This window comes from Terrisporobacter othiniensis, from assembly GCF_000808015.1.
Taxonomy (GTDB): domain Bacteria; phylum Bacillota; class Clostridia; order Peptostreptococcales; family Peptostreptococcaceae; genus Terrisporobacter; species Terrisporobacter muris.
Genome location: NZ_JWHR01000031.1, coordinates 1 through 57,671 on the forward strand (window position 1 = coordinate 1; position 57,671 = coordinate 57,671).

Consider the following 57,671-nt stretch of genomic DNA (forward strand, 5'->3'; position numbering starts at 1 on the left):
CCTATTATATTTTTATATTTCATATAAAAATTTTTCATATTAATCCTCTTTTTCATTTGAATTTTTATATATCTATAATAGAAAATTATAGAATATAAGTCAATATGAATTTAAGAAATAGTATATTAAAATGATAAATATAAATTACTTTTTACATAATTTAAAATGAGAGTATTTTTATTCACTGTCTTTAACTTGTTTTATAAAGTCTTTTTTAGATGATGCAGTTATTAGATCATCAGCAACATAAGCAGTAAACTCACTACCACATTCGCCAATACAGTCATCTTCAATTTTACCACCAATCATCATTTCTCTTAAGTCATCTATAGTTAATCCACAGCACATTGAACAAAATTTTATCATGAGCCTATACCTCCAAAATTAAATTTTTTATGTTTTTTATATACACCTTAATTATTTATTTTAAACATAACACAGTCTTTTATAATATACTATATTAATATTGACATAAATAGAAATAGAAGTTAATATAGTTTAGTACAAAACAAGATTATGTGGAGGTGATTTCTTGATAAACAAAAATAAGCTTAAGTTAGGTCTTCATATTAGCAAAATTAATCATATAGTTTCAAGGAAAATGGATAGTGCTGTAATTAGCGCCATTGATGATAATTTAACTGTATCACAAGCTTATGTTATAGACTTTATTATTATGAAAGGTGAAAATCAAGAAATATTCCAAAAAGACTTGGAAAAAGAGTTTGATTTGAAACGTTCATCTATTAGTTTAATGTTAAATAACATGGAAAAAAATAATCTGATAAAAAGGATGGCTGTATCAGAAGATGCACGTCTAAAACAAATAATCTTAACGGATAAGTCTAGAAAGCTTTATGAGGAAATTTCTAAAGCAATAGATTCTATAGAAAATAAGTTATGTCAAAATATAACACCAGAAGAAATAAAAGTATTTCAAATAGTACTTGATAAAATAAGAAACAATTTAGAATGACCCTTTAGGATTTGCAAAGGGTTATATTTACACAAATATTGTTTTGTACAAAACATAAATAAATTGAGGAGAATTGAATATGTCAAAAGTATCTAATTTTACAGAAGGGAAAATATTCTTACCTTTATTAAAATTTGCAATACCAATATTACTTGCATTATTTTTACAAACTATGTATGGTGCAGTAGATTTACTTATAGTAGGACAATTTGGTCATGCAGCTGATGTGTCTGCTGTTTCAACAGGTAGTCAGGTAATGATGACTATAACTGTTATGATTACTGGTTTGACTATGGGTCTTACCATATTAATTGGTCAAAAGCTGGGAGAAGGAAAGTCAAAAGAAGCTGGAAATGTTGTTGGAACTGGTATTTGTATATTTGCTGTTATGGCTATTATTATTACTGTTTTAGTTGTTAGCTTTGCCTCACCTATTTCAAACTTTATGCATGCTCCAAAAGAAGCATTCGATGGAACTGTAGCATACATAAGAATTTGTGCAGCAGGTGCAGTTTTTATAGTTGCTTATAATATTATAGGAGGTGTGTTTAGAGGTCTTGGTGACTCAAAAACTCCCCTTATAACAGTGGGAATTGCCTGTGTTACAAATATTATAGGAGATTTAATATTTGTTGGAGTATTTAAAATGGCTGCCGCTGGTGCTGCCCTGGCTACAATCATGGCTCAAGGAGTCAGTGTTGTATTATCTTTAATAATTATTAGAAAACGTGGGCTTCCTTTTGAATTTTCTAAACAAAGTATAAAGTTTCATAAAAGCTTAACATCAAATATAATTAAATATGGAGCTCCAATAGCTTTGCAAGATGGACTTGTGCATTTGTCTTTCCTTGTAATTATGATTATAGGTAATTCTATGGGAGTGATTCCATCGGCAGGTATTGGTGTTGCAGAAAAACTTGTTGGATTTATAATGCTTATACCATCATCTTTCTCTCAAGCTGTATCTGCATTTGTTGCACAAAACTATGGAGCTAGAAAATACCATAGAGCTAAAAAGGTTCTTATTTACTCTATTTTAGCTTCCTTATGTTGTGGAGTTGTAATGTTTTATATCACCTTCTTCCATGGTAATTTACTTGCAGGAATGTTCTCTAAGGATAAGGATGTAGTTTTAGCAGCATGGGAATATATGAAAGCTTATGGAATCGACTGTCTTTTAACTGCAATAATGTTCTCTATGGTGGGCTATTTCAACGGATGTGGAAAGACAACTTTTGTAATGATACAAGGAATAGTTGGTGCTTTTTGTGTGAGAATACCAGTATCATATCTTATGAGTAAAATATTACCAGTATCTTTATTTAAAGTAGGTTTAGCTACACCTATGTCTACTTTTGTACAAATTATATTATGTGTAATTTACTTTATAATTTTATCAAAAAAATTAAATAAAGAAAGTATGTCTTCGAATGTTGCTGTATTGGAAAATATATAAATATTAAAAATAAATAAAGTATAAATTTCAACTGCTTTGCTTGAAGGAGCAACAGCGTTGCCTGAAATTTCATATCGCCCACACAGTGGTTTAAAGTGGTAATGAAGGCATCTCGTTGGCGACATGAGCAAAGCAAATTTTTTATTTACTGTTACATAAAATCTCTTTTAATGGCAAATTTAATATAAATAGCAAAAGTCATTAAAGGAGAAATGTAAAATGAGCACAAATGAAAAAAAGAAAAGATCATTTAAGTTGCCAACAGCTTATACGGTATTATTAGCTATAACGGCTATTATAGCAATTGCAACATATTTCATACCTGGAGTTAAGAAAGCAAGTTTGGCAGACTTTGTTATGGCTCCAATAACTGGATTACAAGAGGCCATTGATATAGCCATATTTGTTTTATTAATAGGAGGTTTTTTAGGAGTAACTACAAAAACAGGAGCACTAGATGCAGGAATTGGAAATGTAGTTGCCAAGTTAAAGGGAAAAGAATTAATTTTAATACCTGTTTTAATGTTTATATTTTCCCTTGGTGGAACTAGTTTTGGTATGGCTGAAGAAACAATAGCTTTTACAGCATTAGTTACAACTACTATGATAATAGCAGGATTTGACCCTTTAGTATCTGTAGCATCAATTATTCTTGGAGCTGGATGTGGAGTTTTAGGTTCTACAGTTAATCCATTTTTAGTTTCAGTAAGTATAGGAGCACTAAAAGGAGTAGATATAGCAGCTAATCAAGTAATAGTAATTGGTACAGGTGTGGCACTATGGTTAATATCACTGCTTATATCCATATTTTTTGTTATGAATTATGCTAAAAAAGTTCATGCTGATAAATCTAAAACATTGCTTTCAGATTCAGAAATAAGACAAGCAAATGAAGCTTTTATAGGAAATAAAAGTGGAGAAGAAGAAGTAATAGAATTCACAGGAAAAAGAAAAGTAGTTTTATCACTATTTGCCTTTACATTTATAGTTATGGTATTAGGTATAATTCCATGGGAACAATTTGGAATTAATTTGTTTAAAGGTACAGGATTTTTAACAGGGAACTCTTTGGGAAACTGGTGGTTCTCAGACTTAGGAATGTGGTTTGTAATTATGGCAGTAGTTATAGGTCTAGTTTATAGAATGAAAGAAGTTGAAATTGTAAATGCCTTCTTAGATGGTGCTGCAGAAATGGTTGGAGTTGCACTAGTTATAGGAGTTTCAAAAGGTATATCAGTTATTATGAGTACTACTGGACTAGATGCATATGTACTTTCTTCTGCATCATCAGTATTAGTTGGAATGTCACCTATAATATTCACAATAGTTGCTTTCTTAATTTATATGGCATTATCATTTTTCATACCTTCCACATCAGGTTTAGCAGGTTTATCAATGCCAATATTTGGGCCTTTAGCAGTTAGCTTAGGATTTCCACCAGAAGTTATAATATCCATATTTAGTGCTGGTAGTGGTCTTATAAACTTAGTTACACCAACAAGCGGAGTTATAATGGGAACACTTGCTATAGCAAAAGTGGATTACTCATCATGGGTAAAATTTGTAACTAAAGTTTTATTAGCTATCTTTGTAGCATGTGCAATTATACTATGCATTGCCATGATGTTTGTATAAAATTAGTTAAGTTCATGCGCCAACGTGTGCCTTTGCGCTGCTGCAGGTAAATACGTTGCTTAAAATTCGTGATGAACTCATGACGCCAAAATTGAGAAGCATTTCGCTTTGCTATCGCGTCAGATATATACATTGCTTAAAACTTACTTTGAAGGAGAAGATAAATGACAGTAAATATAGAAAATCCAAAACTACAATTAGTTTTTAAATATTTTTCGGAGATATCTAAGATACCTAGATGCTCTGGTAATGAAAAAGCAATAAGTGATTATTTGGTAAGTGAAGCCAAAAGACTGGGACTAGAAGTTATTCAAGATGAAACTTTAAATGTAATAATTAAAAAGCCAGGAACTAGCGGATATGAAAATAGTCCAGGAGTAATACTTCAAGGTCATATGGATATGGTTTGTGAAAAAAATAAAGACACAGTTCATGATTTTACTAAAGATGAAATAAAACTAAGAGTAGATGGTGATTATTTATATGCTACAGGAACAACTTTAGGAGCTGATAATGGTATAGCAGTTGCTATGGGGCTTGCACTACTAGCATGTGATGATATACCTCATCCACCACTTGAAGTAGTTTACACAGTAAATGAAGAAGTTAGTATGATAGGTGCAATGGAATTAGATGGAAGTTTATTTAAGGGAAAATATATAATAAATGTGGATTCAGAAGAAGAAGGAAAAATAACTGTAAGTTGTGCTGGTGGTGTTACAGCAGTAGTCACTATAAGTAAAGAATACAAAGAAATTACCTCATCCAAAACTGCTTATAATATAAGTATAAAAGGTCTTCAAGGTGGACATTCAGGAATGGAAATTGATAAAAAGAGAGGTAATTCTAATGTACTAATGGGTAGAGTTTTAAATCATCTTTGTAAAGATGGAAAGATTGATTATGATTTAGTTTCTATCCATGGTGGACTTAAAAATAATGCAATACCTCGTGAAGCAGAATGTGTAATTCTTGTAGATAATAAAAATGAAGAGATTTTACAAAAAGAAATATCTAATATTTTAGGTATATTTAAAAATGAATATAAGACTTCAGATCCAGGAGTTAATTTAGAATGTACGAAATCTGAAGAAACTTACAATAAAGCCTTATGTGATGATGTTAAAGAGAAGATAGTTGGTGTTTTAAACTTAATGCCTAGAGGGATTCAAACTATGAGCGCAGATATAGAAGGTTTAGTAGAAAGTTCTACTAACTTAGGAGTTGTAGTTACAAATGACAATGAGATTAAGTTTGAGTTTGCAACTAGAAGTTCTGTGAAAAGTTTAAAAGAAGATTTGAATAATAGAATGGAATTACTTAGCAAGTTTTTAGGTATTAATTTATTTTTAGAAGATGATTATCCTGAATGGGAATATGCGAAAAATTCTGAGTTAGAAAAGATTTGTGTAGACACTTATGAAGAACTAACTGGTAAAAAGCCGGAGATAGTAGCTCTTCATGCGGGCTTAGAGTGCGGATTGCTAATTGATGCTATTAAAGGTGCAGAAGCTATTTCCATAGGTCCAGACTTATTTGATGTTCATACTCCTAATGAACACTTAAGTATTAGCTCTACAAATAGAACATGGGATTACTTAGTGGCAATTTTAAAGAATATCAAGTAAGGGATGAAAAACTAGATATAGAAATTATAAAAGGGCTATGGTTTTTAACCATAGTCTTTGTATTATAAAAAAATTAAATTAGTGTGTTGAGAAAAAATAAAAAAAGTTGATAAAATTAATATCAATTGAACTAATTGATAAAATTGCTAATTCAATGTTTTATAAAATGACATATGATATTATACCTCAATACAAAGTGTATTTGTAAAAAGGAGTTAGAGTATAATGACAGAAATGGAATTTGGCAAAACAATAGAAAAATTAATATACTTTTTAGGTGAAAAAAATTACTCATTAGCAAGAGAACTGGGGTATGACGTTTCTTATTTGAGTAAATGGATAAGTGGGACTATGTTTCCTACTTTTAAGAATATAAAAATCAACGGGCGTGTTAAGCTTCTTTAATATTAAAGTAAATTTAACCTTGGAGCAAATTCAAAGGAATATAGAATACATGGTAAAAATATTTTATGAAAATAAAGATATAGAATTTAAGTTAATAACAGATACATTGGTAGATGATTTTAAAAAATATGGCAAACCCATCTGTATTTATATCAAAAAGCCTTAGTTTTATAACTGTGAACTGTGAGGAGGAGATAAGTGATAAGAATAGGTATATGATAATAAAGGATTTTAGATTAGATAATATATTTAAAAGGTTCTTTGAGAAAATATGGAATAGTGACAAAGAGAATGTAACAATGAACAGGGAAGAGGTTGTTAGTAGATTTTTAGATTTGCTGGGATATATAAAAATACTAAAAAATAATAGAAATTAAAATATAATATGAAATTATTTAAGTAAAATAAAAAGAAGCTGTATTGTAGAGTATTAAAAACTCTTTTGATACAGCCTTTTTCTTATGTGTATTTTATATATAGTAATAAAAAAAGAGTGCAGACAAAGTCTACACTCTGAGCCTCATGGGCTCTATAAAAGTTATGAAAAAACTATTGTAACAAAATATATTAACTATGAATTATTTAAACAGCTTCTGAAACTATAATACCACGGAGGAGATAGATAATTTAAATAAATAAAAGTCATAAAAGTTGATAATTTTGATAAATATAAAAAATCAATAAAATAGAATTGCAATAGTTATAAAATAAGTTACTATAATAAGATTTTAAGCAATAAAAATGACACCTCAAGATAGGTGTCATTTTTTGGCAAATAAGTATTACAAAATTTATATTAACCTATTTCTAGGGTAATAACATAATATTAAGTAGATTAATCTACTTTAGAAATTCCTCGTAATCTTTTTTATTTGATGGAACTTTTATTTCTCCATTTTTTATTTTTTGTGCATGTTCTTCTACAAGAGCTAATATTTCCTTATCTACATTTTTTGAAGTAGTTTCAGATATACCAACACCATCTTCTTTTAAGCCAAATACATTAACTTGACCACCTTTGAAGTTCCCTTCTAGTAAATCTTTTACAGTGTTGAAAACAGCCACGTCAACTCTTTTAATTGCAGAAGTTATTACATTTTCTGGAGCTAGAGAATTTTGGTCTTTATCAACTCCAACAGCCATTTTATTGTTTTCTTTAGCAGCTTCTATTGGTCCTAAACCAGCACTTCCCGCTGCTGTAAATATTACGTCTACATCTTTTGAGTGCATTAAGTTAGCAATTGATTTTGCTTTTGATGCATCTGTGTATGTATCAGCATATTGTCTTAAAACTTCAATATTACTGTCCACAGCTTTTGCTCCTGCCATAAATCCATATTCAAAAGTTTCTATTACAGCTTCTTTTGTACCACCTATAAATCCTACTTTATTAGTTTCACTTTTCTTAGCCGCTATTATTCCAGTTAAATATGAAGCTTCTTGTGCATTAAACATTAAAGAAGATACATTTTCTGGTTGATTCTCAAAAGAAGCATCTATTATTGCAAAGTTAGTTTCTGGATAGCTCTTTGCAGCATTTTCTATGGCTGTATTCATTTGGAAGCCAACACCTATTACTAAGTCTGAGTCATTGTCTACTGCTGTTTCCACATTTGGTACATAATCTGAACTTTGCTTAGATTCTAGTACGTTTACATCTACACCTAATTCATCTTTAGCTCTTTGTAAACCTTCCCAAGCACTTTGGTTGAATGATTCATCGTTGATACCACCAACGTCTGCAACTAAAGTTATTTTTAAAGATTCACCTGATGATTTAGAGTTATCTTTGTTTGAAGAACATCCTACTAATACTGAAGATGTCATTGATAAAATAATTCCTAGTGATAATAATTTCTTAAATCTCATGTTGTCTTATTGCCCTCCAAAAAAAATGTGTTTTTTACATTTTATAGTATATATACGAAAAATACAATATTTATTTTAAAAAATATAAATAATATTACGAATGTTTTAAACTTTATACCAAGTGTATAGTTGGTAAATGTTTTATTGTTTTTTTGCAATGTAGGAATATTTTCTTTTTATGTATTTAAATATTTTAGAGGCAGAGTCAATATTAGGTTATAAAATAGGAATATCAGTATTTAAGGAAAAGTCAGGAAGAGAAATAATCAGATTCGCTGATTTGATACAGATGATATATATGTTATCTTTTACATTTTTAATAGGAGCATTAATTTGGTGTTTATATTATGGACTGGTAATTTGGTACAAAGATTTTTTTAATAAAACTAAACCAATATATACCTTATTTATGTTACCAGAAAATAAATTTATCATATTTATATAAAAATTAATTACTATGATAACACTAATTTATGGAGTTATATTTTTACAATTTTTATGTCGGATAATAATGGGAACAATAATAAAATCCATATCAGGAGTTTCATTTGTATATATGATAAATGCCATAAATAGATCGAGGCTAGAGATATTTATCTTTAATATACCACAATTAAGTAGGATAGAATTTATATGAAGTCACCTACGTTTATTCCTAAATTAAGTACATCTTCTTTAGAGTTAACTTTTTCATCAAGTCTAATCATCATAGTATCATTATTTCTTTCATTGGTAGCTAGAGCTTGTCCATATGTATGAGTAGATGAATATTTAAAAACAACAGTACCTCTTATTTCACCATTCTTTCTAGTGATTATAGTACAGTTTTAAGATTCAATAGATCACAGCAACCACCACCAATCTTGTGATATTTTCGTTTTCCATCAGAAGTTATTTCTTTAACCATGGCACCTAAGGTATCCATATGAGCTGAGACTGTCACTTGATTTTCATCATCTTCACCTTGAAGAGTTGCTATTAAGCATCCCTTTTTTGTAAGATTGCATTCTAAGCCTAATTTTTCAAAGTCTTTCTTACACTCCAAAACAGCAATATCTGTATACCCTGTTGGACTTGGTATATCTAGATATTTTCTCATTACAAAAATCGTGCTGTTCAAATCAAATTTCATATCAATAATTCTCCCCTTGTATTTGATAAGCATATTATATCATAAAAATTTTTGAAGCTTTATTTAATTTATTATGTTTATATAAATTATTAGATTTGCTACTTTAATTATTAGATTTAATGTTTTTTATAATTATTTAAAAAACTATTAATACAAGGGAATTGTTTTTGATTAATAAAGAGAGGATGGTGACATGAGCAAAGCGAATTTTATGCTAATCAGTTGGGAGGAAATGTAAGATATATAGGGAAATAGTGCTATAATATTCTTAATATATAGCTTATATTTGAATTATATGTGGAGGGTGATTATGTACAAGAAATTTTCTCATGTGGCAATGAATGAAGATAGCAATTGCCAAAAAGCAACTTTTAGGCAAAATGAGTTATACACTAGAAATAATGATATGAGAACTGAGTTTGAAAGAGATTATACTAGAATTTTGCACAGCTTAGCATATAGAAGATTAAAACATAAGACGCAAGTATTTTTTAACACACAAAACGACCATATTTGTACTAGGATGGAGCATGTATCACATGTGGAGTCTGTTAGTTATATCATAGCTAAATCACTTGGGTTAAATTATGAACTAACAAGAGCAATAGCCACAGGTCATGATTTAGGCCATGCACCCTTTGGACATGAAGGTGAAAATGTAATTAAAAAAATATTAAAAGACAATCTAGATTATTCTTTTTGGCATGAAAAAAATGGCCTGAGGGTAGTTGATAAGTTGGAATTATTGCAAGATAATAAGGGAAATATGAGTAATTTGAATCTTACTTATGCAGTGAGAGATGGGATTATATGTCATTGTGGTGAGGTGGATGAAAATGGGATTTTTCCAAGAAAAGAATATATAGATTTGAATACCATAACAAATCCTGGTCAAGTACAGCCTTATACTTGGGAAGGTTGTGTTGTGAAAATTTCAGACAAAATAGCATACCTGGGCAGAGATATAGAAGACGCACTTCTTCTAAAAATAATTAGTCGTGACGATTTAAAAGATGTGTACGAACTAGGGCTTAAGTACGGTCAAAAAACAGTAAACACTTCAGTAATAATGCACGAACTAATGGGTGATCTTATTGAAAACAGCTCTATTGAAAATGGGATTTGCTTTTCTCATGAAAAACAGAATTTCATTGACTCTATAAAAAAATTCAATTATGAAAAAATATATGATAATAAGAAGTTTAGTTACTATAAAAAATATGCAAACCTAGTAATTAACAGTATATTTGAAGAACTATTTAAGTACTATGACAAAGAAAATACCATTAATAATTTACAAGCTAATATAGATAAGAAGTATAGGTTTGTTATAAGTGATTTTAAAGGATGGATAATAAAATACTGTGATGAGAGTATTTTTGATAGTAAGGATTTGAAGAGTAGTCTTAATAATGAAAAGATTTATGGCACTTTAAACAATGAAAATGTTTATAAGGAAGCCATTGTTGACTATATTTCTTGTATGACAGATGCTTATGCTATTAAGTGTTTTAATGAATTAATATCTTTTTAGTATTGTAAAAAAATAGTAAAATAAATATAGTAGAAAAATAATATAAGGGGAATGCAATAAATGAAGAAAAAAATTATAGGAAGTTGTATATTAATTGTGGGAATTTTGCTTTCAGGTTCTGTAGTATATAACGAAACAACTGAAAAACTGAGAAATGTGACTAGAAAAGAACAATTGGAAGTATTTGAAGAAGCTAAAAAGCAAGCAGATATAGGTAATAACTATATTGAACATATTACTGAGATTCAATCAGATGGATATACTATAGATACATATGTTGATAGAGAAAATGGCTTAGAACAAATGGATACATATGAAAATAATGAATTAGTTAATAGAATGATATTTTATGATAAGGGAAGTAAATACCTATCTATAGGAGAAGATGATCAGGAATTCGAAGGGGTAATGACCAAATTGGATGAGAGTATAGCTAAAGAAAATGAAAAGAATTTTGAAAACTATTCTCAATTTGAAGATGATATATTAAGTACTTTAGAACAGGGTAAAGGCACTTTTTTTAGAGAAGAAAAGACTTCAGATACTTCGGTAATAAAATATATTAGTAGAAACTTAAATCTTTATTTTGATAAAGAAAGTAAGTTTTTAGTGAAAAAAGAAGAGATTGTTGGAGATAAAATAAGTACAACTACAAAATTTGAGAAAATAGAAAGAACTTCTAATCGTGGTAAGTATTTATTTAAACAAGAATCGCCATTAATATTAGGTGAAAATATTGATTTAAGTAATATAAAAATTAAGTATGTAAAAGATGAATTAGAAGCACTCTTAAAAGATGATAGAGGATAATTTATTTTTTATAAATGAAATTAAAAATAGACAAGAAGATTTAATGATTTTATTTTAATAAAAATAGATATTTATAAAAAAGTATGATAATATAGAAGACTAACACTTCTTAGGTTGTGTATGAAGCACAAATGAGAAGTGTTTATTTTTTAGTGAGATAATTAAATTAATATAAAAGCAATAATTGAAGGAGACATCATGTTATTTAAAGATTTAGATATAATAGAGCCCATACAAAGGGCACTAGAAGAGGAGGGATATAAAAGTCCAACTCCTATACAAGAAAAATCAATTCCACATTTATTGGAAGGTAGGGATTTACTAGGATGTGCACAAACAGGAACTGGTAAAACAGCATCTTTTGCTATTCCTATATTACAAAATATATATAATGAGGGAAAAAGTAAAAAGAATATAAAAGCTATAATACTGGCACCTACTAGAGAACTTGCCATACAAATAGGTGAGAACTTTAAGACTTATTCAAAACATACAAATATAAAGAGTTTAGTAATATTTGGTGGAGTTTCACAAAATCCTCAAACAGAGGCATTGAAGAAAGGTGTAGATGTATTAATAGCCACACCAGGTAGAATGATTGATTTATATAATCAAAAATTCATCAATCTAGATAATGTTAAGTATTTTGTTTTAGATGAAGCTGATAGTATGCTAGATATGGGAATGATTCATGATGTGAAAAGAATCATAAAATACCTGCCAAAAGTTCGTCAAAATATTTTCTTCTCAGCTACAATGCCAAAGGAAATATTAAAGCTTGCTGATTCAATATTTAACAATCCTGTTAAAGTGGAAGTTGCACCAGTGTCATCTACAACAGAAACTATAAAGCAAAGTATTTATTTTGTAAGTAGTAGAAAAAAGAAATCTTTATTAATCGATTTATTAAAAGATAAATCTATGGAATCTGTTCTTGTATTTTCTAGAACAAAACATGGAGCAAATAAGATAACAAAAGATCTTGTGAATGCATCAATTACTGCTGAAGCTATTCATGGAAATAAGTCGCAAAATGCAAGACAGCTTGCTTTAAACAATTTTAAAGAGAAGAAAACAAGAGTACTAGTGGCAACAGATATAGCAGCAAGAGGTATAGATATAGATGAATTATCTCATGTAATTAACTTTGACTTGCCAGAAGTTGCTGAGACTTATGTTCATAGAATTGGACGTACAGGAAGAGCAGGGAAGAGTGGAACAGCCATAGCCTTTTGTTCTATAGAAGAAAGAAATCTTTATAATTCAATAGAAAAATTAATAAATAAGAAAATTGAAGTTGTAAATGATCATGCATATGTAAATAGTGCAAATGATCCTAAAGAATCAAGAAATAATAAGGTTAATAAAAATGATAATAGACCAAAGAGAAGCAACAATAGAAATAGAAATAAAAACAATGTTAGAGTTACTAATAAAAAATAAATAAAAAATACCTAAGTTATTAGTTTTCAACTTAGGTATTTTTTATATAATATAATAGTAAAGTTATAAGATAAGGGGAAGACAGATGAAATTTAAATACGATTTACATATACACACAAAAGAAATCAGTCCTTGCGGGCGCTTAAGTATAGAAGAAATAATAGACAAATACATAGAAGAAGGTTACTCGGGATTAGTCCTTACAGACCATTTGAGAAAAGGTTACTTCAGAAAGTGTAGAAGAGAAGATTGGAAAGAAAAAACAAAGGAATTCTTTTATAGCTATGATAGAGGTATAGAATATTGTAAGGATAAAGATTTTTACATAGGCCTAGGGATGGAAATTAGTTTTAACAATGATACAAATGACTTTTTAGTATTTGGATTTGAAAAAGAAGATTATCTAGAAAATGAATGGATGATAGAGATGGGCCTAAAAGATTTTTATAATAAATTCAAAGATAAAGCAATCATTATCCAAGCTCACCCTCATAGACAAAAAGGCAGTAAATTAGAGGACATAAATTATTTACATGGTATTGAGGTAAATAACCAAAACCCAAGACACAACAATAATAATGATTTGACAAAAGTTGTTTATGAAGAAAATCCAAGACTTATAGCTACAGGTGGGAGTGATGTACACCAAAAGGAAGATTTATGTAGAACAGGTATTTGTACAAAGAATAAAATTACATCAGATGAACAGTTACTTAACATATTAAGAAATAAAGAATTTCAAATTATAGGAATGGATTAAAAAATTTGTATTGATCAATACAAAATTAAGAAAATAAATTTTTAAGATTATAAATTAAGTAGTGAAATTATGTACTTTTATGGAGGAGAGATGAACAAAAAACATTCAGTAAATTCTTTAATAAATATGTTATATATACTATTTGTAATATATCTTATGGAAACAATAGAAGTTGCAGAAAACTTAGGCATATTTAGTAATGGAAACTCAATTAACTCAAATATAATGCAAAGCAACTTATCAATAGAACAAATACTATTTAATATGTTATTTATAGGTTTTGTATGTGGTGGAGTGATAATTGAAGGAAGAGATTTAGAAATAAGTGAAGATGAAAATAAGCTAAAAGTTGTAAATAGGAAGTTATTAAAATATAAAATATTTATAGGAATAACCATTTTATTTTCAATATATCTAATAATAAAAAGTTACAACAGTCAGATTATATATAATTGTTTATTATTAAATATATTAGTTTTATTTATTTTTTATGGTAAAATGATTTATTTTAAATCTTACATATGTAATAGAAAGATTGAGTGGTTGAAAAAAATATCTGCCATTGATGTTGATGATTATGTAGATACAAGATGGTGGAGAAGAAAAATATGGTTTAATGGTAGAGAGAGAGTTTCATTTAAATACAGAATTTACAATATAATTATTTCTTCATTTACACTATTCATATCAACACTAGCTTTTGTTTTATTATTTATGGGTAAATCCTTATTTAATATTTTCTTTTTATACTTTATAATAAAGCATTTTACTATAATCATAGAGTCAGTATTTGGATTATATACAGTAATTACAGGAAAATGTACAGGTGTAATAGAAAAAACTAAGCACAGAAATAGAAGGGGAAGTATAGATTTATCAGATATTCCATCAAGCTATACAAGAAAAAGAATATATTATGAACTAACTTTAACTGATTTTAATCACAAAAGAGAAATCAAAATTATATCAGAGGATAGTTGCGGACTTTCTGAAATGGACACAATGGAAGTAGTTCATGGTATTTTTTCAAAAAGCCCTATTACTGTAAATATGATATCTGCACGAAGAATAAATAATAAGAAGATTTTATTTAGTTTTATCACAAGATTTGCGGTTGTAGCTTTGATATTTTATAGGGGATATATTTTAGTTAAAGATTATGCAGAATATAATAGTAGTTATGTTTTCAACGAAGATTATAACTACGAAGAAGACGACCCTTATTTAAATGATCAAAAGGAAAATAATATTGTAGAAACTCTTCCTAAAGATGAAAAATATTATGAGAAAGTAATTAATATTAACGAAGAAAAAAGCAGTGACAATGTGAATATTAAAATAGAAAAACTATATTTAGATAAAAATAATTCAAAGTTACAATTTGAAATGGAAAATAAAAGTGATGTGCCTCTAGTTTTAAATGTACCTTATGAAACACATATATTTGATACAAATAATAATAAAAACTCCAATATACTTATGCCAGGAGAATCTTATTATATAGAAATGGATATTTTTCAAAAATATGAGGATTTCAAAACTTTGAATGTAAAACTTGAGTACACTTTATCTCATTATGTATTCCAAGAATACGGAGATTTTTTCTACTATCTATATTATCCTCTAAATGTGGTGGACTGCAGTAGTAATATAACTTTAGACTTACAAAACGGTAAATGCAATATAGACATAAGTGAGTATGGAGAGTTTTATGGGGTTTCACAAAATATTACACAGTTTACTCAATAATTAAAGTGAAAAATCCATCTTAATGAAAAGATGGATTTTTTAGTATATTAAATTAAAAATAAATAAGCTAAAGGTGTTATTATAAGAAGTCCTAAAACATTATAGAAAGTAAATGCTTTTAAATATTTATCATTAACTCCTTCAAACTCACTACTATAAATTTTGTAAGAAATAACACTGGCAAGAGAAGCGATTAAAGTCCCCATACCACCAATATTTGCGCCTAGGAGTAAAGCTTTTACATGATCTGTAAATCCAGATAAAAGCATAGTAGCAGGAACATTACTAATAACTTGACTTGATAAAATAGAAGTTATAAAAGTGGATTTTCCACTTTTAAGTAGGCTTTCCATAAAAGTTTCAACACTATCTAAAGTAGAAATATTTCCCACAAATATGAAAAAACCTATAAAAGTAATTAACAAAGAAAAATCTACCTGAGAAAATAACTTCTTATTTAAAACTAAAACAGTTAAAACTGTTACTACAAAAGTAAGCTTATAATCAATTAAATGAAACACAGATAATAAAATTATTAAAAATAATACTGTAAATATAAATATATGATTTTTATTATCTATTTTAACATCTTTCAAATCAATGCTTAAATCCATTTTTTTATCTCTATTTATTAATAATAGTAAAAAGGCAATAGATAATAGTAAAATAGGTCCAGTTATTACAAAGAAATCCACTGGTTTTAAATTATAAAAAGAATATATAAATAAGTTCTGAGGATTACCCATAGGAGTAAAACTACTTCCTAAATTTGCAGCTAGAGTTTGAAATATTACTATTTTTAAAACATTAATATTAGCTTTTCTAGCGACAACTATACTTAGTGGTACAAAAGTTAAAAGTGCCACATCGTTAGTGACTATCATGGCAGATATAAAAGTAATAAATACTAAAATGGTAGATATTGCCCTATATGATTTACATTTTTTCAATAAGCTAATTGCTATACTATCTAAGACAGAAAGCTCCTTAAAAGCAGCTACTACAATCATAAGATTAAATAATAATATAAGCACTTTAAAATCAATATATGATAATTTTGGAGTTGCAATAAAGCAACTTATTGTAGCTAATGATAGAGCTATAACTAAAACAGATTCCTTTTTTAGAAATTCTATAAAAGCATTTTTCTTTTTTGAGTCTTTTATTATCTCAATTTGTGAATAGATATTTTCGCTCATCTTTCCTCCCAATATGAATTTTGTCTTATTAATTTTACATTATAAAAGTATATATATCAATATGAGAAATTTTATTATTGAAAAATAGGTTATTAGAAGGCGTGATTAAAATAAATACTACAATACTAGATAAAAATTTGACTTATAACATAAATGATAAAAGATATTTATTAACTAAAATAGCAGTAAGGTAGGGCATAACATAGTTGTTAACAAATTATGTAAAACCATGGTATAATTATTACATTGTTTTCAATTAACATAACAAAATTAATTTCAATTAAGAAATTTTATAGTGACAACTAGTAATACAAAATAGAAAAGAGGTTTTAAATGAAAAATAAGTATTTTAGTACATTTATTTTAACTATTTTATTAGTAATATGCACATCTTTAAACAGTGTATCAAATGCATTAACAAGTACAGGTGATATACCTGGCATAATTGCACAATCAGCAATTGTTATGGATATGGATACAGGAGAAATTATTGCATCAAAAAATGCCAAGACTCAAAGACCAGTAGCGAGCACAATAAAACTATTAACTTCCTTAATTTATGCAGAAAATATTTCTAGAGGAGAAATGATTTCATTTACAGAAGATGCACTTAAAACTACACAAACGGCACTTAATAATTTGAAAAAAATCAATGTGGGTGACAAAATTCCAAGTGATGACCTTATGAAAGCTGTTATGATTTATTCTGCCAATGATGCTGCATATCTAATGGCAGATGCTGTATCAGGAAACTACAAGGATTTTGTAAAACTAATGAACAATAAAGTAAAATCCCTAGGTCTAAAAGATACATATGTAGTAAATCCATGTGGTTTAGAAAGTAATGCCATAGATCCAGAGAATAAAGAAATTAATATATCAACAGCTTACGATATGGCAATAATAGCAAAAGAAGCTTACGAAAACCAATGGATTAGAGAAATTATATCAGAGCAAAATCAAGATATAATTATTAATATAGGAGGAGAAGCTGTACCAATTACATTAAGAAATAAAATCCTTGGTCAATATGGCAATGTAGGTGGAAAAACAGGTAATGAAGTTCAAGCTGGTCATTGTTTTGTTGGTTTCTTCCAAAGAGAAGGAAGAAATTTAGTTACTGTAGCCCTAAGCTCTGAATATGGCATAGATGGCACAAATGTATTTAATGATACAAAAATCATAGCCGACTATGGTTATTCATCCAAAAAGCAAATATTTAAAAAAGCAGGAGAAGAAGTTGCCAAAATTGAGCTTGGGTACAGAAAATACGGAATTATTGGACCTAAAAAGAGCATGACAGTTCCAGTTATAGCAACAGAAGATGTCATGTATTATAAAAATGATATTAACAATGAAAATGCAAGAATAGAATACAATAATGAAAATAAAAATGCCTGGAAGCTTGCAAATAAAGAGATAGAATTGAACTTTACTTTACCTAATTATTCATCAAAAATAAGTGGAAAAGTTGATTTAAGTAAATTTGATTTACTTAAAATTTACTCAGGATCATTTATTATATTTATATTAATAGCTTTAATAGTGCTTTTTATAATAGCATATTGTATTAGGTTAAGAAATTTAAGAAGAAAAAGAATGAGGAGAAGAAATAAGAATAGACACAAACATAATAAGAATAGAAGATAATTATATTATTATAAAATTTAATGACTACACAAAAAAGGAGTGCTTAAGCATTCCTTTTTTATTTGGAGGGAATTTTTATCATAATATACTTATACGAGTACTATTATTTTTTAGGGGGGAGAACTTATGGATGATATATTTGGATATAAAATTTCAGATTCAATATATTCTCAGATGAAAATTATAGAAACTCCTAGATTTATATTTAGACCTTTTAATATTTCTGATGCAGAGGATGTATATGAATATCTTTCTCAGGAAATTGTAGTTAAATATTTACCTTTCAATGCTCATAAAGATATAAATAGTAGTAAAAAGTTTATACAGTCATATTTTATCAATAATTATAAAAAGGGAAAAATAGGAAATTATGCTGTTTATTATAAAAAAGATAATAGAGTAATAGGAAATGTGGGATTTAATAATGTTAATCCTAAATCAAAAGAGGGTGAGCTAGGTATTTGTATAAATCCTAAATATTGGGGAAATGATTTTTCTACGGAGTTGGCTTTGGTTGCCATAATATCAAGTTTTGAGTTTTCTAAAGTGGATAAATTGGTTGGGCTTATATATGAAGAAAATAAATATAGCACTAGTTGTGTTGAAAAGTTAAATTTTACATTGATAAAGACTTATAAGCCAAATAAGGTTCTTCCAGTGTGCCACAGATATGAACTAAATAGGGATGAATATTCGAATATGAAAAAAACTTTTTTACCTAATTTTATAAATAATTTATATAAAAGTAAAAGTGAAGAAAGTGAAAAAATTAAAAAAAACAGTAAGAAAAATAAAAGTAAAAAGAGAAGGAAAAATAAATTATAATATGAAGTTTGATAATTAATTATTTAATCTTGACGAGGTGCATATCATTTATTATCCTAGTCTCTAGGGAGTAGAAAATAAATTAAGTGAGGGATAAAAATGGGCAAGATAATGGATAAAAGTAAAGTTACAGATTTAGGCTATATAATAATAGGATGTTTATTAAATGCCTACGCCTTAGCAGGCATACTTGAACCTGCAGGCCTTGCAACCAGTGGATATCAAGGGATAGCTATAGTTTTAGAGAAACTTATTAATGTAAGGTATACATATATATATTATTTATTTTCAATTATAACTTTAATTTTAGCTTATAAATTTTTAGGAAAGAAAGATGTAGTAAGAATAATAGTAGTTACTTTAATTTATCCTAATTTAATATTAGTATTTGACAAAATTAATTTGATTTTTCCTAGTAATAATGTAATGTTGGCTACAATATATTTTGGTGTTATATCTGGAGTAGGTTCTGGAATGTTGTATAGAAAAGGATATACTTTTGGAGGAACAGATACACTATCAAAAATTCTTCAAAAAACAGTTTTTAAATATGCAACTCTAGCAGAGCTGTTAATGGTTATAAATGGATTAACCATTGTTGCTTCTTACTTTGTATTAGGGGGAGAAGTGGTATTATACGCAATAATAAATCATGTTATATGTACAAAACTACTTGATTATGTAGCTTGTGAATGGGGAACCAAACTTTATAGATTGGAAGTAATAACACCAAAATATGAAGGAATAAGAGACTATATATTAAGTTTAGGCAGAGGAGTTACCTTATATGAGGTAGTTGGAGGATACACAGGAGAAGTAAAAATTAAAATATCATCTACCGTTTCACCTAAGCAATTAGTACAGATAAAGAGTAAAATTGCTGAGATTGACACAGAGGCATTTGTGGAAATTACTCATATAACATCGGTGTACTCTACTAGTGGATCTAGATTCCAAAATATTAGTGAATGTAAGATTAATTAAATAATATATTTTTGAGATAAGAAGATACTTAAAAATGCTTAAAAAATCATTTTTAAGTATCTTTATTTTTTTATCTAACATATGATATTTGAAAATAGCTAATGTATGAATTAAAAAGTTGAGGATATGGAATATTACTAGAAACCTATTTTAAAGATATTTTAGTGATTTTCAAAGTTAGATACCATATGATTTTTTATGTTTACAAAATATTGTTTAATAAAAAAATAATGGAATATTTAGAATATAGTATACAACTATGGAAAAAAATGTTAGAAAGTATTATTATTATAGTAGAGCATTTGAATTTATATCATATTATATTACTTTTGTGATAAAAAACATAGGTTAGAGGGGGAAAATAAATGTTAGAAGAGTCTTACTACAAAAAGACTGATGGAATTATTGAACACCATGGCAATAAACCTAGTTCATTAATTCCTATAATGCAGGATATTCAAGATGAATATCGTTATTTACCAGGGGAATTGTTAATATACGTTGCAGACAAACTACAAATACCTTTGTCTAAGGCATACAGTGTAGCAACATTCTATGAAAACTTTTCTTTTGAAGAAAAAGGAAAATATGTTATAAAAATATGTGATGGAACAGCTTGTCACGTACGTAAATCAATACCAGTCAAAGATGCAATTACAAAAATCCTAGATTTAAATGAAGAAAAACACACTTCTGATGACAGATTATTTACTTTAGAAACAGTATCATGCTTAGGTGCTTGTGGTCTTGCACCAGTTATGACTATTAATGATAAAGTATATCCAAGTATGACCCCAGCAAAAGCAGAAGAAATAATTGAATTAATAAAAGAAGAAGAAAAACAACAACAATTAGAACCAGAAGAAGATTTAATATAAGAGTAAGGGGAGATTACAAATGTCATTAGAATTTTTGAAAGATAGAATAAGTTCAAAAGAAGCATTGCAAGATCTTAGAAAAAGAGCAAAAGATAGAATTAACTCAATTCCTATACGAGTATTAATATGTGCTGGTACTGGATGTATAGCTGGTGGAGCACAAGATATATATGATAACTTGAGTGAATTAGTTAAAAATGATGAAAATATAGAAATTAAATTTGAAGAAGAGGTACCTCATCCAGAAATTAAGAAAAGTGGTTGTCATGGATTCTGCGAAATGGGACCTTTAATGAGAATAGAGCCTCTAGATATATTATATGTAAAAGTTAAGCCTGAAGATTGTGATGAAATTTATAACAAAACTATATGCAACAAAGAGGTAATAGAAAGATTACTATATACACAAAACGGAAAAATTTATCAAAGTCAAGAATCTATTCCTTTTTATGAAAAACAAACTCGTTTAGTTCTTAAAAACTGTGGTCATATAGATGCAGAAAATATAGAAGAATACATAGCTGTGGGAGGATACGAAGCGTTAGAAAAAGTGCTATTCGAAATGGATAAAGAAACAGCCATTGAAGAAATTAAAAAATCAAACTTAAGAGGACGTGGTGGAGCAGGATTCCCAACAGGCAAGAAATGGGAGCAAGTTGCAAGACAGCCTGAAAAAGTTAAATACGTAGTATGTAATGGTGATGAGGGTGATCCAGGTGCTTTCATGGATAGAAGTATTATGGAAGGTGACCCAAACAAGATGCTTGAAGGTATGATAATAGCAGCTTACTTAGTAGGTGCCGAAGATGCATATATTTATGTTCGTGCAGAATATCCTTTAGCAGTAAGACGTTTGGAAATAGCTATAGCTCAAGCAGAAGAACTTGGAGTATTAGGTAAAAATATTTTAGGTACTGACTTTAATTTACGTATGCATATAAACAAAGGTGCAGGAGCATTTGTATGTGGTGAAGGTAGTGCACTTACTGCATCAATAGAAGGTAACCGTGGTATGCCAAGAGTAAAACCACCTCGTACAGTAGAAAAAGGTTTATTTGATAAACCAACAGTATTAAATAATGTTGAGACTTATGCCAATATACCAATGATAATAGCTAATGGTGGTGAGTGGTTTACACAAATAGGAACTGAAGGTAGTCCTGGCACAAAAGCGTTTGCCCTTACTGGAAGTGTAAAGAATACAGGATTAATAGAGGTACCAATGGGAACTACTCTTCGTGAAATTATATATGATATAGGCGGAGGAATGAAGAATGATGTTCCATTTAAAGGTGTTCAAATAGGGGGACCATCTGGTGGATGTCTAGTTGAAAAACACTTAGATCAAAAGCTGGATTTCGATTCAGTTAAGAAATTTGATGCAATAGTTGGTTCTGGTGGTCTAGTAGTTATGGATGAAAATACTTGTATGGTTGAAGTTGCTCGTTTCTTTATGAGTTTCACTCAGAGAGAAAGTTGTGGTAAATGTACACCTTGTAGAGTTGGGACAAAACGTATGCTAGAAATATTAGAAAAAATTATAGCGGGAAAAGGAACATTAGAAGATTTAGATAAGTTAGAAGAAGTTGCAAATACAGTTAAAAACATGTCCTTATGTGGATTAGGAAAAAGTGCTCCATTACCAGTTATAAGTACATTAAAAATATTCCGTAAAGAGTATGAAGAACATATTGTAGATAAAAAATGTAAGTCTCATACTTGTGAAGCATTAAAATTATTTAAGATTGATTCAAGTAAATGTGTTGGTTGTACAAAATGTGCTAGAAATTGTCCAGTAGATGCCATAAAAGGGGCTAAAAAAGAAGCTCATGTTATTGATTTAGAAAAATGTATAAAATGTGGTACTTGCGTAGATGGATGTAAATTTGATGCAATATATGTAGATTAGGAGGGGAGCATAATTATGGTACGTTTAACGATAGATAATAAAGTAGTAGAAGTTGCAAAAGGAACTACAATATTAAATGCAGCTGAGCAAGCGGGTATAGAAATTCCTACTTTATGTTATATAAAAGATTTATTACCAGATGGTTCTTGTAGAATGTGTATGGTAGAGATGGAAAGTAACGGTAGAACAAAGATGGATACAGCATGTACTGCACAAGTTTCAGAAAATTTAGTAGTATCTACTAAAAGTGAAAAGGTAATAAAAGCTAGAAGAAATGTTTTAGATATGCTTTTATCTAATCATAAAACAGATTGTTTTTCATGTGCATCAAATGGAGATTGTAAATTACAAGACTTATGTTATGAATATGGTGTAGAAAAAACTACTTTTGAAGGTGAAAGTGTTGATTTACCAATAGATGACACAAATCCATTTTTTACATATAACCCAAATCTTTGTGTTTTATGTCATAGATGTGTAAATACTTGCCATAAAATAGTTGGTCGTGGTGCTATAGATACTATGCAAAGAGGATTCACTTCAGTAATAGGAACTCCATTTGATGAAGATTGGAGAAAAACAAATTGTGAATCATGTGGTAACTGTGTTGAAGCATGTCCAACAGGTGCGTTAACTATGAAAAGAAGAAAAAATTATCGCCCTTACCAAATAGATAAAGAAGTTTTAACAACTTGTCCTCACTGTGGAACAGGATGCCAATACAAGCTACTAGTTAAAGATAATAAAATAGTTGATGTAAAAGCAGCTGATGGAAGATCAAATAAAGGTTTATTATGTGTTAAAGGACGTAGTGGAAGTTTTGACTTTGTTCATTCAGAAGATAGAATAAAATATCCTTTAATAAAAAATCATGAAACAGGAGAATTTGAAAGAGCTACTTGGGATGAAGCACTAGATTTAGTGGCAAGTAAATTTACAGAAATAAAGAAAGAATATGGACCGGAATCATTAGCAGGATTTGCATGTTCTCGTTCAACAAATGAAGATATTTATATGATGCAAAAAATGGTACGTTGTGTTTTTGGAACAAATAGCATAGACAACTGCGCCCGTGTTTGACATTCCCCATCTGTCGCAGGTCTTGCGATAACAGTAGGCTCAGGAGCAATGACAAACACAATAGAAGATATAACTAAAGAACCAGATGTAATAATGTTAGTTGGTTCTAACCCAGAAGAAGCACATCCAGTTATAGGAATGCAAATAAGACAAGCAGTTCAAAGAGGATGTAAATTAATAGTAGTTGACCCTCGTGACATAGATTTAGCTAAGAAAGCTGATATACATATAAAAATTAAGCCAGGTACAAACGTTGCTTTTGCAAACGGTATCATGAACGTAATAATTGAAGAAGGACTTCAAGATATGGACTTTATCAATTCTCGTACAGAAGGTTATGATGAAATAAAAGAATTAGTTAAAGAATATACTCCTAAAAAAGTATCTGAAATATGTAACATTAGTGAAGAAGACTTAAGAGACGCAGCTATAATGTATGCAAAAGCTGATAAGGCACCTATCATATATTGCTTAGGAGTTACTGAACATACAAGTGGAACAGAAGGTGTTATGTCTATGTCTAATATGGCCATGTTAGTTGGTAAATTAGGTAGACCAGGTTGCGGAGTTAATCCACTTCGTGGGCAAAATAACGTTCAAGGTGCTTGTGATATGGGTGCTTTACCAGGAGATTTCCCAGGATATCAAAAAGTTACTGACCCAAAAGTATTAGCTAAATTTGAGAAAGCATGGAATACTAAATTAAATCCAAATGTAGGTAGAATGGCTACAGAAGTATTCCCAGCTGCAATCAAAAAAGAAGTAAGAGGTCTTTACATATTTGGAGAAGATCCAGTAGTAACTGATGCAGATACTACTCATATAATAAAAGCATTAGAAAGCTTAGATTTCTTTGTTATGAGTGAATTATTTATGACTGAAACTGCTAAATATGCAGATGTTATATTACCTGGAGTTAGTTATGCAGAAAAAGAAGGTACATTCTCTAATACAGAAAGACGTGTACAAAGAGTTCGTAAAGCAGTTGAATTAGAAGGTGAAATGAGATTAGATACTGATATATTTACAGATTTAATGAATCGTATGGGATATGATCAACCTTATTTAACTTCAGCTGAGATAATGGATGAAATAGCATCACTTACTCCAAGTTTTGCAGGTATAAGTCATGATAGATTAGATAAAGAAGGAAGCTTACAATGGCCATGTACAGATAAAAATCATCCAGGAACACCTATATTACATGTGGACAAATTTGTTAGAGGGTTAGGATATTTCTATCCAGCTAAGTACACTCCATCTGTAGAATTACCAGATGATGAATATCCAATAATATTAATGACTGGTCGTATATTATATCACTATACAACTAGAGCAATGACTGGTAGAACAGAAGGATTGAATGAAATAGCATCATCTTCATTTATAGAAATGAATATAAAAGATGCAGTAAGTTTAGGAATAAAAGATGGAGAAAAAGTAAAAGTATCATCAAGACGTGGCCAAATAGAAACTACAGCACGTGTTGGAACAAAAGTATCTCCAGGAGAAACTTGGATGCCATTCCACTTCCAAGATGGAAATGCTAACTGGCTGACTAATGCAGCTCTTGATAAGTTTGCAAAAGCACCAGAATATAAAGTTTGTGCAATAAAAATTGAAAAAGTAAAAGAAACTGAAGCAGTTTTATAGAATTAGGATTATAAATAATAGATTTAGAAAAGCCGTGTCACAAATAAGTGATACGGTTTTTTACTTTACCCCTAAATTTTATAAAAATTATTGAAAAACAATAATTTCGCTGATACTATTATATTAAAATTATTGTTTCACAATAATTACCAATATGGAGGGGCTTATGAATATATTAAAAATAAAAAGAACACTAATAATATCAGCTATATCATCACTGATACTTAGCATAATCATGTTATTTGTTTTAAATGCAAAGAGTAGCTTGGAAATTATGTACTATCCATTTAACATAATTGGAGATAACCTAAGAAAACTATCACTTTCATCAAGTGTAGGGAATTTAGTAGCGATATTAATCTACATAATGATTTCTGCCATACCAGGGAGCATTTGTTTTTACAAATACAAAAAGGGCAAGAATACAAATGTGGATTCTATATTAATAGGATTAAGCGTTTATTTATTATACGCAATCTATCAATTTATAAATCCAATGGAGCTGTACTCCTTATTACCAGAGGAATTCTATGGAACTTCAGAATTTATAACTATGGGGAAATTATCAATATCCATGATGTTTTACATCATAATAATCAGTTATTTTGTCCTACTTTCTTTGACTTCTCTATCATGCGAAGAAGAAAACAACAAGAAGAAATCTTTAAAAAGTCTTCAAATAATTTTAACTTTATTTTTAGTTTCAGACATTATAATGATTTTTTATTTTGGAACTTTTAATGTTTTAAGTGAAATGAACAAACCTCAATTTGTATTTTACATTATAAAATATACCTTAACTGTGGCACCACTAATAATGTCCATGACAGTTATTTTTACAGGAATAAAGCTTATCAATGACTTTAGGGAGAATCAATATGGAGAAAATGTAATAGAAAACATAAGAAAAATATATGAATATGGTAAAACAACTGTCTATTTATCAGTTATATCATCTTTGCTTATAAATGGTTTACAGCTAATTTTAACTTCAAGTATAAGTGAAATCAACATGTTTTTAAGTATACCTTTTGTACCTTTGATAGTTGCTTTTGTGGGGATAATTTTGTGCAAATACTTTCAGGAAAACAAAGACTTGTACGAAGATAACAATACAATTATTTAAAAATAGGAGGATGAAATGGGCATAGAAGTTCATTTAGAAGAAATACTTAAAAAGAAGCAAATCACATCTAAGGAGCTTGCAAAAATAATAGGTATCACAGAAGCTAACCTTTCCATACTGAGAAGTGGAAAGGCAAAGGGTGTAAGATTTGAAACTATAAACAAGATTTGTTTTTATTTGGAATGTGATGTGGGAGATATATTAAAATTTGATGGAAAATTGGGGGAAGATGATGAGGAAAATAAATAAGAAAATATTGAGTTTAATTATAATAATAAGTGGAGCATTTAGTTTATCTGCATGCCAATTAGCAAAAGAAGATAGTCAGTATAAAGAAATGGAAAATTTACGTGGAGCTTTTATTACTTATAAATTAGATGGTAAAGAAGATGATTCCAATGGTGAAGAGTATAATTATGATGATGAAAATAAAAAATATTATGGTACTTTTGATGAGAATATATTTAAAAAAGATATTAGAAAATATAACTTTGGAGATCTAGAGGGATATGCAATTTTCTTACATGAAGAGGGAGAAGGAGATGATAGAGTAAAGGGAGGTGCCTGTGATAGTGTATTTCAAAATATGAATCTTGCTCTTAATATTAATACAGAAGAGAGTGGTAAAGAAATTATTAGTACTTCTGAAGATACTGTGTCAGAACCGGATATGAACGTAACTTCTGAAGAAAGCAAAATCTCTGCAACCATATATGTTACAAGTAAGTTTAAAGGTATAATTTCAGCTAATCCCATAATTAAAGAAGGAAAAAAATATTATACTATTTTAGATGGTAATAATATTTATGCTGATGGTGAAAATGAAGGAGCTTACTCAGTATCAGCAAGTAGTGATAGCAAAACTGCCAATAATTCAAAGAGCAAAAGTGAAAAATTCACTTATACAATAAGCATTGAGTCAGTAGATGAAGTAAAAAGTATAAGAATTAAAGAAATGAGTAGCAATGATACTCTTATAAATACTAAAGCGATTGTTCACAAAGATAATGACTACAAATTTAAAATAAGTAAAAATACAGCTTATATAATAGTAGAAGAAACTTGTGTTGATAAGGATGGAAAAGAAATAGTTAAACGTAGGGTTTATGATAGAGATAAGATAGATAGTGATACTAACCACCTTTGTAACTATGCCAATGAGGATGGAATAGTAATTCCTAAGAATTTATATATTAAAAAATAAGTTATATATTAAAATATAAGCCACTTTATACCTTCTGGCAATTGAAGTAATAATTATCATAGGGTATAACTATTTTAAATATGAAAAAAATTTAAAAATTTCTATAGAAAATTAGGAAAAAATCTGTAAAATAGTATTGAGGTGATAATATGAGTTTAAATAAATCTTTAAATAATTTAAAAGATGAGTTAGGTAATTTATTAAAAATGATACTAGTTTCAGAGAGAGTAAATAGTCAAAGATGTTTAAATCAAGATTTAGATACTTCAAAAACAATATTAGATCATAAAGAATAAGGTAGGAGCTATAAATTATAGATATAAGTAATCTATTTTTTATAGCTTTTTTATTTATAGTATATATTTTTATAAAAATTACAAAGTAAAATTTAACTACAAAAACAGAATAATAATTAGAAAAAGTTAGTCAATCAAATGACTAGCTTTTATTTTGTGGATAATAAAATTTCAATCATATATTTAAGTAAATAGTAGAAAATAAATATATTAAGAATTGAGGTGATTAATATTAAATTAACTAAAAACGTAAATCAAAACTATACCAATATATTATCAAAACTTAAAGTTAAAAAAAGTTTTGACTTAGTTTCAAGAGAAATAAATATTGGCGGTAGGAAAGCTTACCTATTCTTTGTTGATGGGTTTATGAAAGATGAAGTTGCAGAGCGAATATTAAATAAATTCATTTCTATAACAAAAGAAGAAATGGATAAAGTAAATAACATCACAGATTTCATAAATTCCTACATAGCTCATATTGAAGCAGACAAAGAGAATGAAATTGATAAAATAGTATCTGGTGTACTATCTGGACCTATGGCTATAATTATAGATGGATTAGACGAAGCAGTTATGTTAGATGTACGTACTTATCCATCTAGGGGACCTGAAGAACCACAAAAAGAGCAAACCTTAAAAGGTGCAAAAGACGGATTTGTTGAGACTTTAGTAATGAATACAGCACTTATAAGAAGAAGAGTAAGAGATGAAAATTTAGTTTTTGAGATGATGAATGTAGGTAACAAATCTAAAACCGATGTGTGTATAGGTTACATAGAAGGACTTGCAAAAACAGATAATGTTGAATTAATAAAGAAAAAAATAGAAAGCATTGATGTAAGAGCATTAGTAATGGGAGACCAAAGCTTAGTTGAAACTCTAACAAAATCAAAATGGTATAACCCATTTCCTAAAATAAAAACTACACAAAGACCAGACGTAGCATCAGCTCACGTATTAGAAGGTAAGATACTTATATTAATAGATACGTCGCCAAATATTATAGTAGTTCCAGTAAGCATTCTTGATTTTATGCAAGAAGCTGATGATTATTACCAACCTATAATAACTGGAAATTACTTAAGACTTGTTAGAAATTTTACTTTATTAACTACATTGATTTTGACTCCCGTATATTTATTGCTAATAGAATACATTGATAGACTTCCATTATGGCTAAAATTTATTGAACCAGAAAAAGGTTATGCAGTACCATTAATAATACAGTTTTTATTATTAGAGTTAGCTGTAGATGCCTTAAAACTTGCTTCATTAAACACTCCAGGAGCCCTAGGAATGTCACTATCTGTTGTTGGAGCATTAATACTTGGAGATTTTGCTATTAAAACAGAATGGTTTGTTCCTGATACCATATTATATACAGCGATTGTATCTTTAGGAGGATTTGCTCAAACAAGTATTGAGTTGGGATTTGCAATAAAACTATGTAGGATACTTTTATTAGTTTTAACCTCATTATTTAAAGTATGGGGACTTATAATAGGATTAATAATTGTATTAATACTACTTGCTACAAACAAGACTATAATGGGACAATCGTATATTTACCCATTATATCCATTTGATAGTAATGCATTAAAACATTTATTATTTAGAACACCAATAAAATCTAAGGAAAAAAATAGGATTGTAAAATAGAAGAAATTTTGTAAGATTTAAGCTAGTCACAAGACTAGCTTTTATTTTGCAAAAAATATATGTATAATCAACTTATAAACTATATTAGGGGGACAAAAAATTGAATTCAGATAATTTTAAAGTCAAATTATCTCTTAGAGATGCAATATCAAAGCTAGACGATAACATAATCAGACAAAGTGTAACAGGTGAGAAAATAGACTACCATGTAATCACAGGAAACGAAGATAATGGGGCTATATTAATAGTCTATGAAAAATACTTCCAACGAGTAGGCAATAGAATTACATTAACTGTAGTGATGGATAATTTAGATGGCCAAACGAAAGTCCATTCTATTGGTGGAGGCGCTGCACAAGGTATGTTTTTCAAATTTGATTGGGGTGCTAGTGAAAGTTTTACATCTTTACCTAGAGAAATTTTTAGAATGGATATAATATAAAAATATGAAAGTTATTAAAAATAGAAAAAGAGCAGTTATTATTACTTTAGTTTTACTGATAGGAAGTTGTTTATTTTTATATTATGAAAATAACAGCATAGTAATTTCAAAATACAGTTACACAAATGAGAAAATTCCATCAAGTTTCAAAAACTTAAAAATACTCCAAATCTCAGATTTTCATAATGCTCAGTTTGGTAAAAATCAAAGTTTGGTAGTAAAGAAGATAAAACAATGTGAACCAGACATAATAGTTATAACTGGTGATTTAATTGATAGAAGAAGATACGATTTAGAAAAATCCATGGATTTAGTTAAACAAATAGTAGATATTGCACCAGTTTATTATGTATCTGGGAATCATGAAGCATGGTCAGGTCATTATGATGAAATAAAAAAAGCTTTATTAAGTGAAAATGTTAAAGTTTTAGATAATGATAGCGTAGACATACAAAAAGGTGAGGACTCTATTACTTTAATTGGTGTAAAAGATCCTGATTTTTTAACATCTAATTATATTGAGGGTACTGATTATAGTGAATTAGAGAAATATTTGGAGTCTGTAAGTAAGGACAATGATTTTGAAATTTTACTTAGTCATAGACCGGAACTTATGTGGCTTTATAAGAAATGCAAGGTAGACTTAGTTTTCACTGGTCATGTTCATGGTGGGCAAATTAGACTTCCTTTTGTTGGTGGTATTATTGGACCAGATCAAGGATTTTTCCCTAAATATGATTCAGGAGAGTTTGTAGAGGAAGATACTACTATGATTTTAAGTTGTGGACTGGGAAACAGTGTATTTCCTTTTAGAATTTTCAATAGACCAGAACTTGTCTTAGTGGAGCTTGGTAAGTAGACAATGAGTGTCAGCTGGAAATAGTGGAAGATGTTATGGAGTAGTCTACACTTAAATTTATATGTTTTTACATCCAGAAACTTAACTAAACATTATAAAATAGAGTAATAAGGGAAAACTATTAAAATAATGATTTAAAATATTTTTTATTAAAATAATGAAGGAGTAAACTATGGAGAAAAAATTACTATATATAAGTGTTAACTCAAAGCCAGAACACTTATCATCATGTAAAACTGTCGCTAGAACGTTTATCAATAAGTTTTTAGAAAAAAATAAAGATTTTAAAGTTGAAGAAGTTGATTTATACAAAAATCATATTCCGAGACTAGAATATCAATATTTTGAGGATAGAAATTGTGTAATAAAAGAAGAAGATGCAAAGAAATTACCACAAAAAGACCAAGATGAAATAAAAATAATAAGAGACTTATGTGAACAATTCAAAAGTGCTGACATGTATGTAATAGCTGCACCTATGTGGAGTTTATCTTTTCCGGCACCATTAAAAGAGTACATTGACTGCGTAGTACAAGTTGGAAAGACAATTACTTTTGAAAAGGGTAAAAAGCCACAAGGGTTGCTAAATGATAAGTATAGAGCTTTAGTTTATGTTGAATCTGCTGGAGGAAATATACCTTTACTGCTAGATCCTATAATGGACAAGGGTGAAAATTATATATCAAGCATAATGAAAACACTGGGAATAAAAAAAGTTCACGAAATTAAAGTAGATAATACTGGAACAACAGAAGAAGAAAGAAAAGCTGCTATAAATAAAGCTGAGAATGAAATAGACCATATGATTAATAGTTTAGAATTTTAATCCATATAAGTAAATTTATAAAAGATAAATAGGTTTACAAAAACAAAATAATTATAAGTAAGGGCGTTACATTTTTGTAACGCCCTTTTAAAATATGTTAAAACTTCTACAAAAATTGGTATAATATACATATACAAAAAAACAGGAGGAATACTATGATCTCAAAACAAATAGCAATTAAAGTGCTAGAACAATGTTTAATCACAGGTGGAGATTTTGCAGAAATATTTGAAGAAGACTGCATAAATAACAACCTAAGTCTTATAGATAGCAAAATAGAAAACGTCCTAGGGGGAAGAACTTACGGAATAGGAATAAGAATTTTCAAAGGGTTCAACAGTGTTTACGCTTATACTAATGACAACTCGCTTGAATCCATGTTAGACACTGCCTATAAAGCAGCACTAGCTTTAGGTCGTGCAGGGGAAGAAAAAGTCATAGTACTAAACAACTGTAAAAGAACTACTGACATAAACCCAATAAAACTAAATCCAAACAGTGTGGATTACCAACATAAAATAAACGTAATGAAAACAGCTTATAAAAGTGCAAAAGATTACAGCAGTGATATATCACAAGTAAGTGTAAACTATTTAGACAAAGAACAAAATGTGCTAATTGCCAATACAGAAGGATTATACACAGAAGATAAAAGAGTAAGAACTAGACTTTCCATAACTTCAGTAGCATCAAGAGGAAATGAAAATCAAACTGGTCATGAAGGACCTGGAGCTTGCAAAGGGTTTGAACTATTTGAAAATATAGATCCAGAGTATTATGGAAGAGAAGCGTCAAGAGTTGCATACACAATGCTAAATGCGAAAAACTGTCCAGCAGGTAAAATGACTGTTGCCATAGACAACGGTTTTGGGGGAGTTATATTCCATGAGGCTTGTGGTCACTCACTTGAAGCAACATCAGTAGCAAAAGGAAACTCGGTATTTACTGATAAAATAGGTCAGCAAATAGCATCAACTAAGGTAACTGCCATAGATGATGGAACACTACCTAATCACTGGGGTTCAGCAAATATAGATGATGAAGGAACTCCAACTCAGAGAAATGTACTCATAGAAAATGGAATACTAAAAGCATATATGGTAGACAAATTAAATGGAAGAAGAATGAACACAGCGCCTACTGGAAGTTCTCGTAGACAAAGTTATAAATTTGCCCCAACTTCTAGGATGACAAACACATTTATAGCGCCAGGAACTGATAAGGTAGAGGATATTATTAAATCAATAGATAACGGACTTTATGCTAAGAAAATGGGCGGAGGATCTGTTAACCCTGTAACTGGAGAATTTAACTTTGCTGTGGCTGAAGGATACTTGGTAAAAAACGGAGAGATAAAAGAAGCAGTAAGAGGTGCCAGTCTTATAGGAAAAGGTAGTGAAGTTCTTATGAATATAGACATGGTAGGAGACAATTTAGCTCAGGCTCAAGGAATGTGTGGTTCATCATCTGGCTCAATTCCAACTAACGTAGGTCAGCCTATGATAAGAGTTAAAGAGATAACAGTTGGTGGAAGGAGTGAAGAATAAATGAACTTTTTGGAATTTAAGAATTTATTATTTGAAAAAGCAGAAATGGCTGGATTTAATGAGTGTGAAATTTATTTTAGTGATGGAGAAAGCATAAGCATAAGTGTTTATGAAGGAGAAGTGGAAAAATACAACTTAGCTAAGTCATTTGGACTTTCTTTTAGAGGAAAGATAAATGGAAAAATGGGTTACTCATATACTGAAATTTTAGATGAAGCTGCCGTAGATATGTTAATTAACAGTGCGAAAAACAGTGCCAACTTAATTGAAAATGATGATGAAACTTTCATATATGGTGGAGACAAAATTTATAGTGAAGTGAAAACTTATTCAAAAGAACTGGAAAATATAGACCCAGCAAAAATGATAGATTTAGCATTAGATTTAGAAAAAGAAGTTAAAAACTACAGTGACAAAGTAGTAAATATAAATGGCTGTAAAATTTCTTACTCTTCATCAAACTACGGTATTTACAATAGTAAAGGATTGGAGCTTACAAACAAAGACAACATACTAACTTCTTATGTAGTACCAGTAGTAGAAGATGAAAGTGGAAAAAATGACGGTGTAGGCTATGTGGTGGCATCCTCTTTAGAAGAAGTTAAACCAAAGGAAATGGCTGGCCAAGGTGTTGAAGAAGCACTATCTAAACTAGGTGGAAAAAGCATTCCATCAGGAAGTTACAATACAATCATATACAATGAAGCCATGGTTCAATTGCTAGAAACTTTTGCAGGAACTTTCAGTGCAGATGCAGCTCAAAAAGGTCTTTCACTTTTAAAAGGAAAAGAAGGACAAATGATAGCATCACCAATTGTTACTATTGTAGATGATCCACTTATGTATGGAGGTTTAGCATCAGCACCATTTGACGATGAAGGTGTAGCAACTTTCACAAAAGAATTAGTTCATGAAGGAAAATTAAACACTCTACTTCACAACTTAAAAACAGCTCATAAACAAGGAGTAAAATCTACAGGAAACGGGTTTAAAGCATCTTATGCCTCTTCAGTTAATGTAAGTGAAAGTAATTTATATCTTAGAGCAGGAGAAAAATCTTTCCAAGATTTAATGGAAGAAATTAATGAAGGTGTAATCATTACAGATTTAGCAGGACTTCATTCAGGAGCAAACACAGTAAGTGGAGATTTCTCCCTTGCAGCTAAAGGATTCTACGTAAAAGATGGTAAGAAAACTTTCCCAGTGGAGCAAATAACACTGGCAGGAAACTACTTTGACTTATTAAAAAATATAACAGTTATAGGAAATGATTTAAAATTCCCAATGAGCAATGTTGGTTCACCATCAGTAATAGCAACAGGACTTTCTATAGCAGGAAAATAAGAAATATAAAAGGGGAAAAATATGAGATATTACATGAAATCAAAATTCTTCAAAATAAAAGAGGACTTTTGGATAAAAAATAAGTATGACGAAGAAGTATACTTTGTAGACAATAAATTCTTAACTTTTGGTTTACAATTTGATATATTAAAAAACAACAGAGTACTTTATTCTGTAAAAGAGAAGCTACTTACTTTTATGTCAAACTACGAAATGTTTGAAAATGGAAATGTGGTAGCTGAAGTAAATCAAAAACTTACATTTTTCAAAGATAAACTAAGTGTAACTAGTAAGTACGGAGACTTAACTATCAAAGGTGACTATTTTGACTATAATTATGGAATATATAAAGGTGGAGAACTTATAGCTCAGGTGACTAAGGAGTTTTTCTCATTTACTGATAATTATTATATCGATATAGATTTTGAAGATGAAGCTTTTGTTTTAGCTTTAGTTGTTATAATAGATAATATTATAGATAAGCAAAAGAACAATAATTAGATAAAGTTTTTTACTTGGATTAAATGAATAACTTAGTGTATAATTTAAAATATCAATTGATATGCTGGAGGATACATAATGCAACGAATAAAAAGTAAATCTCTTACTAATGAAGTAAAAGATGCTATATATAAATATATAAAATCATTAGATTTATCAAAAGATACAAAACTTCCAAGTGAAGAAAATATGGCTCAACTTATAGGTGTAAGTAGAATAACAATAAGATCTGCACTAAATGAGCTTGCATCAGAAGGTGTAATTTTTAGAAGACAAGGTAAAGGGACGTTTGTAAATAGTGAAGCTCTTAAAATGAAAGCACAACTTAATCCAGTAAAGCAGTTTACTGACATTATAGAAAGTAGTGGATACAAATCATCCATAAAGGCTTTAGGATATGAAATAGTAAATGCTGATTTTAATTTAAGTAATTTATTGAAAATAAAAGAAAATGAACCTTTAGTAGCGGTAAAGAAAATTTTTTACGCAGATGAGAATCCTTGTACTTATTGTGTAGATTATTTTCCACTAAGCTTGTTGGAAAATGAAAATGAATGTGATGACTTAAATAGATATGATGAGTCTATATTCAAATTTTTAAGAGATAAAGCTGGTGTAAGTATAAGTTGGGACAAAGTTGAAATTAAAACTATAACCAATGTAGAAAATGAAGAATTAAACAATCCATTTGAATGTGAAGATAAAGTAAAATCATTCTTGCTTTTAGAAGGTATAAATTTTGATGAAAATGATAGGCCTGTAATGTATATAAAAGAGTATATAGATACTACATTTATAAGATTTAACATAATAAGACAAAGACTAATGGGATAATTAAATATTTAAAAATGGGCTGTCGTACCAAGAACTTTAAACATCATATATAGTAGTAATTAATTTTATCAAATAACTGTATATGATGTTTATATATTTTAGTGCGATAGCCCCTTTGTTTAATATGAGAATACTAATTTAGTAATTATAACTATATTATTGTGTAAGTATTATTATTTTATATGTCTTATCTTATATACAAATTTATCGCTTCTAGCAACACTTAGAGTAAACTCAATAACTATATTGTCATCATTGTATGTAGTACGAAGTAGTTTTAAACAAGCTGAGTCTAATGGTACATCTAATAATTCTGCCTCTTGGTCAGATATTATTCCAGCAGAAAACTCTTCATCAGCTACTTTAATAATTTCTCCATAATCTTCTTTAAATATCTCGTATAAAGGTTTTTCAATAACTTTTTCTTTTGTCAAACCTATAAATTGTCTTAGAGGTAGGTATGTTCTCTCAATCATCATAGGAATATTATCAGCCAGCCTTAGACGCACTATTTTTATCATTTTTTCTCCAGGTTTTATACCTAGTTTTTCGGAAAAGTATTTTGTACTTTCTACTACTTCAAATGATAATACCTTTGTACTTGGTTTTTTTCCTTGTGATTTCATATGATCTGTAAAGCTGTAACTGTCCATTAAATTTTGTGAACTTTGATTAAGAGCAGAAACAAAAGTTCCCTTTCCATGTCTTTTATATATATAGCCCATATGTTCTAAATCAGCCATAGCTAATCTAACTGTAGTTCTGCTGACTCCATATTCATCACAAATTCTTCTTTCTGATAGCATTCTATCATTTGCTTCCATCTCGTTTTCAATTTTATTTCTTAGTATTTCAACAAGCTGATCGTATATTGGTCTTTTATCATTTCTGTTTATCATAAAAATTATAATCCTCTCTAAGTGGTTATTACCACATTTAATTATAAAATAAATAACTATTTATGTCAATGAGTAAAATACAGGGATTACTTAGTATGCCATACTATTAATTTATACTAAAAGTATATAGTATTGACAAAATAAAAAAAATGAGTTACATTCAAGGTGGTAATAACCACTTGGTTAAAATGTTATTTATTAGATTTTATATATTAATTTATTATTATCTAAAGGGAAAATATTAATTAGTGAAGGGAGAATTAAGTATGATAACAACAATAACATTCAATCCATCTATAGACAGAATGTATAGAGTAAGTAGTATGAATATAGGTGAAGTTCAAAGAGTAGTAAGTGCAAAAGCAACTGCTGGAGGTAAGGGTATAAATGTAACTAAAGTATGTAAAATTTTACAAGAAGAACCTTTAGCTATGGGATTTTTAGGTGGATATAATGGAGAATTTATAAAAGAAGAACTTAGAAAATTAGATATAAAAAATAAATTTACAAAAATAAATCAAGAGACTAGAAATTGTTTAAATATAATTACAGATGATAAGGTAAGTACAGAATTTTTAGAAAAAGGACCAATATTAGAAGATGGTGATTTAGAAAAATTTGAAAATGATATAAAAGAAGTAATGAAAAGTACTAAAATACTAGTGGCTTCAGGTAGTTATTGTCAAAACATACCATTAGATTATTATGAGAAAATAGGTAATCTATGTAGAGAAAATAATGTTAAATTCATATTGGATACATCAGGAGAAGCATTAAAAGTAGCATTAAAATCAAAGCCATATTTAATAAAACCTAACACAGATGAAATAAAACAATTACTAAACATAGATATTGAGTCAAGAGATGAAGTTATAAGTGCAGGCAAAAAGCTTATTGAAATGGGAGCTGAAAATGTATGTATATCTTTGGGAAAAGATGGAATGATTTACTTAAATGCAGAAGAAGTATATGAAGCAAAGGTACCAAAAATAGAAGCTGTGAACACTGTAGGTAGTGGAGATAGTACAATAGCTGGATTTAGTGTAGGTATTTTAAGAGGTTATGAAATAGAAGAATTACTTAAACTTTCAAATGCTTGTGGTATAAGTAATGCTCTTAATATAGAAACCGGTTTTGTAATTTTAGAAGAAGTTGAAAAATACAAAGATTTAGTTAAAGTAACAAAATTAAGTTAATACAATAAAATATTTTAGTGGTGACAAAAAATAAAAATAATTTATATTCGATTAAGTGGTAACTATCACTTGAGAGAATATAAATTTTTACTAAAAAATAAAATAAACTTGAATATGAAAAGAAAGCAGTCAGACCATGATGTATATTCTTTTTATTTTTTTCAGAAAAAGTGGTTATAACCTCATTACCAGGATTAAATTAAAATATAAAAGGGGAAAAGAGAAATGTTTAAATTAGAAGAACAAGAATTAAAAGATTTGGGTGCAATAATAACAACAACAGAAATAAAACAACAACCTGAGTTATGGGCACAAGCATATGAAATATATAAAGCTAATAAAGAAAATTTAAATAACTTTATAGAAAATATAGGAAAGAAACATGGACAATTTAGAGTTATATTTACAGGTGCTGGAACATCAGCTTATGTAGGAAATTCAGTAATTCCTTACCTTAAGAAGAAAAATGACATGAAAAAATGCATTATAGAATCAATACCTACTACAGATATAGTTTCTAATCCATATGATTATTTAAAAGAAGATGTACCAACATTATTAGTTTCTTTTGCAAGAAGTGGAAATAGTCCTGAAAGTATAGCGGCACTTAATTTAGGAAGACAAATTGTAGATGATTTTTATCATTTAGCAATAACTTGTGCTCCAGAAGGAAAGCTTGCTCAAATGACTAAAAATGATGAACATAACTATTTATTATTGATGCCATCAAAATCAAATGATCAAGGTTTTGCGATGACAGGAAGCTTCACTTGTATGATGTTATCAGCAATATTAATATTTGATAACTTAGACAGCGATATAGAAAAAGCATATATAGATGCAATAATAGAAATGGGAAGAAACGTAATAGATAGAAAAGATGAAATACATGAATTAATAAATAAAGATTTTAATAGAGTAGTATATTTAGGGTCAGGAGGTCTAGGAGGCTTAACACAAGAAGCACAGTTAAAATTATTAGAACTTACAGCAGGGAAAATAGCTACAGGATATGATTCAGCAATGGGATTCAGACATGGTCCAAAATCATTTATAGATGAAAATACACTTATATTTGTATTTGTATCTAATAATGAATATACAAGGAAGTATGATATAGATGTTTTAGAGGAAATAAATGGAGATAAAATTGCAAAGCTTACTTGTGCAATATTAGTAGAAAATGAAAATAACTTCTCTGGAAAAACATTTGGATTTGAAAATAAGTACAATGAATTACCAGATGTATATCTTGCATTCCCATACATATTGTTTGGGCAAACTATATCTTTATTTACATCAGTAAAAGTTAACAATAAACCAGATACACCATCACCAACAGGGACAGTAAACAGAGTAGTAAAAGGTGTAATTATACATGAGTATGATAAGTAGGAAGTAGAAGTGTAATATTTAAATAAATTTGGGAGGAATCGATATGTCATTAGTAACAACAACAGAAATGTTTAAAAAAGCGCAAGAAGGAAATTATGCAGTAGGAGCTTTTAATGTAGAAAATTTAGAAATGGTAATGGCTGTTATAGAAGCTGCTGAGGAATTAAACTCTCCAGTTATATTACAAACTACTCCATCTACTGTAAAATATGCAGGACTTGACTACTATTTAGCAAATGCAAAAGTTGCAGCAGAAAGAGCAAAAGTACCTGTAGCAATGCATTTAGATCATGGTTCAAGTTTTGAGCTTGCAATGCAAGCTTTAAGAACAGGATATACATCAATAATGATAGATGGATCTCATGAAAGTTTTGAAAACAATATATCTTTATCTAAATCAGTAGTAGATGCTTGTAAACCATCTCTTGTACCAGTAGAAGCAGAGCTTGGAAAAGTTGGTGGAAAGGAAGATGACTTAGATGGTGGAGAAGGGAGTGCTCATACAGATCCGCAAGAAGCAAAAGAGTTTGTCGAAAAAACTGGAGTTTCTTCATTAGCTATAGCTATAGGAACAGCACACGGTTTATATAAAGGTGAGCCTAAAATAGACTTAGATAGATTATCAGAAATTAAAAAGGTAGTCTCAATACCACTAGTATTACATGGAGGATCAGGTATACCTGATGAAATTATAAAAGAAAGTATAAGAAGAGGTATTAGTAAAGTTAACTATGCAACTGAATTAAGAATTGCATATAGTAATGGGGTTAAAAAAGTTTTAAAAGAAGATCCTGAAGTTATAGATCCAAAGAAATATGGAGTGGCTGGACGTCAATCAGTAAAAGAATTTGTAAAAGAAAAAATTGCTGTATGTGGATCTATAGATAAAGCATAAAAAACAAGTCATATATTATTATATAAAGATAATGGTATAGTTTTTTCATAAAAACGATGAAAAATATCAGCTTTTATTGTGAGAATATTATGTATATAATCAAAATGTAAAATAAAGCAAAAAGAGAAATTTTATGATGGAAATATATTGAGACATAAATTTCACTATGAATATGGAAAAAAGTCGACTTTTGCAATAAAATGTTATAGTTTATAATAATATCATAAGAATACGACAAAAAAGAGGGAGGTGGGTATATGAGAGAACGAATTATTCTTGAAGAACTAAGAAATAGTAGTGACTATTTAAATTTAGATCATTTCGCAAATAAGCTAGGGGTATCTACTAGAACCATTAGAAATGAGATTAAGAATATAGAAAGTATAGACGAACGTAATGGTTTTAAATTAGAATACAAAACTAAACTAGGATATGTTTTAAATATTAAAGATGAAGAAAAGTTTGATCATTACCTTAAAAACCTACCCTCATACTTGATTGAGAATCCAGAACAACGTGTAGAATCCATAATAGTAGAACTTTTAGTAAACGAGGGTTATAAAACTATAGAAAAGTTAAGCAATAAATTCTTAGTAAGTTCATCTCAAATAAAAAATGATTTAAAAAAGATAGATGAAAAGCTAGGAGACACAGGTTTGGAGTTGGAGCGTAAGGCTCATTATGGGATTAAAATAGGGGGATCTGTTAAGTCAGTCCAAAAAATGTTAGTAGAAAGTTATTCTAAAAAAAATAGAAATATAACAGAATATAAAAATAAATTTATTGATGATTCTAAATTAGACAATATTAGAAATACAATAAAAAATGTACTTAATGAACATGACTTGGAAATAAACTTAATGGAACTTGAAGAAATATTAGCCCATACTGTAATTGTATATATAAAGTCTAGTTTGAGAGAAGTGGAAAATATCAATAAGCTAGAAGAAGATGCAGAAAATTTAATGATAAATGATTTGTTAGATAACATATTTAATGAGAAAAAGTATTATGTTGCCAATGAGGAAATCGATTACTTAAAACAACTCATAAAGGTGAAGACCAAAAATAAAAAGATTGGCGTAGTGAATATTGAAACAAGTAAACTTCAATATATAATATGTGAATTTTTTAAAGATGTAGATAAAAAATATAATACTAGTTTTTCAGAAGATAAAGAATTTTTTAATTTGCTTTATTTACATATTGCATCTTTAATAGAGCGTGCAAAAAGAGAGCATAACATAACAAATCCATTTTCGATTAAAATAAGTCAACAGTATCCAACAGTTTTTAATTTGGCTATTCAACTTTCAAAACTTATAGAAAGTGAATATCAGATAAAGATAAGTCAAGATGAGATAGGTTTCATAGCTACTCATATAGCTGTGCCATTTGAAAAACGAGAAGAAGCTAATTTTAATAAAAAATATAAAATAGCAATAATATGCTCATCAGGTGGAGGAAGTGCATATTTAATAAAATTAAGAATGAATGAAATTTTCCCTAATGCTGAAATAAGGAATTTCTCTTTGTTAGCAGAAAAAGAAGTAGTAGGTTTTTCGCCAGATTTGATTTTTTCAATAACAAATCTAGAATTTAAAATAAATGCTCCAGTTATACTTATAAACGAAATCTTGGATGAATTAGACTATTTAAACATTAAAGAAAGTGTAAGATTTGCAGATTGTATAGGAAGTACATCAAATCCTAAGCAATATATATTAAGTTTGTTTAGCAAAGAACATTTTAGATGTATAAAAGAAAAAGCTGATTATAAAGATATACTTTATAATATGTCACAAGATATAGTTGATTCAGGGGCTTGTTCACCAAGTTATCCTAAAGACGTATGGGAGAGGGAATCTTGTTTAAGTACTATTTATACAAATGGAGTAGCAATACCTCACCCGATTGAAATGACAGGAAATAAAAATATTATATCAGTAGCTTTGTTACACTGTGATATTAGTCATGAAGATAAAAAACCAAAAATAATTTTTATGATTTCCTTAATAAAGGGAGACTTAGAACTTCATAAACAAATATCTAAATACTTAACTAAGGTTATGACAAATAAGGACATAGTAGATATGTTAAATAGATCACAATCTTATGAAGAGTTTATATATAAATTAAAAATCTACATAGGGGGTTAGACATGAATATAGATTTCTTAAAAAAATTATCTGAAGCAGATGGAATCGCATCGAATGAGGGAGAAGTAAGAAAAGTTCTATTAGAAGAGTTAAAAGATCATAGCGATGAAATAGTATGCGATGGACTAGGAAGTATAATTTTCTCAAAAATAAAAGATGAAAAAGCACCAAATATAATGATTTGTGCTCATATGGATGAAGTTGGATTTATGGTAAGAAACATAGATAACCTTGGTATGATTCATTTGATAACAATAGGAGGAGTAAAACCTCTTGCACAATTTACACAAAAAGTTAGAATCACAACAAGTGATGGAAGAAAAATTCCAGCTATCATAAATGGGACATATAATGATGGTAAAGCTGAGAAGATATATGCAGATGTTGGAGCATATACGGCAGAAGAAGTATACAACTTAGGTATCAAAGTTGGGGATATGGTAACATATACAACTGAATTTGAAGAATTTACTTTACAAAATAGATTAGTAGGTAAAGCATTTGATGATAGAATAGGATGCTTTGTAATGGGAGAAGTCCTAAAAAGATTAGATAAAAAAGATATAAATTGTAATATTCATTTCGCAGCTACAAGTAGTGAAGAGGTTGGGATAAGAGGTGGAAGAACTGCAACTCAGTTAATGAATCCTGATGTGGTTTTTGTAATAGACGTAGCATGTGCTAAAAATGAATTTGTAAGAGATTATACAAATCAAAAACAAATTGATAAAGGTGTAATGTTAATGCATAGAGATAGAACTCTAGTGCCAAATAAAGAAATGATAAATTACATAATAGAAACTGCTGAGAAAAACAATATATCACTTCAACATGATATGTTTGAGTCAGGTGGTACTGATGGAGGAGAGGCACACCTTGTAAATGAGGGAAAACCTTGTGCAGTAACTTGTGTACCAGTTAGATATGGGCACTGTGCATTCTCTATAGTAAGTAATAAGGATCTAGAAGCTATTATAGAGCTATATACACAGTTAATCTTAAATTTTGATGAAAAAAAATATAAAAATATAATAAATTTTATGTAAAGCAAAAAGGAGAATAAGAAAATGTCAACAGAAATGCAAATAATGGAGCTTATATCAACAGCAGGTGAAAGTAAAGCGAAAGTTTTCGAAGCTTTAAAGAAAGTAAAACAAAATGATTTTGACGGAGCAAGAGCATTAATAGCTGAAGCTCGTAAAATAGATGTTGAAGCACATAATATACAAACACAGTTAATAACTCAAGACATAAGTGAAGAGGTTGAAAGTCCAGCTATGAGTCTTTTAATGGTTCATGCTCAAGATCATTATATGACTTCTCAATTAGCAAAAGATTTAATAGAAGCTTTAATAGAAGTTTTTGATAAGTAATATATAAATAAATTACTTTTGTGAAGTATTAATTTTTCAAATAAAAAATTAAAATAAATTTTTAAAAACAAATTTTAGGAGGAATTATTATGAAAATATTATTATGTTGTGCAGGTGGATTTTCTACAAACATGCTAATGCAAAATATGAAGAAGGTTGTAAAAGAAAGTGCTAAACTTGATGAAAATGAATTCGATTTTACAGCTATACCAGCAGATTCATTAGAAAGTGAAATAGATAATTGGGATATAGTTATGGTTGGACCACAAGTATCTCATAAGATTGACTTTATAGAATCAATATGTAAGCCAAGAAATAAGCCATTCGTAGTAATAGACAAAGATGTTTATGGAAAAATGGATGGAGCTACAGTTATGAAGTTAGCTTTAGTAACTCATAAAAAGCATCAATTAGCTCAAGGACAATAAAAATATTAAGATAAAAGGGGGAAATAAATATGTTTGCAAAATTTGAAGCGTTTATGAATCGTGTATTTATGCCTCTAGCTCACAAGGTTGACAACCAACGTCACCTTGGGGCTATAAAGGCTGGAATGGTTGCCATGACACCGTTTACAATATTAGGAAGTATATTTGCAATACTTCCAGCACTTCCAAATATGCTTGGGGAAAGTAATCCAGTAAGTCAATTTATATTAAATAATGCAGCAGTTCTAGATTTACCAGTAAGTCTTTCTATAGGATTAATAGGTTTATATGCATGTATGTGTATTGCATATAACTTAGGTAATCATTATAAATTATATATACCAGGTTGTGTTACACTTGCAACGTTCTCATTCTTATTCTTAGTAGCAACTTTTACACCAGATGGTGCATTAGAATTAGGAAACTTAGGTGCTAAAGGTTTATTTACAGGTATGATAGCTGGTCTTGGATCTGTAGAGTTATATAACTTATGTAAGAAGAAAAATCTTACAATCAGAATGCCAGAAGGTGTTCCTGACTTTGTATCTAAATCTTTTGAATTAATACCAACTACTATTATAGTTTGTGGTACTTTTATAGCAGCTCGTTTTGCTTCATTAGCTATATTTGGAGAATTACCTCCACAAATACTTACTCAATTCCTAGCTCCATTAGTAGGAAGTATGGATAATCCATGGGCAGTTCTTGCACTTAACTTTGCAATATGTACAGTATTCTTCTTTGGAATACATTCATCAGTATTTAGTCCTATAACTAGACCTATAATGGTTACATTTATAGCAGAAAATATAGCAGCAATGCAAGCAGGACAACCAATACCTCACTTCTATACAGCAGGAGTTTCAAGTGCATTCTTCGGATTTACAGGTTGTGGTATAAGTATAGGTTGCGTAATTGCATGTATCTTATCTAAAAATAAAACGTACAAAAAAATTGGTAAAGTGTCATTATTCCCAGCATTATTTGGAATAAATGAACCAATATTATTCGGTGCTCCAATAATATTAAACCCAATGATGTTTATACCACATGTATTTGGTGGAGCTATAATAGGTACATTACCAATGTTCCTTATGAATTGGGGATGGTTAGCAAAACCAGTATTTGACCCTCCATACGTAGGGGTATTTCTAGAAGGATTCTTAACTAATGGAGACTGGCGCTCTATAGTAGTTAACGCTTTACAATTGGTATTAGCAGTAGCACTATACTTGCCATTCTTCAAGATAATGGAACGTCAACAAGAAGCTAAAGAAAAAGAAGAAGCTAAAAATACAGCTAAAAATATATTCTCTAAAGAAGAAGAAGATCTATTAGGGGACTTAGGGCTAGATTTCTAATATTTTATGGATAATAGAGTAGAAAAAATAAGAGATTTAATTAAAGAAAGAGATGTTGACGCTCTCATAATAAAGGGAAAAAATAACAAACGATATATAGGCGCATTAACAGGAAGCGGTGTTTATGTACTTATTACAAAAGAAAAAAAATATCAAATTCTAGATGGTAGGTATACTGACGAGGCAGATAAAAAAACATCTGGATTTATAAAAAGGGTTGTATCTCAGGGATCTTATATACCCAATATAATTGAATTATTAGAAGAACTGAATATAAAAAACATAGCAATAGAAAGCCAAGCCATGAGTATACAAGAGTATATATCGCTAGAAAAGGCAGGTTTTGATATTAGTTTAATAACTAATGAATTAGGTAAAGTAAGAGCTGTAAAATCTAAAGAGGAAATAGAGCTTATAAAAAAAGCTTGCGAAATCACAGATGAAGTCTTTAGCCAAGTTATATCTGAAATAAAAGAAGGTATGACTGAGCTAGAGGTTTCAGCTCTGCTTCAATATTATGCACTTAAAAAAGGTGCAAGTGGAATGGCATTTGAGCCAATAATAGCATCTGGTGCAAGAGGGGCAATGCCTCACGGAAGACCTACAAATAAAAAATTAAAGAAAAATGAAGCAATAACAATAGATTTTGGGGTAGTTTATCAAGGGTATCAATCTGATATGACTCGAACAATATCTATAGGTGAACCACCTAAAATCATTAGAGAAATATATGATATAGTTCTAAAAGCACAACTATCGTCAATAGAGTCCATAAAAGAAGGTGTGAAAGCTAGCGATGTTGATAAAGTTGCTAGACAAATTATACAAGATCATGGATTTGGGGACTATTTTAATCACGGACTAGGTCATGGAATGGGTCTTGGTGATGGAGAAGTACCAACACTAAACAAAAGAAGTGATGATATTTTAGCAGAAGGCATGGTAATGTCTTGTGAGCCAGGGATTTATATTCCAGATGTAGGAGGAGTTAGAATAGAAGACGATATTGTTATAATAGATGGAAAGGGTGTTTCACTTAATAAGACATCTAAGGACTTTATAATATTAGGAGAGTAAAGCTATGAAATATAATTTTGACAAAGTACTAAATCGTAAAGAAGGTAATTGTAGAAAATGGAGCAATACTGTAATCAAAGAAAAGTTTGGATTAGATGAAAATGCAATTCCTATGGATTTAGCTGATATTGATTTTGAATGTGCTCCAGCTATAAAAGAAGCAATAACAAAAAGAGCATCTGTAGGAGATTATAGCTACACTTTTATAGGAGATGACTTCTATGAAGCAGTTATAAACTGGAATAAAAGAAGATTTGATGTTCATATAGAAAAAGAATGGATAAAGTTAACTTTTGGTACGGTTTCAACTCTTCACTATATAGTCCAAGCGTATACTAAAGAAGGGGAAGGTGTATTAATAAACACACCTGCTTATGATCCATTTGCAGAAGCTGTAGTAAATAATAATAGAAAGTTATGCTGTAGCCCATTAAAACTAGAAAATAATAGATATTATCTTGATTTTGAAGATATGGAAAATCAAATGAAGTCTGGTAATATAAAAGTATTTATATTCTGTAGTCCACAAAACCCATCAGGACGTATATGGACAAAAGAAGAATTATATCAAGTGTCAGAATTATGCTTGAAGTATAATGTACTTTTAGTAAGTGATGAAATACATAGAGATGTAGTATTTAAAGGTAAAACATTTGTATCTTTATGGAATGCTCATCCAGAAATTTATAAAAATAGTATATTATGTGTATCTCCTAACAAAGGGTTTAACTTAGGTGGATTAAAAACATCTTATGTAGTAATAAGAGATGCTAAAGTTAGAGAAACTTTATTAGAAAGATTAAAAAGTAACTCTATAACTTCTCCAAATGTATTTGCAGTTCCAGCAATTATTGCAGCATACAATGAAAGTGAAGAATGGTTAGATGAGATGACTAGCTATGTAGAAAGCAACTTTGAAACAGTTTATGATTTCTTTGAAAAATACATGCCAAAGGCAAAAGTTATGAAGTCAGATTCTTCTTTCTTAGCATGGATAGACGTAAGAGAAGTGTTTAAGGACGAAGAAGAATCTAAAGAATTTTTCAAAAATGCAAACTTAACTATGGTAGTTGGAAGTTACTTTGTAAAAGATGGAGAAGGATTTATTCGTCTTAATATAGGATGTCCTAAAGAAACATTAAATGAAGCTCTAAGTAGAATTAAAAAAACTTATGAAAGCATGTATTGTTAATAATTTAGGATAGTAAGTTATAATGTGAGATGACTTACAAAAATATTTTAAATGTGAATTTTATAGAAGTGTATTTAAAAATAAGTTAAAAGATATTTTTAAATACACTTCTCTTTTTATTTATAATTACTAAATGCGTAATATAAATCTACATATGCTAGCATAGTTCACGCTAAAACGAATGATAGATAAAAAACTACCATAAAATTACAATAAAACTATTGAAAAGTTATAAATTCTCTGATATATTTATAAATAGGTAATACGTATTACCTATAAAAATTAAAATCACAACGGGGGAATTTATAATGGAATATAAAAATCACGAATTTTATTTAAGAAGAGCAATAGAAGTATCAAAAATGGCAAGAGAAGGTGGAAATACACCTTTTGGAGCATTATTAGTAGATGCGGATGGAAATATATTAATGGAACAAGAAAATGTTGAAATAACAGAACATAGATGTACAGGTCATGCAGAGGCAGCACTTGCAGAAAGAGCATCAAAAGAATATAGCAAAGAATTCTTATGGACTTGTACTTTATACACTACAGCAGAGCCATGTGCAATGTGTGCTGGAGCAATATATTGGGCAAACATAGGTAGAGTAGTATATGGAATGACAGAAAGAAGATTATTAGAACTTACAGGAAGTCACGATCAAAACCCAACTTTTGACTTACCATGTAGAGACGTATTTTCTAAAGGACAAAAAGATATAGTAGTAGTTGGACCAATAGCAGCAGTTGAAGAAGAAGCAGCAAAAGTACATGAGGGGTATTGGGATTAATAATTAATAAATATTGATAAAAAGAGAAAATAGGGGGAAATGTATGTCAGTCATTAGTTGTAGTTATAAAGATGTATTTGAAGAAAAAGCATCTAGAGGGAAATTGTTAATATTAGCATTTCAGCATGTTCTTACCATGTGCCCTGCATCCATAGCAGTGCCACTAATATTAGGAAGCGCATTAAATTTAGATAATAAAACAGTAGCATTTTTAGTATCAGCAAATCTTTTTACAAGTGGAATATCAGTATTAATTCAAACATTTGGATTTGCTAATATAGGTTCTAAACTACCACTGGTAATGGGGGCATCATTTGCTCCTCTTGGAGTTATGATATCAATCGGTGGACAATATGGCTTAAATACTTTATTTGGGGCAATAATAGGTTCTGGAATATTAATTTTTGTAATATCTTTCTTTATGGAAAAGATATTAGTATTCTTCCCAAATGTGGTTGTAGGCTCATTTGTAACTCTAATAGGTATAAGTTTAATACCAGTGGCATTTAAAGACTTGGCTGGTGGAGAAGGTGCAGCTAATTTTGGAGCTGTTGAAAATATTATGCTTGGTGGACTTGTATTAATTATTATAATAGGTTTAAATCAATATGGAAAAGGTCTTGTAAGGTCATTATCTTTATTAATCGGAATAATAATAGGTACTATAATAGCATTTGCATTAGGTATGGTTGATTTAACACCAGTGGCACAGGCAAGTTGGTTTGAAATAATAAACCCTGCTAAATTTGGAGCTCCAAAATTTAGAATAGATGCAATACTTATGATGACAATCTTTTGCGTAATAAATTTAATTCAGTGTATAGGTGTATTTTCTGTATTAGATGAAGTATGCCAAACTAATACTGATTCAAGCACTAAGATAAAAGGTTTAAGAGGAGTAGCAATGGGGCAAATTTTTGCTGGACTATTCTGTTCAGTTCCATCTACAATGTTTAACGAAAACGTAGGTCTTATAGAATTGACTAATGTAAAAAGTAGAAATGTAATAAAAATGGCAGGATTATTTTTAATAATAATTGGATTTTTCCCTAAAGTAGCTGCATTAATAACTATAGTACCAAAACCTGTAATGGGTGGAGCTACAATATCTTTATTTGGAATAATATTAACGGCAGGAATATCCATATTATCTAAGGTAGATTTCTCTACAGGTGGAAACTTTACAATAGTTGGTATAAGTTTGGCTGTGGGAGTAGGAGTTACTGTAGTACCTAATATATTTGATGCATTTCCTAGCTTATTGTCAATGCTTTTAAGTAACGGTTTATTTATGGTTAGTATTACAGCTATAATTTTAAATATAGTATTTAATTTTAAAGATATAAAGAAATCATTGGTGGCAAATTAGAAATTTTAATAAATTAAGAAAGAACTGCATCCTTACTTTGGGTGCAGTTTTTTGCTAATTTAGTTGCGCATATTTCATTTTAAATATATAGTAGAAGCATTAAAGATAGTGATCAAGTTTTGATATATAGAAAGTAAGGGGGAGCATTACATGCTTACAGTATTATTAGTAATTATTTATATTGCATTTATTAGTTTAGGATTACCAGATGCGATACTAGGTTCTGCTTGGACTATGATTTATGAAGATTTAAATGTACCAATATCTTATGCAGGTTTGGTGACTATGATTATTACTGGAGGGACAATTATTTCAAGTTTCTTTAGTGGTAAGATGATAAAAAAATTTGGCACAGGGAAGGTAACAACTTTTAGTGTATTTTTAACTGCTATGGGATTACTCGGTGTATATTTTGCACCAAGTTTTATTTGGATATGTTTACTTGCCGTTCCTTTAGGTTTAGGAGCAGGAGCTGTAGATTCTGCATTGAACAACTTTGTAGCAAATCACTATGAAGCAAAACATATGAACTGGCTTCATTGTTTTTGGGGAATAGGGGCTACTTCTGGTCCATTTATTATGTCTTTTTATTTATTAAAAGAAAATGGATGGAGAAGTGGTTATGCGACTATTGGTATTATTCAATCTATATTAGTTGTATGTCTTCTTTTATCTTTACCATTATGGAGAAAGTTTGAGGATTCCAAGGAAGAAGAAAAGAAGGGCAGTACTTCCATAAATGTGAAGACTTTGTTGAAGTTACCTGGAGCCAAGCCAACATTAATAGCATTTTTATGTTACTGTGGCATAGAGTTAACAACAGGCTTATGGGCAAGTTCCTTTTTAGTATTTAACAGTGGACTATCAGCAGGATTAGCAGCCAAATGGGTGTCACTTTATTATTTGGGAATTACAGTAGGAAGATTTTTAGCAGGTTTCTTATCAATGAAGTTAAACAATAAGCAAATGATTAGAGTAGGGCAGTTGATTTGTTTATTGGGAGCAGTATTACTAATGATACCTTTTTCAAACAATTTTAAATTAGTAGGATTAATATTAATTGGATTGGGATGCGCTCCGATTTATCCAGCCATGTTACATGAAACTCCAAATAAATTTGGTAAAGATTTATCACAAGAGATTATGGGAATACAAATGGCTACAGCTTATGTGGGAAGTACAATTGTACCACCACTATTTGGTATGTTATCAAAGTTTAGTGGGTTTGGAATTTTACCTGGATTTTTGTTGATTTTTATAGTAGTAATGTTATTGTCTACTGAAAGAGCTAATAAGATATGTAAATAAAATAACCTAAACATAAAAAAGATAGTTTTTGAGCAAGATCGTTACCTAATTTTACAATTGACACTCAAAAAGAGTATCTTATTATTAATATGGATAGAATAATTTTATAATAAGACTAGATTAAGTGAGTGAGCATAAATGAGTAAAAACAAAAAGATATTATTTTGCATTTTTATAGGATTAATTTTATTAATATTTTGGGTTCAAAAAACTGATTCAGATAATATTATTGAAAAAGAAATAGGCATATATAACAGACCCTTTAAAGAAAATGTTGTTTTTTATCCTCAACATCAAGATGATGAGGTACTGTGGGGAGGAAGCGCTTTAAGAAGAGCTATAAATATACTAGGAGCTGATCATGTATTTGTGGTATTAGTTTCAGATGGAAGTGGAGTTAATGTTTTTAAAGATAAAACTTATGAAAATACAAGTAGAGAAGAAAAAGAGAAACTTAGAAATAAAGAGTTCTATGCAGCCCTCTATGATTTGGGCATTAAAAAAGAAAATATTTTAATACTTGCAGATATGGACAATAAAAGAGGAAGTCATTTTGAGCTTATGAGAGAAGTTGCACTGAATTTTGAGCAAAAGTACAAAAGTGTGACTCATATAGCTCACACATACAAATATGATGATCATATCATGCATAGAAAAAATGGAAAAGTAATTTATAACTTATATAAAGCAGGAAAAATAAAAGACGTAATGTTTTATCTAAAACCTAAGTATGTAAAAAAACTTCCAGCAGATAAAAGAGTCATATATAAGACAACAGATTATGAAGACTATGACGCTATTGTCAATGCTTGTAATGAATACAGGGTTATTAATAAAGGAAATGATAGAAGGGGAATTGGCTACATTTCTGCACATAGTCATTTTGACCAATTACTCAGTGATCCTGAATTAACTTCAGTTTTGCACTTGCCATATTAAATATAATTAAATGCAAAAAGAGAGCTAGTTTCTTAAAATAGCTCTCTTTTTATGTTGAAAATATTTAAACTTTTAATTAATATAACTTATCCTCTTCTACTTCAATTAAACCTTTTGAAGCTAAAAAATCTTCCTGTAAATCTAAAATCATTTCTATATCATCTTTAGATATATTACCTGCACATCTATTATAAATAAAATCTATCATCTCTTCTATTGAAACTGTTATATCTTCCATAATGTCCTCCTAAATTTAAAACACAAATACTATAATACAACAGAATATATGAAATTAAAAGAGGTAGAATTTGCGAAGTTTTTTTGCAGATACAAATTTGAAACTAAAACTTTGGAGGATCATGTGAGAATAACCACAAGAATTAGTGAAAAAAATGATGATGTCTCTTGTTTATTATATATAAGCAATAATGCAGCTAAGGATTGCATAAAAGAATTAGAAAATGTAAAAAAATTACAAGAAAGTAATATGGAGAAAAAATAAAATGACAATTATTATATGAAGTTAATACAAAAAGTATTATAAAATACGAGTACTGGAATAGTAGAACTAGCCATTTTATAATAAAAACCTTAAGATTTATATTTCAAATCTTAAGGTTTTTTACATACTTATGCATTTGCTAAAGTTAATGTACCAAATATATTTCTACCATTTCTAAAATAGAAGAAAATAGAGAAAAATACAGTAAGAAGTTCAGCTATTGGAACTGCCAGCCATATTCCAGCAACTCCTATAAAATTAGGTAGTATTACAATAGCAGCAGTGACAAATATTAAAGAACGAAGTACTGAAATAAGAGCAGAAATACTTCCGTTACCAATAGATGTAAAGTAACCTGACATAAAAACATTAACTCCTATTATTAAAAATCCAAAGGCAAATAACTTTATACCTTCAGTTGCAATATTATAAACCTCCATATCTGTTGTAAACATTCCTATTATATACTTTCCAACAAATATGGAAAATACAAATATTAAAACTGAACTTGCACCAATAGTTAGGAAACTATGTCTTAAGCTTTCTTTTATTTTTTCAATATTTTTTGCACCAAAGTTAAAACTAATCATAGGTGATATTCCAACGGTTACTCCAAAATAAACAGCAATAAAGAAGTAGTACATATATATTATTATGGACATGGCTGCCACACCATTTTCACCGTGGAAAGCTAATATACTTTTGTTAAATAAGAAAGTCGTTATACCAGTTGATAATTCAGTAAACATTTCAGAACTACCATTGTAGCAAGAGTTATAAAATGCTTTCATATCAACTTTTGGTTTTGTGAATTTCAAGTTTGATTTACTACTTAAAAAATATAATAAACCTATGATTGCTGATATAGTTATGGATAAAAATGTTCCAAGGCCTGCACCTAAAATTCCTAATTTGAAAATGACTATAAACATAAAGTCTAAGATTAAATTTAAAACTAATCCAAGTGTGGACATTATAAGAGCTACTTTTGGACTTCCATCTACTCTAGCATAATACTCAAAATATAATTTAAACATCATTGGTATTGTCATTAAAACAGTTAAGAAACCATAAGGAATGGCATAAGGCAATAATTGCTCAGTTGCTCCAAGCCCTACTAACATGGGTTTTAAAAATAATACAAATACTACTGTTAATAAAAGTGAAATTATTAATAGCATTAATGTTATAAATGAAAATAGTTTATTTGCACCATCCTCATTCTTTTCTCCCAGTTTAATTCCAACCAAAGCACCTGAACCAGTGGCCAGCATTACAGAAACACCAAAAACTACACAAGTTATAGGTATAACTATATTGATAGAAGCGAGGGCATTTGAATTTACAAATCTTGATACGAAGAAACCATCTATAGTTGTATAAAATGATAAAAATATCATAGTTGCTATTGATGGAGCAACGAATTTTAGAAATTGTAAGTAGTTTTGTTTTTTAGAAAATAATTCTTCCATTGTCATCATCCTTTCCATATAAATTTATAAGTAATTGTTCTTAGTTGACAATAACAATCTTAAAGGATATAGTAACTATATTGTCAATGATAAATTTGAAAAAAATTATTATATTATTAATGATAAATTTTAAGGAGGGGGTATTTTTTATGGAAGCTAAATTTACTGTGGGAGAGTTTGCAAAACTTTATGGTATGCAAAAACAAACATTAATTTTTTATGATAAAATAGACCTTTTCAAGCCCAAAATAGTAGACGAAAATAATGGGTATAGATACTATACATCAGATCAATTGGAGCTATTAGATAGTATATTAATACTAAAAGAGATAGGCGTTCCATTAAAAGAAATACAGAGCTTTTTAGAGAATAGAGATAATAAAAAAGCTTTGATACTTTTAAAAGAGCAAAGAGAAAAACTTAAAGAGCAGGAACTTAATATAAAAAGAATAATAAAAAGACTGGATAAAAAAATAAATACCATAGAAGATTTAGACATAGAAATAAATACTATTGTTTTTAAAGAAGTTGAAAAAGATTATTTATCAGTGGAAAAAGTTAAACCACCCTATGAATTATTGGAAACGGATATGGCACTTAAAAACCTTTTGAAAAATGCCACAGATAAAAAGTATATGCACAACTACCAAATAGGAGTTATGATACCAAAGAAAAATCTATTGAAGGAGCAGTTTACAACTGCAGATTATGTATTTACTCCTGTTGACAAAAAATCAAAAGAAAAGAATATATTGGTGAAAGAAAAAGGAATTTATGCAATAGGCTATCATAAGGGAGAATATTCAAAAGTAGGGCAAACTTACAGAAAAATCATAGAGAAGATAAATAATAGCAATTATGAAATAGATGGATATTCATATGAATATTGCATTTTAGATAGTTTGACATCATCTAGTGCAAAAGATTATATTACAAAAATAGAGATAAAAGTTATAGAAAAAGATAAGATGGAACTTTAACAAAATAAGAAAATCCACAACAAAAATTTGTCGTGGATTTTTTCTTTTTACGCATTTTCACAAAGACTTTCTTTAAAAATAATTCTACCTTTTTTCAAATAAAATAATACAGAGAAAAATACAGTAAGAAGTTCAGCTATTGGAACTGCCAGCCAGATACCATTAACACCTATAAAATAAGGAAGTATAATAATAGTAGCGCAGACAAACACTAAAGAACGAAGTATGGAGATGGTAGCAGAAATAGTTCCATTACCAATAGATGTAAAGTAACCTGACATGAAAACATTAATTCCAATTATCAAAAATCCAAAGGAAAAAAGTTTTATACCATCAGATGCAATATTATACACAAAGGTGTCTTGGGTAAACAATCCTATAATATACTTGCCACATGATATGGAAAATAAAAATATTAAAACTGAACTTACGCCAATAGTTCTAAAACTATGCTGTAAACTTTCTTTTATTTTCTCTAAATTTTTTGCACCAAAATTATAACTTATTATCGGAGTTACTCCCACAGTTACTCCAAAATAAACAGCAATAAAGAAATAGTAAATATATATTATTATGGAAAGAGCTGCTACACCATCTTCTCCATAAAAAACTAATATACTTTTGTTAAATAAAAAAGTAGTTATTCCAGTAGATAGTTCTGTAAACATTTCGGAGCTACCATTATAGCAGGAATGAAATAATTCTTTTATATTAATTCCTGGCTTTGTAAATCTAAGATTGGATTTGTTGCTTAGAAAATATGCTAAACCAATAGATCCGGATATACTTATGGCTACAAAAGTTCCAAGAGCAGCACCTAAAATCCCAAAATCAAATACAATCATAAATATAGAGTTAAATACTATGTTTAAAACTAATCCAAGGCTAGACATTAAAAGAGCAATTTTAGGACTTCCATCTACTCTAGCATAATATTCAAAGTATAATTTAAACATCATAGGTATTGTCATTAATACTGTTACAAAACCATAAGGAATGGCATAAGGCAATAACTGATCAGTTGCGCCAAGCATAATCAATATGGGTTTTAAAAACAATAAAAATACAAGGGTTAATACTATACCTATACCAAGTAGTGTTAAGCTGATAAATGAAAATAAACCATTGGCATCATCTTCATTTTTTTCACCAAGTTTAATTCCTACTAAAGCCCCTGAACCAGTAGCAAGCATAACTGCAATACCAAAAACTATACAAGTTAAAGGTATAACTATATTAATAGAAGCAAGGGCATTTGAGTTTACAAATCTTGATACGAAGAAACCATCAATAGTTGTATAAAATGATAAAAATATCATGGTAGCTATTGATGGAGTAACATATTTTATAAATTGAACATAGTTTTGTTTTTTTGAAAATAATTCTTCCATCATTGTTATCATCCTTTATCAGTGAATTTACAAGCGCTTGTATAGTTCTTATAGTAATCTTAAAGGATATAGTAACTATATTGTCAATTGAATAATTGTTAAAAATATATAACAATATCTTTGCCATATTTATCTTAGATAAATATGAAAAAAGCTTATGTATAAGATAGCTCATAATTTTAAAATAAGATTAATTAATTCTTGGAAAGTTTTTTTATTTTATGAAAATTAAATTTTAGTAAAGCATTTAATGATATATTTATAGAGATGATATTTATAAGGGGGAGTACAATATGAAAAAAACATTTTATTTAATGAGACATGGTCAGACTTTATTTAACTTAAGAAGAAAAATGCAAGGACATTGTGACTCACCGTTGACTGAGCTTGGTAGAAAGCAAGCTGAAGTAGCAGGAGAGTATTTAAAAAATATAGAAATAGATCATGCTTATAGCTCATCTTTGGAAAGATGTTGTGATACTTTGGAAATTGCAACTAATGAAAGTATACCTTATACTAGATTAAAAGGTTTAAAAGAAATGAATTTTGGTGTATTTGAAGGTGAAAGTGAAGACTTAAAGCCTCTGGACAAAAAAGATTATGAGAATTTCTTTGTTAAGTATGGGGGAGAATCTTTATCACAAGTTAAAGAAAGAATGCTTAAAACTTGTACAGAGATAATGGAAAAAGACGATCACAATACAGTTTTAGCTGTGTCTCATGGATTG

General features: G+C 29.1%; 57 protein-coding genes (1 of these 57 running past the window's edge). 48 read left to right on the forward strand and 9 right to left on the reverse strand.

Annotated features, from left to right (window positions below; translation table 11 throughout):
* Positions 1–177 precede the first annotated feature (177 nt).
* On the reverse strand, positions 178–366 hold the full coding sequence (locus QX51_RS02330; RefSeq protein ID WP_039678304.1) for a hypothetical protein: 189 nt from the start codon (positions 364–366) through the stop codon (positions 178–180).
* A gap of 166 nt (positions 367–532) precedes the next feature.
* Between QX51_RS02330 and QX51_RS02335 the strand changes: the two genes are divergently transcribed.
* The 6 genes from QX51_RS02335 (at position 533) to QX51_RS20280 (ending at position 6,477) form a co-directional block, all read left to right on the forward strand.
* A complete protein-coding gene (locus QX51_RS02335; protein ID WP_039678305.1) occupies positions 533–976 on the forward strand; it encodes a MarR family winged helix-turn-helix transcriptional regulator in 444 nt (147 codons plus the stop codon).
* Positions 977–1,055: 79 nt separating this feature from the next.
* Positions 1,056–2,432, forward strand: coding sequence for an MATE family efflux transporter (locus QX51_RS02340; protein WP_039678306.1), 1,377 nt, complete (start codon positions 1,056–1,058; stop codon positions 2,430–2,432).
* A gap of 219 nt (positions 2,433–2,651) precedes the next feature.
* On the forward strand, positions 2,652–4,067 hold the full coding sequence (locus QX51_RS02345) for a YfcC family protein (protein WP_039678307.1): 1,416 nt from the start codon (positions 2,652–2,654) through the stop codon (positions 4,065–4,067).
* Positions 4,068–4,231: 164 nt separating this feature from the next.
* The gene (locus QX51_RS02350; RefSeq protein WP_039678308.1) at positions 4,232–5,695 is read left to right on the forward strand and encodes an aminoacyl-histidine dipeptidase; all 1,464 of its coding nucleotides are present in this window, start codon (positions 4,232–4,234) and stop codon (positions 5,693–5,695) included.
* A 225-nt stretch (positions 5,696–5,920) separates the two neighbouring features.
* Positions 5,921–6,100: a helix-turn-helix domain-containing protein gene (locus QX51_RS02355; RefSeq protein WP_039678309.1), complete on the forward strand. Its 180-nt coding sequence runs from the start codon at positions 5,921–5,923 to the stop codon at positions 6,098–6,100.
* A 113-nt stretch (positions 6,101–6,213) separates the two neighbouring features.
* Positions 6,214–6,477, forward strand: a complete 264-nt coding sequence (locus tag QX51_RS20280; RefSeq protein WP_141660773.1) for a hypothetical protein — start codon at positions 6,214–6,216, stop codon at positions 6,475–6,477.
* Between the two features lie 463 nt (positions 6,478–6,940).
* Here the strand turns inward: QX51_RS20280 and QX51_RS02360 are convergent, their stop codons facing one another.
* Positions 6,941–7,969: a BMP family lipoprotein gene (locus tag QX51_RS02360; RefSeq protein ID WP_039678310.1), complete on the reverse strand. Its 1,029-nt coding sequence runs from the start codon at positions 7,967–7,969 to the stop codon at positions 6,941–6,943.
* Positions 7,970–8,147: 178 nt separating this feature from the next.
* On the opposite strand from QX51_RS02360, the gene QX51_RS02365 reads away from it, so the two are divergent.
* A complete protein-coding gene (locus QX51_RS02365; RefSeq protein WP_039678311.1) occupies positions 8,148–8,414 on the forward strand; it encodes a hypothetical protein in 267 nt (88 codons plus the stop codon).
* 66 nt (positions 8,415–8,480) lie between these two features.
* Positions 8,481–8,606 (forward strand): hypothetical protein, encoded by a 126-nt coding sequence (locus tag QX51_RS21395; RefSeq protein WP_278246188.1) that lies wholly within the window; start codon positions 8,481–8,483, stop codon positions 8,604–8,606.
* Here the strand turns inward: QX51_RS21395 and QX51_RS21650 are convergent.
* On the reverse strand, positions 8,599–8,787 hold the full coding sequence (locus tag QX51_RS21650) for a hypothetical protein (protein ID WP_334291536.1): 189 nt from the start codon (positions 8,785–8,787) through the stop codon (positions 8,599–8,601). The genes QX51_RS21395 and QX51_RS21650 overlap by 8 nt on opposite strands.
* Positions 8,784–9,101: a zinc-binding metallopeptidase family protein gene (locus tag QX51_RS21405; protein ID WP_052232839.1), complete on the reverse strand. Its 318-nt coding sequence runs from the start codon at positions 9,099–9,101 to the stop codon at positions 8,784–8,786. The genes QX51_RS21650 and QX51_RS21405 overlap by 4 nt, the downstream gene beginning before the upstream one ends.
* A 310-nt stretch (positions 9,102–9,411) precedes the next feature.
* Between QX51_RS21405 and QX51_RS02375 the strand changes: the two genes are divergently transcribed.
* From QX51_RS02375 to QX51_RS02395, 5 genes are all read left to right on the forward strand, one after another.
* The gene (locus tag QX51_RS02375; protein WP_039678312.1) at positions 9,412–10,635 is read left to right on the forward strand and encodes a deoxyguanosinetriphosphate triphosphohydrolase family protein; all 1,224 of its coding nucleotides are present in this window, start codon (positions 9,412–9,414) and stop codon (positions 10,633–10,635) included.
* Between the two features lie 60 nt (positions 10,636–10,695).
* The gene (locus tag QX51_RS02380; RefSeq protein ID WP_039678313.1) at positions 10,696–11,445 is read left to right on the forward strand and encodes a hypothetical protein; all 750 of its coding nucleotides are present in this window, start codon (positions 10,696–10,698) and stop codon (positions 11,443–11,445) included.
* A 198-nt stretch (positions 11,446–11,643) separates the two neighbouring features.
* Entirely contained in the window at positions 11,644–12,888 is a 1,245-nt protein-coding gene (locus QX51_RS02385; protein WP_039678314.1) for a DEAD/DEAH box helicase, read from the forward strand.
* 85 nt (positions 12,889–12,973) lie between these two features.
* The gene (locus tag QX51_RS02390; protein ID WP_039678315.1) at positions 12,974–13,648 is read left to right on the forward strand and encodes a PHP domain-containing protein; all 675 of its coding nucleotides are present in this window, start codon (positions 12,974–12,976) and stop codon (positions 13,646–13,648) included.
* 90 nt (positions 13,649–13,738) lie between these two features.
* Complete coding sequence (locus QX51_RS02395) at positions 13,739–15,397, forward strand: hypothetical protein (protein ID WP_039678316.1); 1,659 nt, start codon at positions 13,739–13,741, stop codon at positions 15,395–15,397.
* Positions 15,398–15,444: 47 nt separating this feature from the next.
* Here QX51_RS02395 and QX51_RS02400 read toward each other — a convergent pair whose 3' ends face one another.
* Positions 15,445–16,596: an SLC13 family permease gene (locus tag QX51_RS02400; RefSeq protein ID WP_152607201.1), complete on the reverse strand. Its 1,152-nt coding sequence runs from the start codon at positions 16,594–16,596 to the stop codon at positions 15,445–15,447.
* A 333-nt stretch (positions 16,597–16,929) separates the two neighbouring features.
* Between QX51_RS02400 and QX51_RS02405 the strand changes: the two genes are divergently transcribed.
* The 18 genes from QX51_RS02405 to QX51_RS02485 all read left to right on the forward strand — a co-directional run bounded on the left by QX51_RS02405 (position 16,930) and on the right by QX51_RS02485 (position 36,216).
* Positions 16,930–18,246, forward strand: a complete 1,317-nt coding sequence (locus QX51_RS02405; RefSeq protein WP_039678317.1) for a D-alanyl-D-alanine carboxypeptidase family protein — start codon at positions 16,930–16,932, stop codon at positions 18,244–18,246.
* A gap of 126 nt (positions 18,247–18,372) precedes the next feature.
* The gene (locus QX51_RS02410; RefSeq protein WP_074079052.1) at positions 18,373–19,071 is read left to right on the forward strand and encodes a GNAT family N-acetyltransferase; all 699 of its coding nucleotides are present in this window, start codon (positions 18,373–18,375) and stop codon (positions 19,069–19,071) included.
* Positions 19,072–19,170: 99 nt separating this feature from the next.
* Positions 19,171–20,055, forward strand: a complete 885-nt coding sequence (locus tag QX51_RS02415; protein ID WP_039678318.1) for a YitT family protein — start codon at positions 19,171–19,173, stop codon at positions 20,053–20,055.
* Positions 20,056–20,420: 365 nt separating this feature from the next.
* Complete coding sequence (locus QX51_RS02420) at positions 20,421–20,933, forward strand: NADH-quinone oxidoreductase subunit NuoE family protein (protein ID WP_052232840.1); 513 nt, start codon at positions 20,421–20,423, stop codon at positions 20,931–20,933.
* Positions 20,934–20,952: 19 nt separating this feature from the next.
* A complete protein-coding gene (locus QX51_RS02425; protein WP_039678319.1) occupies positions 20,953–22,842 on the forward strand; it encodes an NADH-quinone oxidoreductase subunit NuoF in 1,890 nt (629 codons plus the stop codon).
* A 15-nt stretch (positions 22,843–22,857) separates the two neighbouring features.
* On the forward strand, positions 22,858–25,575 hold the full coding sequence (gene fdhF / locus QX51_RS02430; protein WP_082007786.1) for a formate dehydrogenase subunit alpha: 2,718 nt from the start codon (positions 22,858–22,860) through the stop codon (positions 25,573–25,575).
* Positions 25,576–25,741: 166 nt separating this feature from the next.
* Complete coding sequence (locus QX51_RS02435; protein ID WP_039678320.1) at positions 25,742–26,701, forward strand: hypothetical protein; 960 nt, start codon at positions 25,742–25,744, stop codon at positions 26,699–26,701.
* Between the two features lie 15 nt (positions 26,702–26,716).
* Positions 26,717–26,950, forward strand: coding sequence for a helix-turn-helix domain-containing protein (locus QX51_RS02440; RefSeq protein WP_039678321.1), 234 nt, complete (start codon positions 26,717–26,719; stop codon positions 26,948–26,950).
* A complete protein-coding gene (locus QX51_RS02445) occupies positions 26,934–27,905 on the forward strand; it encodes a hypothetical protein (RefSeq protein WP_039678322.1) in 972 nt (323 codons plus the stop codon). Before QX51_RS02440 ends, QX51_RS02445 begins: the two co-directional genes overlap by 17 nt.
* 149 nt (positions 27,906–28,054) lie before the next feature.
* On the forward strand, positions 28,055–28,201 hold the full coding sequence (locus tag QX51_RS20520; RefSeq protein ID WP_161791888.1) for a hypothetical protein: 147 nt from the start codon (positions 28,055–28,057) through the stop codon (positions 28,199–28,201).
* A gap of 222 nt (positions 28,202–28,423) precedes the next feature.
* Positions 28,424–29,863: a spore germination protein gene (locus QX51_RS02450; RefSeq protein ID WP_242842679.1), complete on the forward strand. Its 1,440-nt coding sequence runs from the start codon at positions 28,424–28,426 to the stop codon at positions 29,861–29,863.
* A gap of 100 nt (positions 29,864–29,963) precedes the next feature.
* The gene (locus QX51_RS02455) at positions 29,964–30,305 is read left to right on the forward strand and encodes a DUF6054 family protein (protein ID WP_039678323.1); all 342 of its coding nucleotides are present in this window, start codon (positions 29,964–29,966) and stop codon (positions 30,303–30,305) included.
* 4 nt (positions 30,306–30,309) lie between these two features.
* The gene (locus QX51_RS02460) at positions 30,310–31,164 is read left to right on the forward strand and encodes a metallophosphoesterase (RefSeq protein ID WP_052232841.1); all 855 of its coding nucleotides are present in this window, start codon (positions 30,310–30,312) and stop codon (positions 31,162–31,164) included.
* 172 nt (positions 31,165–31,336) lie between these two features.
* Positions 31,337–31,990, forward strand: a complete 654-nt coding sequence (locus tag QX51_RS02465) for an FMN-dependent NADH-azoreductase (RefSeq protein ID WP_039678324.1) — start codon at positions 31,337–31,339, stop codon at positions 31,988–31,990.
* A 155-nt stretch (positions 31,991–32,145) separates the two neighbouring features.
* Positions 32,146–33,537, forward strand: coding sequence for a TldD/PmbA family protein (locus QX51_RS02470; protein WP_039678325.1), 1,392 nt, complete (start codon positions 32,146–32,148; stop codon positions 33,535–33,537).
* Positions 33,538–34,881, forward strand: a complete 1,344-nt coding sequence (locus QX51_RS02475) for a TldD/PmbA family protein (protein ID WP_039678326.1) — start codon at positions 33,538–33,540, stop codon at positions 34,879–34,881.
* Between the two features lie 21 nt (positions 34,882–34,902).
* The gene (locus QX51_RS02480) at positions 34,903–35,382 is read left to right on the forward strand and encodes an LURP-one-related/scramblase family protein (RefSeq protein WP_039678327.1); all 480 of its coding nucleotides are present in this window, start codon (positions 34,903–34,905) and stop codon (positions 35,380–35,382) included.
* 78 nt (positions 35,383–35,460) lie between these two features.
* Complete coding sequence (locus tag QX51_RS02485) at positions 35,461–36,216, forward strand: GntR family transcriptional regulator (protein ID WP_039678328.1); 756 nt, start codon at positions 35,461–35,463, stop codon at positions 36,214–36,216.
* A gap of 173 nt (positions 36,217–36,389) precedes the next feature.
* Here QX51_RS02485 and QX51_RS02490 read toward each other — a convergent pair whose 3' ends face one another.
* On the reverse strand, positions 36,390–37,115 hold the full coding sequence (locus QX51_RS02490) for a GntR family transcriptional regulator (protein WP_039678329.1): 726 nt from the start codon (positions 37,113–37,115) through the stop codon (positions 36,390–36,392).
* A 266-nt stretch (positions 37,116–37,381) separates the two neighbouring features.
* On the opposite strand from QX51_RS02490, the gene pfkB reads away from it, so the two are divergent.
* The 14 genes from pfkB to QX51_RS02560 all read left to right on the forward strand — a co-directional run bounded on the left by pfkB (position 37,382) and on the right by QX51_RS02560 (position 52,598).
* Positions 37,382–38,311 (forward strand): 1-phosphofructokinase, encoded by a 930-nt coding sequence (gene pfkB / locus QX51_RS02495; protein WP_039678330.1) that lies wholly within the window; start codon positions 37,382–37,384, stop codon positions 38,309–38,311.
* A 225-nt stretch (positions 38,312–38,536) separates the two neighbouring features.
* Positions 38,537–39,706, forward strand: a complete 1,170-nt coding sequence (locus QX51_RS02500; protein ID WP_039678331.1) for an SIS domain-containing protein — start codon at positions 38,537–38,539, stop codon at positions 39,704–39,706.
* A gap of 43 nt (positions 39,707–39,749) precedes the next feature.
* Positions 39,750–40,601: a tagatose-bisphosphate aldolase subunit GatY gene (gene gatY, locus QX51_RS02505; RefSeq protein ID WP_039678332.1), complete on the forward strand. Its 852-nt coding sequence runs from the start codon at positions 39,750–39,752 to the stop codon at positions 40,599–40,601.
* A gap of 257 nt (positions 40,602–40,858) precedes the next feature.
* Positions 40,859–42,760, forward strand: coding sequence for a BglG family transcription antiterminator (locus QX51_RS02510; RefSeq protein WP_039678333.1), 1,902 nt, complete (start codon positions 40,859–40,861; stop codon positions 42,758–42,760).
* Positions 42,761–42,762: 2 nt separating this feature from the next.
* Positions 42,763–43,806: an aminopeptidase gene (ypdE, locus tag QX51_RS02515; RefSeq protein WP_039678334.1), complete on the forward strand. Its 1,044-nt coding sequence runs from the start codon at positions 42,763–42,765 to the stop codon at positions 43,804–43,806.
* A 21-nt stretch (positions 43,807–43,827) separates the two neighbouring features.
* Positions 43,828–44,133 (forward strand): PTS lactose/cellobiose transporter subunit IIA, encoded by a 306-nt coding sequence (locus tag QX51_RS02520; protein ID WP_039678335.1) that lies wholly within the window; start codon positions 43,828–43,830, stop codon positions 44,131–44,133.
* 89 nt (positions 44,134–44,222) lie between these two features.
* Positions 44,223–44,561: a PTS sugar transporter subunit IIB gene (locus QX51_RS02525; RefSeq protein ID WP_039678336.1), complete on the forward strand. Its 339-nt coding sequence runs from the start codon at positions 44,223–44,225 to the stop codon at positions 44,559–44,561.
* 29 nt (positions 44,562–44,590) lie between these two features.
* On the forward strand, positions 44,591–45,922 hold the full coding sequence (locus QX51_RS02530; protein WP_039678337.1) for a PTS sugar transporter subunit IIC: 1,332 nt from the start codon (positions 44,591–44,593) through the stop codon (positions 45,920–45,922).
* A 6-nt stretch (positions 45,923–45,928) separates the two neighbouring features.
* Positions 45,929–46,999, forward strand: a complete 1,071-nt coding sequence (locus tag QX51_RS02535) for a M24 family metallopeptidase (protein ID WP_039678338.1) — start codon at positions 45,929–45,931, stop codon at positions 46,997–46,999.
* Between the two features lie 4 nt (positions 47,000–47,003).
* Positions 47,004–48,191 (forward strand): MalY/PatB family protein, encoded by a 1,188-nt coding sequence (locus QX51_RS02540; protein ID WP_039678339.1) that lies wholly within the window; start codon positions 47,004–47,006, stop codon positions 48,189–48,191.
* A 308-nt stretch (positions 48,192–48,499) separates the two neighbouring features.
* On the forward strand, positions 48,500–48,982 hold the full coding sequence (locus QX51_RS02545) for a nucleoside deaminase (protein WP_039678340.1): 483 nt from the start codon (positions 48,500–48,502) through the stop codon (positions 48,980–48,982).
* 43 nt (positions 48,983–49,025) lie between these two features.
* The gene (locus QX51_RS02550; RefSeq protein ID WP_039678341.1) at positions 49,026–50,351 is read left to right on the forward strand and encodes a uracil-xanthine permease family protein; all 1,326 of its coding nucleotides are present in this window, start codon (positions 49,026–49,028) and stop codon (positions 50,349–50,351) included.
* Between the two features lie 150 nt (positions 50,352–50,501).
* On the forward strand, positions 50,502–51,659 hold the full coding sequence (locus tag QX51_RS02555) for an MFS transporter (RefSeq protein ID WP_039678342.1): 1,158 nt from the start codon (positions 50,502–50,504) through the stop codon (positions 51,657–51,659).
* Between the two features lie 138 nt (positions 51,660–51,797).
* Positions 51,798–52,598 carry a PIG-L family deacetylase gene (locus QX51_RS02560; protein WP_039678343.1) on the forward strand — a complete coding sequence of 267 codons (801 nt, stop codon included), beginning with the start codon at positions 51,798–51,800 and terminating at the stop codon, positions 52,596–52,598.
* 76 nt (positions 52,599–52,674) lie between these two features.
* Here QX51_RS02560 and QX51_RS20835 read toward each other — a convergent pair whose 3' ends face one another.
* Positions 52,675–52,836, reverse strand: a complete 162-nt coding sequence (locus QX51_RS20835) for a hypothetical protein (RefSeq protein WP_200886373.1) — start codon at positions 52,834–52,836, stop codon at positions 52,675–52,677.
* A gap of 123 nt (positions 52,837–52,959) precedes the next feature.
* Between QX51_RS20835 and QX51_RS20840 the strand changes: the two genes are divergently transcribed.
* Positions 52,960–53,100 (forward strand): hypothetical protein, encoded by a 141-nt coding sequence (locus QX51_RS20840; RefSeq protein ID WP_200886374.1) that lies wholly within the window; start codon positions 52,960–52,962, stop codon positions 53,098–53,100.
* A gap of 128 nt (positions 53,101–53,228) precedes the next feature.
* Here the strand turns inward: QX51_RS20840 and QX51_RS02570 are convergent, their stop codons facing one another.
* Entirely contained in the window at positions 53,229–54,572 is a 1,344-nt protein-coding gene (locus tag QX51_RS02570; protein WP_052232842.1) for an MATE family efflux transporter, read from the reverse strand.
* A 149-nt stretch (positions 54,573–54,721) separates the two neighbouring features.
* Here QX51_RS02570 and QX51_RS02575 point away from each other — a divergent pair, with 149 nt between their 5' ends.
* Positions 54,722–55,552, forward strand: coding sequence for a MerR family transcriptional regulator (locus QX51_RS02575; RefSeq protein ID WP_039678345.1), 831 nt, complete (start codon positions 54,722–54,724; stop codon positions 55,550–55,552).
* A gap of 47 nt (positions 55,553–55,599) precedes the next feature.
* On the opposite strand, the gene QX51_RS02580 is transcribed toward QX51_RS02575, so the two are convergent.
* Positions 55,600–56,946: an MATE family efflux transporter gene (locus QX51_RS02580; protein WP_161791889.1), complete on the reverse strand. Its 1,347-nt coding sequence runs from the start codon at positions 56,944–56,946 to the stop codon at positions 55,600–55,602.
* Positions 56,947–57,236: 290 nt separating this feature from the next.
* Between QX51_RS02580 and QX51_RS02585 the strand changes: the two genes are divergently transcribed.
* Positions 57,237–57,671, forward strand: partial view of a histidine phosphatase family protein gene (locus QX51_RS02585; RefSeq protein WP_039678346.1) — the 5' portion only. The gene runs 165 nt beyond the window's last position; only the first 435 of its 600 coding nucleotides appear in the window; its start codon is at positions 57,237–57,239; its stop codon lies beyond the right edge, outside the window.

Bases quoted from the DNA above. Each gene is read 5' to 3' on its own strand.
- QX51_RS02445 (WP_039678322.1), top strand. From the start codon at position 26,934: ATGAGGAAAATAAATAAGAAAATATTGAGTTTAATTATAATAATAAGT.
- QX51_RS02520 (WP_039678335.1), top strand. From the start codon at position 43,828: ATGTCAACAGAAATGCAAATAATGGAGCTTATATCAACAGCAGGTGAA.
- QX51_RS02330 (WP_039678304.1), bottom strand. From the start codon at position 366: ATGATAAAATTTTGTTCAATGTGCTGTGGATTAACTATAGATGACTTA.
- QX51_RS02475 (WP_039678326.1), top strand. From the start codon at position 33,538: ATGAACTTTTTGGAATTTAAGAATTTATTATTTGAAAAAGCAGAAATG.
- QX51_RS02525 (WP_039678336.1), top strand. From the start codon at position 44,223: ATGAAAATATTATTATGTTGTGCAGGTGGATTTTCTACAAACATGCTA.
- QX51_RS21405 (WP_052232839.1), bottom strand. From the start codon at position 9,101: ATGAAATTTGATTTGAACAGCACGATTTTTGTAATGAGAAAATATCTA.
- QX51_RS02340 (WP_039678306.1), top strand. From the start codon at position 1,056: ATGTCAAAAGTATCTAATTTTACAGAAGGGAAAATATTCTTACCTTTA.
- QX51_RS02580 (WP_161791889.1), bottom strand. From the start codon at position 56,946: ATGATGGAAGAATTATTTTCAAAAAAACAAAACTATGTTCAATTTATA.
- QX51_RS02560 (WP_039678343.1), top strand. From the start codon at position 51,798: ATGAGTAAAAACAAAAAGATATTATTTTGCATTTTTATAGGATTAATT.
- QX51_RS02545 (WP_039678340.1), top strand. From the start codon at position 48,500: ATGGAATATAAAAATCACGAATTTTATTTAAGAAGAGCAATAGAAGTA.
- QX51_RS02355 (WP_039678309.1), top strand. From the start codon at position 5,921: ATGACAGAAATGGAATTTGGCAAAACAATAGAAAAATTAATATACTTT.
- QX51_RS02350 (WP_039678308.1), top strand. From the start codon at position 4,232: ATGACAGTAAATATAGAAAATCCAAAACTACAATTAGTTTTTAAATAT.
- QX51_RS02470 (WP_039678325.1), top strand. From the start codon at position 32,146: ATGATCTCAAAACAAATAGCAATTAAAGTGCTAGAACAATGTTTAATC.
- QX51_RS02360 (WP_039678310.1), bottom strand. From the start codon at position 7,969: ATGAGATTTAAGAAATTATTATCACTAGGAATTATTTTATCAATGACA.
- QX51_RS02440 (WP_039678321.1), top strand. From the start codon at position 26,717: ATGGGCATAGAAGTTCATTTAGAAGAAATACTTAAAAAGAAGCAAATC.
- QX51_RS02480 (WP_039678327.1), top strand. From the start codon at position 34,903: ATGAGATATTACATGAAATCAAAATTCTTCAAAATAAAAGAGGACTTT.
- QX51_RS02465 (WP_039678324.1), top strand. From the start codon at position 31,337: ATGGAGAAAAAATTACTATATATAAGTGTTAACTCAAAGCCAGAACAC.
- QX51_RS02410 (WP_074079052.1), top strand. From the start codon at position 18,373: ATGGATGATATATTTGGATATAAAATTTCAGATTCAATATATTCTCAG.
- QX51_RS02390 (WP_039678315.1), top strand. From the start codon at position 12,974: ATGAAATTTAAATACGATTTACATATACACACAAAAGAAATCAGTCCT.
- QX51_RS02490 (WP_039678329.1), bottom strand. From the start codon at position 37,115: ATGATAAACAGAAATGATAAAAGACCAATATACGATCAGCTTGTTGAA.
- QX51_RS02400 (WP_152607201.1), bottom strand. From the start codon at position 16,596: ATGAGCGAAAATATCTATTCACAAATTGAGATAATAAAAGACTCAAAA.
- QX51_RS02395 (WP_039678316.1), top strand. From the start codon at position 13,739: ATGAACAAAAAACATTCAGTAAATTCTTTAATAAATATGTTATATATA.
- QX51_RS02570 (WP_052232842.1), bottom strand. From the start codon at position 54,572: ATGGAAGAATTATTTTCTAAAAAACAAAACTACTTACAATTTCTAAAA.
- QX51_RS20280 (WP_141660773.1), top strand. From the start codon at position 6,214: ATGATTTTAAAAAATATGGCAAACCCATCTGTATTTATATCAAAAAGC.
- QX51_RS02460 (WP_052232841.1), top strand. From the start codon at position 30,310: ATGAAAGTTATTAAAAATAGAAAAAGAGCAGTTATTATTACTTTAGTT.
- QX51_RS02555 (WP_039678342.1), top strand. From the start codon at position 50,502: ATGCTTACAGTATTATTAGTAATTATTTATATTGCATTTATTAGTTTA.
- ypdE (WP_039678334.1), top strand. From the start codon at position 42,763: ATGAATATAGATTTCTTAAAAAAATTATCTGAAGCAGATGGAATCGCA.
- QX51_RS20520 (WP_161791888.1), top strand. From the start codon at position 28,055: ATGAGTTTAAATAAATCTTTAAATAATTTAAAAGATGAGTTAGGTAAT.
- QX51_RS02575 (WP_039678345.1), top strand. From the start codon at position 54,722: ATGGAAGCTAAATTTACTGTGGGAGAGTTTGCAAAACTTTATGGTATG.
- QX51_RS02435 (WP_039678320.1), top strand. From the start codon at position 25,742: ATGAATATATTAAAAATAAAAAGAACACTAATAATATCAGCTATATCA.
- QX51_RS02540 (WP_039678339.1), top strand. From the start codon at position 47,004: ATGAAATATAATTTTGACAAAGTACTAAATCGTAAAGAAGGTAATTGT.
- QX51_RS02485 (WP_039678328.1), top strand. From the start codon at position 35,461: ATGCAACGAATAAAAAGTAAATCTCTTACTAATGAAGTAAAAGATGCT.
- QX51_RS02380 (WP_039678313.1), top strand. From the start codon at position 10,696: ATGAAGAAAAAAATTATAGGAAGTTGTATATTAATTGTGGGAATTTTG.
- QX51_RS02375 (WP_039678312.1), top strand. From the start codon at position 9,412: ATGTACAAGAAATTTTCTCATGTGGCAATGAATGAAGATAGCAATTGC.
- QX51_RS02365 (WP_039678311.1), top strand. From the start codon at position 8,148: ATGTATTTAAATATTTTAGAGGCAGAGTCAATATTAGGTTATAAAATA.
- QX51_RS02425 (WP_039678319.1), top strand. From the start codon at position 20,953: ATGTCATTAGAATTTTTGAAAGATAGAATAAGTTCAAAAGAAGCATTG.
- pfkB (WP_039678330.1), top strand. From the start codon at position 37,382: ATGATAACAACAATAACATTCAATCCATCTATAGACAGAATGTATAGA.
- QX51_RS02420 (WP_052232840.1), top strand. From the start codon at position 20,421: ATGTTAGAAGAGTCTTACTACAAAAAGACTGATGGAATTATTGAACAC.
- QX51_RS02385 (WP_039678314.1), top strand. From the start codon at position 11,644: ATGTTATTTAAAGATTTAGATATAATAGAGCCCATACAAAGGGCACTA.
- QX51_RS02405 (WP_039678317.1), top strand. From the start codon at position 16,930: ATGAAAAATAAGTATTTTAGTACATTTATTTTAACTATTTTATTAGTA.
- QX51_RS21395 (WP_278246188.1), top strand. From the start codon at position 8,481: ATGGGAACAATAATAAAATCCATATCAGGAGTTTCATTTGTATATATG.
- QX51_RS20835 (WP_200886373.1), bottom strand. From the start codon at position 52,836: ATGGAAGATATAACAGTTTCAATAGAAGAGATGATAGATTTTATTTAT.
- gatY (WP_039678332.1), top strand. From the start codon at position 39,750: ATGTCATTAGTAACAACAACAGAAATGTTTAAAAAAGCGCAAGAAGGA.
- QX51_RS02345 (WP_039678307.1), top strand. From the start codon at position 2,652: ATGAGCACAAATGAAAAAAAGAAAAGATCATTTAAGTTGCCAACAGCT.
- QX51_RS02500 (WP_039678331.1), top strand. From the start codon at position 38,537: ATGTTTAAATTAGAAGAACAAGAATTAAAAGATTTGGGTGCAATAATA.
- QX51_RS02415 (WP_039678318.1), top strand. From the start codon at position 19,171: ATGGGCAAGATAATGGATAAAAGTAAAGTTACAGATTTAGGCTATATA.
- QX51_RS02550 (WP_039678341.1), top strand. From the start codon at position 49,026: ATGTCAGTCATTAGTTGTAGTTATAAAGATGTATTTGAAGAAAAAGCA.
- QX51_RS02530 (WP_039678337.1), top strand. From the start codon at position 44,591: ATGTTTGCAAAATTTGAAGCGTTTATGAATCGTGTATTTATGCCTCTA.
- QX51_RS02510 (WP_039678333.1), top strand. From the start codon at position 40,859: ATGAGAGAACGAATTATTCTTGAAGAACTAAGAAATAGTAGTGACTAT.
- QX51_RS02535 (WP_039678338.1), top strand. From the start codon at position 45,929: ATGGATAATAGAGTAGAAAAAATAAGAGATTTAATTAAAGAAAGAGAT.